32 protein-coding genes and 1 pseudogene are annotated in these 44,918 nt (G+C 69.3%); 20 read left to right on the forward strand and 13 right to left on the reverse strand.

Annotated features, from left to right (window positions below; translation table 11 throughout):
• Positions 1-308: 308 nt before the first annotated feature.
• The 4 genes from AB0H78_RS19965 to AB0H78_RS19980 all read left to right on the forward strand — a co-directional run bounded on the left by AB0H78_RS19965 (position 309) and on the right by AB0H78_RS19980 (position 3,892).
• Positions 309-1,037 carry a GNAT family N-acetyltransferase gene (locus AB0H78_RS19965; protein ID WP_363235798.1) on the forward strand — a complete coding sequence of 243 codons (729 nt, stop codon included), beginning with the start codon at positions 309-311 and terminating at the stop codon, positions 1,035-1,037.
• Positions 1,034-1,174 carry a putative leader peptide gene (locus AB0H78_RS19970; protein WP_363235799.1) on the forward strand — a complete coding sequence of 47 codons (141 nt, stop codon included), beginning with the start codon at positions 1,034-1,036 and terminating at the stop codon, positions 1,172-1,174. The genes AB0H78_RS19965 and AB0H78_RS19970 overlap by 4 nt, the downstream gene beginning before the upstream one ends.
• Positions 1,175-1,285: 111 nt before the next feature.
• Positions 1,286-2,494, forward strand: coding sequence for an LLM class flavin-dependent oxidoreductase (locus AB0H78_RS19975; RefSeq protein WP_363235800.1), 1,209 nt, complete (start codon positions 1,286-1,288; stop codon positions 2,492-2,494).
• A gap of 21 nt (positions 2,495-2,515) precedes the next feature.
• Positions 2,516-3,892, forward strand: a complete 1,377-nt coding sequence (locus AB0H78_RS19980; RefSeq protein WP_363235801.1) for an NtaA/DmoA family FMN-dependent monooxygenase — start codon at positions 2,516-2,518, stop codon at positions 3,890-3,892.
• A 472-nt stretch (positions 3,893-4,364) separates the two neighbouring features.
• On the opposite strand, the gene AB0H78_RS19985 is transcribed toward AB0H78_RS19980, so the two are convergent.
• Positions 4,365-4,706: an SDR family NAD(P)-dependent oxidoreductase gene (locus AB0H78_RS19985; protein WP_363235802.1), complete on the reverse strand. Its 342-nt coding sequence runs from the start codon at positions 4,704-4,706 to the stop codon at positions 4,365-4,367.
• Between the two features lie 169 nt (positions 4,707-4,875).
• On the opposite strand from AB0H78_RS19985, the gene AB0H78_RS19990 reads away from it, so the two are divergent.
• The 4 genes from AB0H78_RS19990 (at position 4,876) to AB0H78_RS20005 (ending at position 9,658) form a co-directional block, all read left to right on the forward strand.
• Positions 4,876-6,978: an AAA family ATPase gene (locus AB0H78_RS19990; protein ID WP_363235803.1), complete on the forward strand. Its 2,103-nt coding sequence runs from the start codon at positions 4,876-4,878 to the stop codon at positions 6,976-6,978.
• Positions 6,971-8,278, forward strand: coding sequence for a PE-PGRS family protein (locus tag AB0H78_RS19995; protein WP_363235804.1), 1,308 nt, complete (start codon positions 6,971-6,973; stop codon positions 8,276-8,278). The genes AB0H78_RS19990 and AB0H78_RS19995 overlap by 8 nt, the downstream gene beginning before the upstream one ends.
• Before the next feature lie 313 nt (positions 8,279-8,591).
• The gene (locus AB0H78_RS20000; RefSeq protein ID WP_363235805.1) at positions 8,592-8,963 is read left to right on the forward strand and encodes a hypothetical protein; all 372 of its coding nucleotides are present in this window, start codon (positions 8,592-8,594) and stop codon (positions 8,961-8,963) included.
• A gap of 191 nt (positions 8,964-9,154) precedes the next feature.
• Positions 9,155-9,658, forward strand: a complete 504-nt coding sequence (locus tag AB0H78_RS20005) for a hypothetical protein (protein WP_363235807.1) — start codon at positions 9,155-9,157, stop codon at positions 9,656-9,658.
• Positions 9,659-9,734: 76 nt separating this feature from the next.
• Here the strand turns inward: AB0H78_RS20005 and AB0H78_RS20010 are convergent.
• Positions 9,735-9,974 (reverse strand): annotated as a pseudogene (locus AB0H78_RS20010) (IS630 family transposase); the annotation flags it as partial.
• A gap of 371 nt (positions 9,975-10,345) precedes the next feature.
• Here AB0H78_RS20010 and AB0H78_RS20015 point away from each other — a divergent pair.
• Positions 10,346-11,296: an EVE domain-containing protein gene (locus tag AB0H78_RS20015; RefSeq protein WP_363235809.1), complete on the forward strand. Its 951-nt coding sequence runs from the start codon at positions 10,346-10,348 to the stop codon at positions 11,294-11,296.
• Between the two features lie 367 nt (positions 11,297-11,663).
• Here AB0H78_RS20015 and AB0H78_RS20020 read toward each other — a convergent pair whose 3' ends face one another.
• Positions 11,664-12,026 carry a hypothetical protein gene (locus tag AB0H78_RS20020; RefSeq protein ID WP_363235810.1) on the reverse strand — a complete coding sequence of 121 codons (363 nt, stop codon included), beginning with the start codon at positions 12,024-12,026 and terminating at the stop codon, positions 11,664-11,666.
• Positions 12,027-12,588: 562 nt separating this feature from the next.
• The gene (locus AB0H78_RS20025; RefSeq protein ID WP_363235811.1) at positions 12,589-13,398 is read right to left on the reverse strand and encodes a helix-turn-helix transcriptional regulator; all 810 of its coding nucleotides are present in this window, start codon (positions 13,396-13,398) and stop codon (positions 12,589-12,591) included.
• Between the two features lie 718 nt (positions 13,399-14,116).
• Between AB0H78_RS20025 and AB0H78_RS20030 the strand changes: the two genes are divergently transcribed.
• The 4 genes from AB0H78_RS20030 to AB0H78_RS20045 all read left to right on the forward strand — a co-directional run bounded on the left by AB0H78_RS20030 (position 14,117) and on the right by AB0H78_RS20045 (position 22,924).
• The gene (locus AB0H78_RS20030) at positions 14,117-18,253 is read left to right on the forward strand and encodes a carboxypeptidase regulatory-like domain-containing protein (protein WP_363235812.1); all 4,137 of its coding nucleotides are present in this window, start codon (positions 14,117-14,119) and stop codon (positions 18,251-18,253) included.
• A gap of 221 nt (positions 18,254-18,474) precedes the next feature.
• On the forward strand, positions 18,475-20,574 hold the full coding sequence (locus tag AB0H78_RS20035) for an NB-ARC domain-containing protein (RefSeq protein WP_363235813.1): 2,100 nt from the start codon (positions 18,475-18,477) through the stop codon (positions 20,572-20,574).
• Positions 20,575-20,896: 322 nt separating this feature from the next.
• On the forward strand, positions 20,897-22,105 hold the full coding sequence (locus tag AB0H78_RS20040; RefSeq protein ID WP_363235815.1) for a cytochrome P450: 1,209 nt from the start codon (positions 20,897-20,899) through the stop codon (positions 22,103-22,105).
• A gap of 48 nt (positions 22,106-22,153) precedes the next feature.
• A complete protein-coding gene (locus tag AB0H78_RS20045; RefSeq protein ID WP_363235816.1) occupies positions 22,154-22,924 on the forward strand; it encodes a crotonase/enoyl-CoA hydratase family protein in 771 nt (256 codons plus the stop codon).
• Positions 22,925-23,005: 81 nt separating this feature from the next.
• On the opposite strand, the gene AB0H78_RS20050 is transcribed toward AB0H78_RS20045, so the two are convergent.
• From AB0H78_RS20050 to AB0H78_RS20080, 7 genes are all read right to left on the reverse strand, one after another.
• A complete protein-coding gene (locus tag AB0H78_RS20050) occupies positions 23,006-23,830 on the reverse strand; it encodes a DUF1684 domain-containing protein (RefSeq protein ID WP_363235817.1) in 825 nt (274 codons plus the stop codon).
• Between the two features lie 53 nt (positions 23,831-23,883).
• On the reverse strand, positions 23,884-24,807 hold the full coding sequence (locus AB0H78_RS20055) for an LLM class F420-dependent oxidoreductase (RefSeq protein WP_363235818.1): 924 nt from the start codon (positions 24,805-24,807) through the stop codon (positions 23,884-23,886).
• Positions 24,808-25,062: 255 nt separating this feature from the next.
• Positions 25,063-25,911 (reverse strand): hypothetical protein, encoded by an 849-nt coding sequence (locus AB0H78_RS20060; protein WP_363235819.1) that lies wholly within the window; start codon positions 25,909-25,911, stop codon positions 25,063-25,065.
• A gap of 67 nt (positions 25,912-25,978) precedes the next feature.
• Positions 25,979-27,385 (reverse strand): FAD-binding oxidoreductase, encoded by a 1,407-nt coding sequence (locus AB0H78_RS20065; protein WP_363235820.1) that lies wholly within the window; start codon positions 27,383-27,385, stop codon positions 25,979-25,981.
• A 77-nt stretch (positions 27,386-27,462) separates the two neighbouring features.
• On the reverse strand, positions 27,463-30,729 hold the full coding sequence (locus tag AB0H78_RS20070) for a BTAD domain-containing putative transcriptional regulator (protein WP_363235821.1): 3,267 nt from the start codon (positions 30,727-30,729) through the stop codon (positions 27,463-27,465).
• 105 nt (positions 30,730-30,834) lie between these two features.
• The gene (locus AB0H78_RS20075; protein ID WP_363235822.1) at positions 30,835-32,352 is read right to left on the reverse strand and encodes a hypothetical protein; all 1,518 of its coding nucleotides are present in this window, start codon (positions 32,350-32,352) and stop codon (positions 30,835-30,837) included.
• A gap of 213 nt (positions 32,353-32,565) precedes the next feature.
• On the reverse strand, positions 32,566-32,763 hold the full coding sequence (locus tag AB0H78_RS20080; RefSeq protein ID WP_363235823.1) for a helix-turn-helix domain-containing protein: 198 nt from the start codon (positions 32,761-32,763) through the stop codon (positions 32,566-32,568).
• A gap of 325 nt (positions 32,764-33,088) precedes the next feature.
• Here AB0H78_RS20080 and AB0H78_RS20085 point away from each other — a divergent pair, with 325 nt between their 5' ends.
• Positions 33,089-36,391, forward strand: a complete 3,303-nt coding sequence (locus AB0H78_RS20085) for a S8 family serine peptidase (RefSeq protein WP_363235824.1) — start codon at positions 33,089-33,091, stop codon at positions 36,389-36,391.
• Positions 36,392-36,444: 53 nt separating this feature from the next.
• On the opposite strand, the gene AB0H78_RS20090 is transcribed toward AB0H78_RS20085, so the two are convergent.
• Together AB0H78_RS20090 and AB0H78_RS20095 are read right to left on the reverse strand one after the other, a co-directional pair.
• A complete protein-coding gene (locus AB0H78_RS20090; protein WP_363235825.1) occupies positions 36,445-37,884 on the reverse strand; it encodes a GDSL-type esterase/lipase family protein in 1,440 nt (479 codons plus the stop codon).
• Between the two features lie 113 nt (positions 37,885-37,997).
• Positions 37,998-39,152 carry a TetR family transcriptional regulator gene (locus AB0H78_RS20095; RefSeq protein WP_363235826.1) on the reverse strand — a complete coding sequence of 385 codons (1,155 nt, stop codon included), beginning with the start codon at positions 39,150-39,152 and terminating at the stop codon, positions 37,998-38,000.
• A gap of 207 nt (positions 39,153-39,359) precedes the next feature.
• Here AB0H78_RS20095 and AB0H78_RS20100 point away from each other — a divergent pair, with 207 nt between their 5' ends.
• The 6 genes from AB0H78_RS20100 to AB0H78_RS20125 all read left to right on the forward strand — a co-directional run bounded on the left by AB0H78_RS20100 (position 39,360) and on the right by AB0H78_RS20125 (position 44,719).
• Positions 39,360-40,547 carry a lipid-transfer protein gene (locus AB0H78_RS20100; RefSeq protein WP_363235827.1) on the forward strand — a complete coding sequence of 396 codons (1,188 nt, stop codon included), beginning with the start codon at positions 39,360-39,362 and terminating at the stop codon, positions 40,545-40,547.
• A 3-nt stretch (positions 40,548-40,550) separates the two neighbouring features.
• Positions 40,551-41,009 (forward strand): MaoC family dehydratase N-terminal domain-containing protein, encoded by a 459-nt coding sequence (locus tag AB0H78_RS20105; RefSeq protein ID WP_363235828.1) that lies wholly within the window; start codon positions 40,551-40,553, stop codon positions 41,007-41,009.
• On the forward strand, positions 41,006-41,401 hold the full coding sequence (locus AB0H78_RS20110) for a MaoC/PaaZ C-terminal domain-containing protein (RefSeq protein ID WP_363235829.1): 396 nt from the start codon (positions 41,006-41,008) through the stop codon (positions 41,399-41,401). Before AB0H78_RS20105 ends, AB0H78_RS20110 begins: the two co-directional genes overlap by 4 nt.
• 35 nt (positions 41,402-41,436) lie before the next feature.
• Positions 41,437-42,240, forward strand: a complete 804-nt coding sequence (locus tag AB0H78_RS20115; RefSeq protein WP_363235830.1) for an SDR family oxidoreductase — start codon at positions 41,437-41,439, stop codon at positions 42,238-42,240.
• Positions 42,241-42,289: 49 nt separating this feature from the next.
• A complete protein-coding gene (locus tag AB0H78_RS20120) occupies positions 42,290-43,447 on the forward strand; it encodes an acyl-CoA dehydrogenase family protein (RefSeq protein WP_363235831.1) in 1,158 nt (385 codons plus the stop codon).
• Between the two features lie 117 nt (positions 43,448-43,564).
• Positions 43,565-44,719, forward strand: a complete 1,155-nt coding sequence (locus AB0H78_RS20125; protein WP_363235832.1) for a CaiB/BaiF CoA-transferase family protein — start codon at positions 43,565-43,567, stop codon at positions 44,717-44,719.
• The last annotated feature ends 199 nt before the right edge of the window (positions 44,720-44,918 follow it).

Raw genomic sequence — 44,918 nt, forward strand, 5'->3', positions numbered from 1 at the left:
GGCAACCAGCCGTCGTGTGCGCCGCACGCCGCCGCGGTCCGGGGTGTCCGACTCCGCCGGAGCCCACCATGAGTGAACGCCCAGGCATCACCGTTGCCGTCCCCGAGACGCCGCCCCACCGACGAACCGTCAAAACCACTCGTGGCACTGCGTGTTCTGCCGCGTCGTCGGCCCGGACGCCGGATGGCCACCGCCGCAGCCGACTACTGGTTCCTGCGGCCGAGCATCCTCGGCGGACTGATCGTCACCCACCGTCGCCCCGCGCCGGGGTCCCCGCCCCGCGTCCCCAGCACTGGAGCCGTCACGCGATGTCCGTAGCCAGTCTCGAAACCACCGATTCCCACGTCCTCGACAACCCCGCGTGGGCCGCCCTCACCGGCCCGCACGCCCACTTCGCCCAACGCGTCGGCCGGGCCGCCCGCTATCCGCGGGACGTGGCTCCCTTCCATGCCGTCACCGATGAGGACGACCCGTGCGCCTGGGCCGACCTGGCCACGCTCGTCGGCCCCGGCGGCAGCGCCGCGGTGCGCGGCGTGAGCGAACCACCGAATGGATGGGAGCTCGTCCGGAGTGGCCAGGGCGTCCAACTCGTCGACACCGGGCTGCGGGCGGAGACTGATTCCGAGGCTGTACGGCTCGGCCCCGCCGACGTACCCGAGATCCTCGACCTGGTAGCCCGTACCCGACCGGGCCCCTACCTGCCGCGCACCGTCGAACTGGGCACCTACCTGGGCATCCGCCACCGCGGCCGGCTCATCGCGATGGCCGGTGAACGGCTGCACCCGCCCGGCTGGACCGAGATCAGCGCCGTGTGCACCGACCCGGACCACCGCGGCCGGGGCCTGGCCACGCGCCTGGTCCGCGCCGTCGCAGCCGGCATCAAGCAACGCGGCGAGCAACCCTTCCTGCATGCCGCCGCCACCAACACCGGCGCCATCCAGCTGTATGAGTCGCTCGGCTTCACCCTGCGCTGCCGTACGGTCTTCTCGCTCGTGCGGAACACCGGAGCCACTGCCGCTGTGGAAGAAACCGTATGAACACGCCGTTGTCCCTGTGGCCGGCGGCAGTTAGGACGGAGGTGCGTCACGTGACTCGTGTACTCCGTCCCGTACCCCTGCACTCCCGGCGCCACATCGACCTTCAGCGCGTGGCCGGCGCCCTCTGTTGCTCCTGACCTTCTCAGGTATTCGGCCGGCGGACTCCATCTCGCCGCCATCCAGATGCCGTTCGCCGCCATTCACGCGCGTCGGCGTTTTCGTACGGATCTCCAGGAAGGCATTCATCCGTGTCCCCTTCTTCGCTGCACCTCGCCGTCGCCCTCGACGGCACCGGCTGGCACCCCGCCTCCTGGCGCGAACAGGTCGCCCGCCCCCGGGACCTGTTCACCGCCGGTTACTGGGCCGACCAGGTCGCCGAGGCCGAGCGCGGCCTGCTCGACTTCGTCACCTTCGAGGACGGGCTCGGCCTGCAGTCCTCGCACTACGGCGAGCTGGACGGCCGCACCGACCAGGTGCGCGGCCGCCTCGACGCCGTCCTGATCGCGTCCCGGATCGCGCCCCTCACCCGGCACATCGGCCTGGTGCCGACGGTGATCGCCACCCACACGGAGCCCTTCCACATCTCCAAGGCGATCGCCACCCTCGACTACGTCAGCACCGGCCGCGCCGGCCTGCGCGTGCAGATCAGCGCCCGCCCGCACGAGTCCGACCACTTCGGCCGTCGCACCTTGCCGCCGCTGAGCCTGGAGGAGCTGCGGACCCCGTCCGGCCAGGAGCGGCTGACCGGCCTCTTCGACGAGGCCGCCGACTACGTCGAGGTCGTGCGTCGGCTCTGGGACAGCTGGGAGGACGACGCGGAGATCCGGTCCGTCGCCACCGGGCGTTTCGTGGACCGAGACAAGCTGCACCACATCGATTTCGAGGGCAAGTACTTCAGCGTCAAAGGCCCCTCCATCACCCCGCGCCCGCCCCAGGGGCAGCCGCTCGTCACCGCCCTCGCCCGCCAGACCGTTCCCTACCGGCTCGTGGCCCGCCAGGGCGACGTCGGCTACGTCACCCCGCAGGACGCCGAGGACGCCCGGGCGATCGTCGCCGAGATCCGCGCCGAACAAGAGGCGGCCGGCCGTGCCGGTCAACTCCTGCACGTCTTCGGTGACTTGGTGGTCTTCCTGGACGACGACCAGGCCGCCGCGGAGGACCGGCGCGCACGCCTCGACGCGCTCGCGGGGGAGCCGTACACCAGCGACGCCCGGATCTTCGCCGGTACGCCCACGCAACTGGCCGACGTGCTGCAGGAGTTGGGCGAGGCGGGGCTGAGCGGCTTCCGACTGCGGCCCGCCGTCGCCGGGCACGACCTGCCGGCCGTCTCCCGGGGCCTGGTTCCCGAACTCCAGCGCCGGGGCGCCTTCCGTACCGCCTACGAAGCCGACACCCTGCGCGGCCTGCTGGGCCTGAGCCGCCCCGCCAACCGCTACGCCGCAGCCACCACCGCCTGAGCCGGAAGGACCTACACCGACATGAGCAAGCCGCTGAAGCAGATCCATTTGGCTGCGCACTTCCCGGGCGTCAACAACACCACCGTGTGGAGCGATCCGGAGGCCGGCAGCCACATCGAGTTCAGCTCCTTCGTGCACTTCGCGCAGACCGCGGAACGCGCCAAGTTCGACTTCCTGTTCCTCGCCGAGGGACTCCGGCTGCGCGAACAGGGCGGCCAGATATACGACTTGGACGTCGTCGGTCGCCCGGACACCTTCACGATCCTCGCCGCGCTTGCCGCCGTCACCGACCGTCTGGGACTGACCGGCACCATCAACTCCACCTTCAACGAGCCCTACGAGGTGGCCCGCCAGTTCGCCGGCCTCGACCACCTCTCCGGCGGCCGCTCCGCCTGGAACGTCGTCACCTCCTGGGACGCCTTCACCGGCGAGAACTTCCGCCGTGGTGGCTTCCTGCCGCAGGACGAGCGCTACTCCCGCGCCAAGGAGTTCCTGGCCACCACGAACGAGCTCCTCGACTCCTGGCACGGCGACGAGATCGTGGCCGACCAGGCGACGGGTGCCTTCCTGAGCGACGCGAAGGCCGGATCCTTCGTGCACCAGGGGCAGCACTTCGACATCCACGGCCAGTTCAATGTGCCGCGCTCCCCGCAGGGCCGCCCGGTGATTTTCCAGGCCGGAGACTCCGACGAGGGCCGCGAGTTCGCCGCGTCGAGCGCCGACGCGATCTTCAGCCGGTATGCCACCCTGGAGCCGGGCCAGGCCTTCTACAAGGACGTCAAGCATCGCCTCGCCAAGTACGGCCGCAGGCCCGACGAGTTGCTCATCCTGCCCGCCGCGAGCTTCATCCTCGGCGACACGGACGCGCAGGCGCAGGAGCTGGCCAATGAGGTGCGCCGCCAGCAGGTCAGCGGCGCCACCGCCATCAAACACCTTGAGTTCGTCTGGAACCGCGACCTGTCCTCGTACGATCCGGAGGGCCCGCTGCCCGACGTCGACCCGGACGTCAGCGACCACCACATCGCCAAGGGACGCGCCCAGGTGCGCATGTACCGCGACCCGCTGGCCACCGCCCGCGAATGGCGGGAGTTGGCGGCCGCCAACAACTGGTCCATCCGCGACCTCGTCATCGAGACCGGCAACCGCCAGAACTTCATCGGCTCCCCGGCCACCGTCGCGAAGACCATCAACGACTTCGTGCAGGCCGACGCCAGCGACGGCTTCATCCTCGTCCCGCACATCACTCCCGGCGGCCTCGACGTCTTCGCCGACGAGGTTGTCCCACTGCTGCAGGAACAGGGCGTCTTCCGCACCGACTATGAGGGCCCGACCCTCCGCCACCACCTGGGCCTCGCCCACCCGGACGAGCCTCGGGGTGATCAGCGGGCGACGTCGTGAAATTCCTCGCCATCACACTCAGCGTGCACCGAGCTGCTGTCGAGCCGGATGGATCGGGGCCAGGTCGAGGATGCCGAGGGGGATGTCAGACACGGGCGGTCTCCTGATCGATCGGTGATGTCGGCAGCACGGGGCCCCAGGCGAACGGCGGACCCGGGATCTCTCGACACAGCACCGTGCCTCCCTCGGACTGGAACAGTCCGAGGGAGGCACGGTGGGTGATCCGGCAGTACGCGTGGGCACCGCAGTGATGACGTTCTTCAGGCCTGGGCGGAGCCGCGGCGCTCCTGCGGGAGCACCGGCAGAGTGGCCTTAAGTACGCCGTCGGCGCGGTCCTCGCAGCCCTGGCCCGCAGTGGGGCGGCGCCGGTGACAGCCATGACGTCGGATCCGAAGGACCTGACCCTGTTGTGCGGCCCGGGAGTCGAGATCGTCAGGATCTGACAAGCGTTTCTGCCCGGCAGCGATTTCCTCTACAGTCCGGCAACTCGATGCATGCCGCACAAAGGTGACGGATGGTCAGACCTTGTCGCCGGGCTCACCGCCGACGAGGGCGCCCGCATTCCGGTCCCGCTCGCGACCCCGGAACAGAGCGGCCTCACGGCTGTCAGGACGTGGGCTTGTTCGTCCGCCCCGCGCCGTTCGGCGGCCTCCAGCAACGCATCGCCCTTGGCGGCGTTGGTGCCGATCACCAAGACGTCATGACCGCGATCCAGGTAGGTGTCGGCGAGCGCGCGGCCGATGCCGTCGGTACCGCCGGTGACGACTGTGGTGGGCAGGGCTGCTCCCTCGGGGAGGTGACGAGCGGGAGACAAACCAGTTTTAGTACTCGGAACAGATGGTCAGCAACCCGCTCTCGCCCCGAGCGGGCGGTGGACGGCAGCCGGAGGTCATCAACAGCAGGCGGGCACTCCGCTTGCACTTGCCGACTCGGAGCGTCGGAGTCAGGTCCGCGCGCGTTGAGGATCCGGCATCATGCCCTGCATGACGGACGAGATGGACTTGCCGGGGGTCGCGGCCGCATACGACCGGAGTGGGCTGGCGGATGCCGCGACGGCTGCCGATGCCGAACGGAAGCAGGTGTTGGCGGGGTTCCCGCTGGAGGCGTGGCCGGCGATGTCGTTGTCGGACTTTGCGCTGGGGCAGGCAGGGCCGCCCGGTGGCGGACCGACGTACTGTCGGCTCCTGGAGTTCGGCACCTCGGCTCTCGGCAGCATCAGAGGCGGGAGTGCTGCGAAGCACATCATGTACCGCCACAACTCCGGCGAGTGGCGCCTGGCCGCTCCGCTGCGTGGCATGGAGCCACTGGAGGCGTGGGAGGCGCTGCGCGGACAGTTCGTGCGGGCTTTCGAGGCCGTGGCTGTCGCGGACTTCGGGGTCGTGGACGACCTGGAGGTGCTCAGGTTCGGACCGGCGCTGGTGACCAAGTCCCTCGCTACCTACTTCCCCGAGCACTTCCTGCCCGTCTACTCCGACATGCACCTGCGCCGGTTCGTCACGTTGCTGGGCGGCTCAGTGCAGAGCGACGCTCCGGCCTGGCGCACCAATCGCACGCTGCTCGAACTCATACGTTCTCGGGCCGAGTTCGAGGGGTGGAGCGGGCTTGAGGTCATGTATTTTCTGTACGAGCATTTCGATCCGCGTCCGCGGCAGCGCACCATCTGGAAGGTCGCTCCTGGGGAGCGGGCACGATTGTGGCCCGAGTGTCGTGACGCCGGGGTCATCCGTGTTGGGTGGGACGAGCTTGGCGATCTCGGCCAGTACCAGAGTGACACCGAGCTGAAGCAGGCACTGGATGCGCACTGGCCCCGCACCAGTGGCGGCAGCCTGACCCTCGCCCGACGGCTGCTGGCCTTCCGTGACCTCGAGGAAGGCGACCAGATCGTCGCGAACCGCGGCACGGACGAGATCCTGGCCAGCGGAACCGTCAGCGGGAGTTATTACTTCGAGGCGGACCACGCCGAATATCGGCACGTCGTCCCGGTGACCTGGGACGCAGCGCATGCCCGGATGCTCCCGAAGCCCCAGCACGGCTGGCGATCCACCTTCGCCAAGGTCGACCCGGTGCTCTTCGCCCGGATCACCGGCGGCCCCGACCAGGCGGCCCCCACAGTGACACAGCCGCATGCCCCTGCACCCGTCGAGCTGCCCGAGGACATCGCGAGCGTGCTGGGGGCACTCGAGCGCAAGGGACAGGTGATCCTGCACGGCCCGCCGGGCACAGGCAAGACCAGACTCGCACTCGGCGCCGCGCTTGCCCTCGCCGGCCGGGTCGACGCGCTCGACTCGCCACCGTCCGGACGGTCCCTGGCCCAGGCCGAAATGCTGAAGAACGGCCGCATCCAGATGGTGACGTTCCATCCCTCCTACGGGTACGAGGACTTCGTTGAGGGCTTCAAACCGGACCTGAGCGCCACGGGCCCCGGATTGACCCTGGCGCTTACCGACGGCGTGTTCCACGCCCTGTGCGCTCAGGCCTCCGCGCGCCCGGACGAGACGTTCCTTCTGATCATCGACGAGATCAACCGGGGTGATCTGCCGCGCGTCTTCGGTGAGTTGGTCACTCTGCTTGAGCTCGACAAGCGGGGTCTGCCCGTCGCGCTGTCCGTCAGCAGGCGTGCCTTCGCGGTGCCGCCGAACGTACGGATCATCGGGACCATGAACACGGCGGACCGCAGCATCAGCCACTTGGACGCTGCCGTGCGCCGCCGCTTCGCCTTTCTCCCGGTTGGCCCCGACCCGGACGCGGTGTCCGGCATGGTCGGCCCGTTGGACCTGTCCGAGTTCCTCGAGTCCCTCAACACCAGAATCGCCTGCCATCTCAACGCCGACCATCAGATCGGCCACGCCTATCTCCTCCGTGACGGCGAGCCAATCGCCTCGGTGGAAGATCTTGCCGCCGCGTTCCACCATGACTTGATCCCGCTTCTCGAGGACTATTGCCTCGGCCAGGCCGACCTGCTCCACCTGCTCCTCGGCGATCTCGTCGACGCCGGAACCGGACGCATCGCGCTGATGTCACCGCAGGACCTTGCCTCCGCACTGGCCGGCGAGTTCACCAGTGGTGCTCCGGGGCCTGATGCCTGATCGCCCCGAGATCCGCCTCGCGGAGTACGAAAGCGTCCTTCTGGAGTGCGGACAGCTGACCCGCCGGGACGTCGAGCGGCTGGAGGCCCTCCAGGCACGCAAGCGTCTGAGACTCGACCAGGTCGCGGCAGGTTGGCGCCTGATTGCCGACGCGACCGTCGGCATCCTGATACTCGACCGTGTCCGCCTGGTCATCGAGCCGAAGTTCGCCATTCCGGGTGAGCAACTCATGAACTGGCTCTCCTACGCACTCGACGTGCCAACACCCCTGGAGACCACGGCACGACGCTGGACCACTGGCCCCGACGGGTACGCCGACCTCGTAGCCGCAGCACTGCTGGAGCGGTGTGAGCAGTTGGTACGAGAAGGGCTGCGACGCGACTACGTACGACGTCAGCACCTGGACACCGTGCTGCGGGGGCGCCTCGACATCACAGCCCAGGTCTCCCGCCGCTATGGGCAACTCGACCACTTGCACACCCGCACCTTCGAGCGGGAGGTAGAGATCTGGGACAACCGCGTCTTGAGTACCGCCCTGGATACGGCCCGCAGCCTCGTGACGCACCCCGAACTGGCGCGCCGTCTGAAAGTCCTCTCGGAGGCATTTCCTCCGGCGCCGACCCGTGGCGCCGCACTGCACGCCTTGGACCGCATCCAGTACACACGCCTCAACTCCCGTTACCGCACTGCCCACACCTGGGCGCTCCTGCTCCTGCGTGGCGGCGGCGTCACGGACCTTCTCGCCGACCGTGGCAGCACCGCGGACGGTCTGCTGCTGGCCATGCCTGCACTCTGGGAGTCCGTTGTGCGACGCCTGGCCGTCGAGGCCTCCGCCCCGTTCGGAGGCCGCCCCATCACGGCCGGCAGCGCACCCGTCACCGTCCATGGCGACCTTGGCAACGCCTCCACATTCCGGCCGGACGTCCTCCTGGCTCTCCCCGGTCCGGCTCCTGGGGTGCGCACGCTGCTGCCGATGGACGCGAAGTACAAGCGCTACGACCGTCACGGCGTCAGCGCGGCCGATGTTCATCAACTCCTGACGTACTGCGCTGGATACGCCGCCCGTGGGGAACAACGCGCCGTGATCATCCACCCAGCTCCCGGCGAATACACCCAGAGAGTTCTCCGCGTCGACGGAGCCCAAGGCACACTCGGAACCCTTCACGTCCTGGGGGTCGACACCCGTGTATCGCCGCAGCATGGGGCGTTGTGGGCGCGTTCGGAAATGCACCGGTTGGGGATCGGTGAAATCCAGTCGCCACAGGCCTCGGACGATGCCCCGCCCGAGAATGTTGCCTGATAGTCCCGGATCTGCAGCCAGTTCGGATGGCGTCTGGACGGTTGAGGGCTGAATACAAGTCGGCGTGGGCGCTCGATGACCGCAGTGCGCGCTGCTCGAAGTGCTGGGGGTCAAGGAGGGTAATGAAGAGCTGGTCCCGGGTCGGGACGGAGGAGTGGGCAGCGGGGCCAGCGTCGGTCAGTGCAGGATCTCCTACTGATCGTTTCAGAATGCCGTCCTGCGGAGATGCTGGCGTCCCCATGGAACAATCTGTTCCGCCACGGGCTCTGGGGGATGACGTCATATGGAACGGGTTGGGGCTGCACGAGACCTCGTGCTTGGTTACGTCCACGCTCTGAACGCGATTGACGAGGCCATGAGGGCGTCGATCCCCTCGCTGGAAAGACTGGCAGATGTCCTCGGCCTGGCCCGTTCGTGTCAGATCAGCCGGAGTGATCACATTGTCGCCTACTCCTACACGGTTCATGGGGCCGGCTGCCGTTTCGTCAGTGACAACGGCACCGAGGTCGATGTGGACTTCGCAGCAGACGGGAGTGAAGTCTTCGACCTCTGGCGGCTGCGCTGGTATGGGCTGAGCCTGCCGGAGTCTGTTGACGTTACAGAGGAGGATCTGCGATGCGCAGTGAGGTCGCTGCAACCGCTTCTGACCCAGGTGCGGCCGGGGTGGTTCAGCGTAGCCGACTGATCGTTTCAGGATGAGGTTCGTAGGAGGCGGAGGCGTATGAGCCTGCAGGCCAGTTCGAGCAGGCCCTGGTCGAGGGTCGTGGGTTCGGTCGAGTCAAGCTGCTACTCAGGTTTCGACGTGGACGCACGCTCCGGCAGGCTAAGGGATCACTCTGGCAGGATGCCGTCATGGGGAACACACATGCTTGGCCCGTGTTGCGGACCACGGATCTGGCTGAGGCGTTGACGCTCGCGGAGAAGTTACTCTCGGTCGCTTTCTGGTATAGAGAAAACGCCTGCTATTTGGACGCCTGGGCGCGCAACGACGACGAGTTGCGCCGTCTGACGGGAGCCCATCCCGGAGCAGAGATCAGGTGGTCCGGCGGCAGGGATGGCAGCTTCCCCGCGAATGTCAGCCTAGGTGTGCAGGCCGTTGCACAGGCAGGTAGTGCCCTGAGGGCTTGGTCAGACATCACGAGAAGTTACGTCTTGTGGCACGACCTGAAGTGGCCGGCCGTCCCTGAGCTCGGGCTCGGACAGGAATACAAGTACGCCGAGCTGCAGGTCGCGTGTAACAGCCACGATATCCGCTGCGAAGAGTGGGCAGCCGAGCACACCGTCTTCATCCATGCACGACCCGGTCAAGACGAGCGGGCTGCCTGGCTGGCGGCGCAGGTCGGTACCAGAGTCGTGGGGCCGCCCGAGTTCGGCTGGTAGCTCGGGCAGTCTTGGATCAGGCGACGTTTGCCCGGTCGATGACGACGCGTAGGTGTGGGTCATCGGCGTGACGGTTTCACCAGATGATGTAGCGGCGGAACATGCTTCCCTGTTCCGTGTGGCCGACGAGGTCGGTGCCATCGAGGGCGAAGTAGCGCAAGGCGGTGAACTGGGCTTCGATCCGGTTGAGCCAGGAGCTGTTGGTCGGGGTGTAGGCGATCTCCACATTGTTATCCGCTGCCTATGCGCCGACCCGCTGGCAGCGCTTGGTCGTCAGGCGCGGCGAGTTGTTGCCGCAGCCGACCGCGATGCGCACGCCTGCGGGCCGAGGCCCAGCCGTACGCGCAGGGCTTGATCCACCACGCCAGCGCTGACGTGCGCCTCGAGGAGCAGAGACGTGGGCCGTCGGCATGGACTCGACCAACCGTACGGAAGCCGCCGTTCACGGGCTGACCGAACTCGCCGACCCCGAACAGCTCGCCGGGGTGGCCGGACACCTCCACGGCGACCCCTCGGCGGACCCCGATAGACCCCCAAAGGACAGCCTCATAAAGGCCAACGGTCCAGCCAGGCCCCGACGGTGGCGGCAACGAGCCCCTATGGACCAAACGACCGCGGGAGTGGGGGAGTTGGGCTTCGGTCACCTGCAATGTAGTCTCGTCTCCAATCGAGAGGCGAGGGGACGTCATGGTGGCGCGACTGGAAGCGACGTACGGGGACGATGGGGAACGGGAGCACGCCGTCGAGAATTCCGATGCGCTGGCCAGGGCCTTGGTGGCGGCGGTACGCGGCGAGAGAGGGGCTCAACCGTCAGCCGAGGCGAAATCCGTGGAACTGCTGCGGGACATCGCTCGTACCAGTCGGCTGATCCAGCACCTGGAGGAGTGGCGAGAGCTGGTAATCGTGCAGGCAGACGAGTTGGATGCCGATGCAAGCCGCGTCAACCTCGGAGTGGCAGCAGGCATGTCGCCGTCGAAGCTGTACAGGATTTTGGAGAAGCACGGCAGGCCCAAGAACCGTACGTCGCTGACTCGTTTGGAGATTGTGGAGAGCGCCATCACCGCCGAGCGCGGCGAGTGGGACCCGGCTCGCGTCATCGAGACCCTGGAGACCCACGGCTTTGTGACGGATGACAAGGGTGCGCGGTCGCTGCTGCGGGACCTGAACCGGGACAAGGCCCTGGAGCGGAAGCCTGGGGTTGGGGGCCGTGCGATTTACCGCGTCCCCGGGGCAAGCCGGTCGTGGCTGTACGTCCTGGATCCGAAGCTGGACACCGTGGAGGGCGGGCCGTCAACTTCTGCGCGGGTGTCGAAGCTGGCCGGCGAGGACACCGCGCCGGGGCACTGGTGGTTGGGCCGCAAGCTCAAGGAGATGCGCCCGGGCGACCGGTTGTGGATGTACTTCGCAGCACCGGAAAGGAAGATCGCTGCCATGGCTGAGGTGTCCTCGGAGCCGTACCCGGCGCCGGCTGGCTCGGGAAAGCCCTACCTGGTCAACGCGACACTGCATGCTAAGGCGACCGAGGCGCTGCGAAAGAATCCGGTGAGGTTGGAGGCGATGGCGAACCAGCATCCTCAGGGGTGCGTGCGCCTGGCCGACGCAGATCTGGCGCTGGTGCTGAAGCACGCAGGTCTGTAAGCGGGCTCCAGGCTTGATGTCTAACCTCGCTGCTGTTCGGGATCCTTGATCGTTTCGGTGCGTTTCGCGATCGTTTCGACGTCCTGGATGCGGGCCTTGTGCCTGTTGCGGCTGTCGGGCGAGCGTCCAGGGCCGGGCCTGCCCGTTTTCGGCACGGTGTGGAGCTGGCCGCCTTCTGACGGAGGTGCGAACCCTTCGTCAGACGCGGGCCGGGGACAGTTATCCGGTCTTAACGCGGCGTTCCCCGGCGACGGTGGGGTCTACGGCAGCCGACGAGCCAGGTCCCGGCGTCACCGACTGACCGTCATCAATCACCAGAACCCGCCGACCTGACGGTCGACGGGCCCTTCCACACACACTTGTCGGCTTACGCCGGCATGACCCGGTTCGCCTGGCGGCGCCCACCGAAGGCCGTCAGGCGGGACTTGGAGATGTTACGGATGCGCCGGGTCCGGCCTCCCTCGGCCAGTGTCGCCAGGGCGATCGCGGCCAAGGACGTCTCTGCGATGTGGAGCTGAAGCCAGTTGGAGGCCGCGAGCAGGGTCTCGGTGACCCATGGTTCGTCCAAGGTCACCGCCCGCAGCAGAGTCCACTCGCGCAGACGCCGGGTGGAGAAGTCGTCCACCGCAACCGGTCCGGACATCTCCCGGCACCAGGCGGGGTAGTCGGGTTCCGTGAGCAGTGCGGCGGCCCGTCGGTCGAGGTACTCGCACACGGCGGCTTTCGACATCTGCCTATCGGGGTCGGTGAGCACACGGGCGACGAGGTTGGCCGCATCGTCAACGGCTACCTCGTCAAACGCCCTACGGTAGTGGGCAAACCGGACGTGCTCATCCGGATCCCAGTCCGGATCGTCAGCTGACACCACGTCGCCCAAGATCACCATTCCCTTTCGGCTGTAGGTTCTGGAAGCCTGCCACAGCCGTAGCGGCTGCCCACCGCCGGACCAAGACAATCTCCGGCAAGAAAACTCCTGCCAGAGCCACCTCGACGCGTACGCCGGCATGCTCTTCGCTCCCCACTCTCTCCCCACACCCTTCAAGCTCCAACAAAGTGGAGGGCAGAGCACTCGTGGAGAAAATCGCAGAGCCTCATCATCCTGTCGAAGGCGTCTGCCGACCTCGGCTGAGGCTGGCGGGCAGTGGTCTGTCCTGGACGACGTTCTTCATGACAAGGGCCGATGTCAGTCGCTCAAACAGATCAGCCAGGTCATGGTGGGCGACACGGCCCTTGCCGCCGACCCGCAGACGGGCGTCAGGCAAGAGAAGGACGGGCCGACAACGACTTCCGGTTCAGACCCAGTTGTTGCGCATCGCGTACCAGCCGAGCTGGACCCGCGAGTCCACCGAAGCCAGGTCCATCAGGGCGCGCACCCGGCGTTGGATCGTGCGTGGCGACGTTCCGAGTTGGTTGGCCGTCGCCGCGTCGGTCAGTCCGGTCAGCATCAGCTGCAGGATTCGGCGGTCCGTGGGGCTGAGATCACCGTCCTCGCGCAGGTACGGGCGCGAACGGCGCCACACCGACTCGAAGAGTTCGGTGGCGAGCAGTACCAAGGGCGGCCGCAGTTCCATCGTGCGGCCCTGGCCCCCCTGGACCAGGGCCGTTTCGCCGTCCGCGACGACTAGCTTGATCAACGGCTGGTCGACGACGCGGACTTGATGGCCTTCGGTCATGCGCTCGTCGAGGTGGTGAATGGCCGCCGGTTCGCCGAGGAAGGCGCGGTCCACGACCACGCGGTAGGCGGCGTCCGGATTCGCGTCTTTGCGCTCCGTCTCGTCCGGAACGGGTGTGCTCTCCGGCTCCTGGGCTCGGTTCACCGTCGTGGGTACGGGGGTGACGGTGTTGGCCCCGGACTGGAAGACGAGCAGCGATGCACGTGCCCCGTATTCGATCTCATGGACCCGACGCGCCAGGGCACCTCGATCCTCCCAGAACCGAACCAACTGGTCGTCACCCTGTGTGCGGTCGGGCTGCCATGTGTCCAAAAGGCGCGTCAACGCATCGTCGGCCCGACGCAGATCCCCTTGCAGATCGGTGAAGTGGGCGCGCAAGAGGTCGGGTTCGGCGGTCTGCGGTGAGGGCTTTGCAAGGTTGGACGACATGGAGACAGTGTCGTCCAGGGCGCGGCCTCGGGTCAGTCCATCGTGACCTCGGCGCGGAACCTCGGCCCGTCCGCCCAGGCCCGGCTGGACGTCGCGGCCGCGTTGGTCGGCCCGTCGCTCCCGGCCCCCCTCGCTTCGCCGGGCCGGTTGTGGAGCTTCGGCTCCACCAGCGATGACGGGACGGGGACCGTGTTGCCGGATCGACTTCGTGCGGCTGGAGGCCGGCTGGGGCGCCGGTGCCGTGTGGCGGCTTGACGTCATGTCGCCATCTCGCCAGCGGCTACAGCCACCGGCCGATGATCGGACTCACATACTGCTGCTTGCGGTGATCTCACACTGAATCGCCTTGTCGCGAAGGAGAGTTCATGTTGAGGCAACACGGATTTCGTCGAAGCCCCGGTAGCCCCGGTGGTGACCGAACCGTCCATGTGCAGGTAGCTCCTGAGCGTGACGACCTCGCGCCGAGGCCGTCCCGACGCTGATGTGCGCGTCCGCCTGAGCGCGGTGGGGGCAGTGCAGATGGTGCACGCCCGCCCGGCCGCCGCGGCCCGTGTCCGCTTCCCATAGCTGTCCGGCTCCTGACGCCTGGACGCAAGCGCCGTTCCGCGCGTCGCTGCGATGTTCGCAGCGCCACCGAGACGGCACGAGCATCACTCCGCACCTCATGCCACGGAGGAAGATCTTGGCCCGTCCCATCGCCCGCCGACTGTACAGACGGGTGCGACTCGTCGCGCTCGGCGCAGCCGCCGCGATTGCCGTCGTCACCGTCCAACTGCCTGCCCAGGCAGCATCGTTGAGTGCCACCGCAGGCTCGGCCGGAAAGCCTGCCGCCGCAAAGCAGGCCCACCCCGCGCACCGCTCCTGCGCCAAGTCCGCCAACCCGGCCAAGGCCTCCTGCTCGGCCCTGGTGCGCGACGACATCGCGCAGACCAGGGCCCAGGTGGCGGCCGAGCCCGACGCCACGCCCTCGGGCCTGGGCCCGGCGGACCTGCAAGCGGCCTACGATCTGCCCTCGGCGTCCGCCGGAGGCGGTCAGACCGTTGCCATCGTCGACGCATACGACAACCCCAGCGCGGAAGCCGAACTCGCCACCTACCGAACCCAGTTCGGCCTGCCCGCGTGCACCACCGCCAACGGCTGCTTCAGTAAGATCGACCAACGCGGCGGCACGTCCTACCCTGCCGCGAACTCCGGATGGGCCGGCGAGATAGCCCTCGACCTCCAAATGGTCAGCGCCGTCTGCCCCAACTGCAAGATCCTGCTGGTCGAGGCCGACAGCGCCTCCATGGCCAACCTCGGCACCGCTGTGAACCAGGCGGTCGCGAAGGGCGCCAAGTTCGTCTCCAACAGCTACGGCGGCGCCGAGACCTCCAATGAGAGCTCCTACGACACCGCGTACTTCAACCACCCCGGCGTGGCGATCACCGCCAGTACCGGCGACGACGGCTATGGCGTCAGCTACCCGGCAGCCTCCCCCTACGTCACCGCGGTCGGAGGCACCTCGCTGACCAAGGACACCACCGCGACCCGCGGCTGGAGCGAGTCCGTGTGGGCCGGGGCGGGCAGCGGCTGCTCCGCGTACGAGACCAAGCCCACGGTGCAGAGCGACAGCGGCTGCCCCCGGCGCGCCGTCGCCGACGTCTCCGCGGTGGCCGACCCGAACACCGGCGTCGCCGTCTACAACGCCGGAGCCTGGCACGTCTACGGCGGCACCAGCGCGTCCGCTCCGATCATCGCCTCCGTGTACGCCCTTGCCGGCACCCCGGCGGCAGGCTCCTCGCCGATGTCCTTTCCCTACGCCCGCACAGGCGATCTCAACGACGTGACGACAGGCACGAACGGAAGTTGCGGCACCTACCTGTGCCAGGGCGCGACGGGCTACGACGGCCCGACCGGCCTCGGTACCCCCAAGGGCGTCGGCGCGTTCAACTCCGGTCCGTACGGCACCTTCAAGGGTTCCGTCACCGATGCCGCCACCGGTAAGCCGGTCGCCGGCGCGCGGGTCACCGCGGGTGACTCCTCGACGGTCACGGGCGCCGACGGCAGCTATGCGATGACCGCCACTCCCGACACCTACGACCTCACGGTCTCCAAGTTCGGTTACCGGAGCAGGACCCTCCCGGGCGTCGCACTCGCCGACGGCCAGACCCTCACCGAGGACGCCGCGCTCACCGCCAAGGCACACGCCAGGGTGACCGGCACCGTGAAGGACGACTCCGGCCACGGCTGGCCGCTGTACGCCACGGTCCAGGTCAAGGGCGAGCCGACCAGCGCCGTCCACACCGACCCGGCCACCGGCCGGTACACGATGGACATTCCGGCCGGCGACACCTACACCCTGCAGAGCACCCCGGTCTACCCGGGCTACACCCAGGACAGTGCGGACGTCACCGTCACCGACAGCGACGTGACGGCCGACTTCGGCGTCGGCGTCGACGCCGCGTCCTGCACGGCGCCCGGTTACGCCGCCCATATCGCGGGCACCACCCAGGACTTCACGTCCGCGACCATCACCAGTCCGCCGGCCGGCTGGTCCGTCACCGACGCGGCCGGCAACGGCCAGGTCTGGGCCTTCCGGGACGGTGCCGGTGCCATCAACGAAACCGGCGGCACCGCACGCTTCGCGCTGATCGACAGCAGCGTGTACGGCTCCGCCAAGCAGGACACCACGGTCGTCAGCTCCGCCTACGACCTGAGCGGCAAGACGCACCCGTACCTCTCCTACGCCACCGCCTACGCGTGGCGTACCGGCTCCAGTGCTGATGTCGACTACAGCCTGGACGGCGGTACCACCTGGACGAACGCCACCCACTGGGCCACCGCATCCCACCTCGGCCCGCGCACCGAGACGGTCGACCTCACCGCTGCCGCCGGCCGCAGCGACGTACGCCTGCGCTTCCACTACATCGGGAGCGGCTTCGCCTCCTGGCAGGTCGACAACGTCTTCGTGGGCGAGCGCACCTGCGCCCCGACGCCCGGCGGCCTGGTGCTCGGCCAGGTGACCGACAAGAACACCGGCAAGGGAGTCGCCGGCGCGAAGGTGACCTCCACCGACAAGCCCGCCGAGAGCGCGACCAGCGCCCCCACACCGGACGACGCCGCACTCGGCGACGGCTTCTACTGGTACTTCTCCACGCTCACCGGCACCCACCCCCTGTCGGTGGTCGCCAGTCACTACCTCTCCCCGGGTGCGAGCGCGAACATCGCCGCGGACGCAGCCACCACCGCCGACCTGGAACTGAAGGCGGGCCGGCTCACCGTCACACCCCCCACCGTCTCCGCGAACCTCAAGTGGCAGGGCAGCGCCTCCAAGACCGTCACCGTCACGAACACCGGGTCGGCCGACGCCTCCCTGCGGCTCGACGAGGACGACCGCGGATTCGGGCTGCAGGCCAAGGCGAAGGGCGCCGTCGCCCAGACCATCAAGGGCAGCTACTCACCCGGGTTCATCGATCCCGCGCACGACAGAGCCTCTGCCGCATCCGCGCCGGTCGTCCCGTCCGCAGCCCCCTGGACGTCCCTGGCCAACCTGCCGACCGCGGTGATGGACAACGCCGTCGCCACAGGCCCTGACGGAAGGGTCTACTCCGTGGGCGGGCTCGGCGCCACGTCGGTCCTGTCCAGCGTGAACGTCTACGACCCCCAGGCCACCACCTGGGCCGCCGCGGCCGACCCGAAGACCGCCCGTGAGGCGCCACAGGCAGCCTTCCTCGGCGGCAAGCTGTACGTCACCGGCGGCTGGGGCGCCGACGGATCCAACCTGACCAGCACACAGATCTACGACCCGACCAGCAACACCTGGACGTCCGGCGCGAGCATCCCCAAGGGATTCGCCGGCGCAGGTTCGGCGGTCGTGGCCGGCAAGTGGTACGTCGTCGGCGGCTGTGCCACCGCCTGCGGCTCGACGGCCGTACAGGTCTACGACCCGGCGAAGGACGCCTGGTCCAGCGCGGCCGCCTACCCCGAGGTGACCTCGTGGCTCGGGTGCGGTGCCATCGCCAAATCCCTCTACTGCGCGGGCGGTTCCAACGGCAGCAAAGCCTCCGCGCACGCCTACACCTACAACCCCTCCACCGACACCTGGACACCGATCGCCGATCTGCCGTTCGACCTGTGGGCGATGGGCGCGACAGGCGCCGGAGGCAAACTGCTGCTGTCCGGCGGCGTCACGGCCAACAGCACAGCTCTCACCAACAAGGGCATCGTCTACGACCCGATGAGCGGCGCGTGGAGCGCGCTGCCCAACTCCAACACCACCGTGTTCCGGGCGGGCAGCGCCTGCGGCTTCTACAAGGTCGGCGGATCGACCGGCGGCTTCAACCCCGTCAAGACAGCGGAACTACTGCCCGGGTACGGCGACTGCGCCTCCTCCGCGGACGTCGCCTGGCTGAACGAGGACCACAACGAGGCGACACTCGCACCGGGCGCGTCGCTGACAGTGACCTTGTCGATGGACGCCGACCTCCCGGAGATCAACCAACCGGGCACCTTCAGCGCCGAGTTGGCGGTCGCCAACGACACGCCGTACACGGTCCAGCCGATCGATGTGTCGATGTCGGTCACCCCGCCGTCCAGCTGGGGCAAGATCACCGGCATGGTGTCGGGAGCACCCTGCGCGGGATCCGCGACCGCACTCAAGGGGGCGACCGTGGCGCTGGCCGGCAAGCAGCAGAGCTACACGCTGAAGACGGACGCGAGCGGAAAGTACGCGCTGTGGCTGGACATCCACAACAACCCGCTGACAGAGATCGTGGCAAAGGACGGCTGGACGCCCCAGACGCTCACCGTCAAGATCGTCAAGGGGAGTACGGTCACCAAGGACTTCACCTTGAGCCCTGACTCCGCCTGCGGATAACGCACGACGAACGGCGGCGGGCCCGTCCCCGGGGAGATCCCGGGGACGGGCCCGTCCGCGTGCCACGCCCCGGCGTGACGCACTCATGCTCATGCCTCCGTCGCCGTGGTTCGACCCGGGTGAACCGGCTTCTTGCCCAACTCACTTAGCGGCCTTGTTCAAGGACCTCCTGAGCTGATAGCACTGACGGTCAGAGGTGGCTTCGGCGCGGGAGCGGGGAGATGGCAGGAGACGAGCGTCGTGAGGGGCGGGAGGGGGAGCCGTCGCGGGCGACCGGGCAACTGGTCGGACGCCAGGCGGAGATGGCGCAGGTCGAGCGTGCGCTCCGGTCAGGTCCGTTGGTGACCCTCGTGGGGGTCGGCGGTGTGGGTAAGACGCGAATTGCGCAGAGCGCCGTGGGACGACTGCGCCCGGAGTTCAGAGACGGGGCGTGGTGGGTTTCCCTGTCCGGTGTGCACGATGGCGAGACGCTGGCGCATGCTGTCGCCGAGGCGCTGCCGCTGGCGGACCGTACGACCGCGCCGGTGACCGATGTGCTGGCGCACTATCTGGCCGGGCGGAACCTTCTGCTGGTCCTTGACACCTGTGAGCACCTCACGCAGGAAATCCGGCCGTTGGTGGAGCGGTTGACCGAGGCCGCACCGGGGCTGCGCATCCTGGCCACCAGCCGGACGCCGCTGGGTACGTCGGTGGCGGAGGAGGTACTGACGGTCGAGCCGCTGTCGGTCCCCGAAGCCGGCCAGGGGGCGGAGGCCGACTCCATGGTGCTCCTGGCCGTACGGGCTTGCGACGCGGTGCCCGGATTTAAGGTCGACGAGACCAACCGGTCCGATCTCGAGCGTTTGTGCCGACGCCTTGAGGGCCTGCCGCTGGCGATAGTGCTGGCCGCGGCCCGGCTGCGGGAGTTCTCGCCTGCCGAGCTGTCCGACCGCCTTTCGGACCGGTTCGCGGTGCTCAGCGAGACCGATGCCTTCACCGAATCACCGGAACCGCTCCGGCACCATGCGCTACGCAGCACGATCGGCTGGAGCCACCAACTCTGCACTCCGGCCGAGCGGCTGCTGTGGGCGCGACTCTCGGTGTTCGTGGACAGCTTCGACGTGGAGGGCGCCGTCCAGGTCTGCGCCGACGAGCACTTGGAGGAGAAGGAGATTCCCCGGGTTCTTGCCGGGCTCGCGGAGAAGTCGATCGTCACCTGGGAGCCGACCACGTCCGGCGAGCGCTACCGCATGCTGGACACGATCCGCGAGTACGGCGAAGGCTGGCTGCGGAATCTGGGCGAGACGCGCATGTTCCGCTCCCGGCACCGCGCTTGGTACTTGCGCATGGCCCAGGAGGGCGACACTGCCTGGATGGGGCCCGACCAGTACATCTGGTGCGACCGGATGCACGCCGAGTTCGGCAACCTTCGCCTCGTCCTCGACTCCGATCTGACCTTCGAAGGCGACCTCAGCGGGTTCCGCATGGCGGGGGAGCTCTGGTACCTCTGGTACGCGTGCGGGTTTGCCCGGGAAGGGAAGCACTATCTCGACCGTGCCCTGGCCGCGTTCCCGGAACCCACCCTGCTGCGTCTGAGAGCGCTGTACGCCAAGGGGCTGGTCCTCACCGAGCTGGGCGATCTACCAGCCCTGGAACAGTGTTCCGCCGAGTGCACAGCCCTCGCGGCAGAGTTCGGTGAGGCCGAGGACAGCCTCGCGAAGATTCTGGCCGTGCTGGTGGCGGCACTGCGCGGCGAAGCGGCAGAGGTGGTGGCACTCACCGATGAGCTGCTGGTCCGGCACGGCAAGTCACCGGAGGCCATGCTCAGTGTGGCCGGTCTGGGCTCCCTCAACGTCGGCAGCCATGCGCGGATCGGCATGGGGCGGCCCGAGGAGGCCCTGATCGGTCTGGACGTACTGCGGACGACCTGTGACAGGACGGGCGAGAGCTGGATGTGTGCCTGGGGCGATTCCATCCGCGCCCAGGCCGAACTCGCTCTGGGCCGCTTCCGGGACGCCGAGCACTCCGCGCTGGTGGCACTCACTGTCAAGCACCGGATGTACGACAGCTTCGGCTCCGGCATGTGCCTGGAGACGCTCGCCCTGTGCGCCACGGCGGTAGGGGAGCCCGAGCGGGCCGCCCGACTGCTCGGGCTCGCACAACAGCTGTGGGACTCCCTCGGCCGTCCCCAGATCGGCATTCCCACCTGGGTCGCGGCCCACGAGGACTGCGTCAGCCGCACCCGAACGGCACTCGGCGATCTTGCGTACGACCGTGCTTTCCGCGCCGGTCACTCGACCAGCCTCGACGAGGGCATCGCCCAGGCTCTCGAGGTGCCGTAAAGACTGGGGTCAAGGGGGCGAGGGCTCGCACCCTGTCGTCCCGACCAGCGCTTTTCACGCAGGTCGCAGGCCGTCTCCACGAGACCGTGGCGACGGCCGTCCGCGTGTTCGGAGCCACTGTGTTGGCGCCGAGTTGTCGCACGGCAGAGTGCACGGAGTCGCCCTGCTCGCCGACCGGCACGTCGGCGCCACGCCTTGACGCCCACGAACGGGCTTCTTCGGCGTGCCCTTCCGGTTGTGCGGGGGTGGTGGTCCTCGTGTCCTGCGGCGTTGCTGTTCGTTGGTGCGGTGTCGTTGTCGGTTCTGCGCGCCTGGAGCTCTCGTGCCTGCCCCTACTTTTCCGTCTCCGCCGCGTGAACTGCTGGCTGCGCGGGTGCAGGACCCGTACCCGTACTTCGCGTGGCTGCGTCGCCATGCGCCCGCCCATGCGGACCGCAGGGCCGGCCGACCCACGGTGTGGCAGATCTCCCGCCACGACGACGTGCGCGCGTTGTTGACGGACGGTCGGCTGAGCAAGGATCCGGATCGGGTGCCCGGATATGTCCCGGGGCCGACAGGTCTGAACCGGCACATGGTGCACGCGGATCCTCCGGACCACACCCGCTTGCGGTCCCTGGTGAACGCAGCGTTCGTCCCACGACGGATCGCGCAGCTGGAACCCGTGGTCACCGAGACCGCGCACCAGCTCCTGGACCGCGTCGAGCAGTCCAGCCACGTCGATGTGATCGCCGACTTCGCAGCTCCGCTGACCTTCCGGATGATCTGCGCGATCCTCGGCGTCCCCCAGGAGCTGGACAATCCGGCCACCCGCGACACCCTCATGGCCACCATCGCCCCCGAGCCGGGCCTGGACCCCGCCCGGACAGAAGCCGACCTGCACACCCTGCTGGACACCCTGATCACCAGCAAGCGCACCACCGGCGAACACAGCGCGGTGGACCTGCTGGGCGCCCTGGTACGGGCCGGCGACGACAGCGGGGCGATGAGCGAGGAGGAACTTCGCTCCACCGCCTACCTGCTGCTCCTGGTGGGACACGACACCACCATGAACCTCATCGGCAACGGCACACTCGCCCTGCTCCGCAACCCCGCCCAAGCCGCTGTCCTGGCCGCCCCCTCCGCCGGCCCAGGCGTCGTCTCCACCGCGGTCGAGGAACTGCTGCGCTACGACTCCCCGGTGCGCGACGCCACCTTCCGCTGCGCCGCAGAACCGATCCAGCTGCACGGACAGCAGATCGACGAGGGGGACATCGTCAGTCTCCTGATCGGCTCGGCCAATCGGGACCAGGCCCGCTTCCCGGACCCTGACCGTCTCGACCTGGCCCGGACCCCCAACGACCACCTCGCCTTCGGATACGGCCCGCACTTCTGCATCGGCGCCGCCCTGGCCCGCCTCGAAGGCAGCGCCGCCCTGCCCCTGCTGCTCCAGCGCCTGGGCCCGGTGCAACTGGCCAAGCCCGCTGCCGAATTGCCCTGGCGCCCGACGCGGGTGATGCGCGGACTCGCTGCCCTGCCGGTCGTACGGACCTGACCGCCCCTCACCGTTCCCCGCACCACCCACGGACCCGGAGCCCACCAGATGGACAGCCAAGACCCCGTACTGGTCACCGAGCCGCGCCCCGGCGTCCTGCTCATCACCCTGCACCGACCCGCCGTTCGCAACGCCATCAACCGGCCCCTGGCCCAAGCCGTGGACGAAGCCCTGACGCGGCTCGACACCGACCCTTCCCTGACCGTGGGCATCATCACCGGCGCAGGCGGCCACTTCTGCTCCGGCATGGACCTGAAGGTCTTTCCCACCGAAGGCGTCCCGCTCGTCGCCGACCGCGGGCTCGCCGGCCTGACCCGCGCCCGCATCCGCAAGCCGCTGATCGCCGCCGTCGAGGGCGCGGCCGTCGCCGGCGGCTTCGAGCTCGCCCTGGCCTGCGACCTCATCACCGCCGCCGACAACGCCTTCTTCGCACTGCCCGAAGTCGCCCGCGCACTGGTCGCCGCCGAAGGCGGAGCCATTCGCCTGCCTGGGCGCGTCCCCTACCACGTGGCCATGGAGATGTTGCTGACCGCGGCGCCGCTGCCGGCCGCGGACGCCGCCCGTTACGGGTTGGTCAATGAGCTCACCAGCCCCGGCCAGGCCTTGTCCGCGGCCCTCGCCCTGGCCGAGCGCGTCCAAGCGCACTCCACGGACGCCGTCCACGTCACCAAGCGGATCGTCCAGGACACCCGAGGCCTGGACGACCACACCGCCTACACCGTCCAAGCCCCTCTCAGCGCACCTGTCTTCACCTCACCCGCTGCCACCGAGGGCTCCCGCGCGTTCACCGAGAAGCGCCCACCAGTCTGGCAAGGCTGAACAGATCCTGCTCCAACAGCGCCCACCCATGGCGCAATAGGACGCCTCGCCAGGGGAGTCCGGAGCGCGAGGGCGTACGGCTCAGGAGCCGCCGCGCTCCCGGGGGATCTTCTGGCCGGCCTCGATCGCCACCGGCAGCCGGTTCTCGGCCGGGGGCAGCGGGCAGGTGGCCAGGTCCGTATAGGCGCACGGCAGGTTCGCCGCGCGGTTGAAGTCCAGGACGACCGTGCCGTCGGCGGCGGGCGGCTCCAGGGTCAGGGCCCGGTTGGCCGCGTAGGTGGTGACCCCGGAGGTCGCGTCGGTGAACAGCACCATCAGCCGTCCCGCACCATGACCGGGGAACGCGGTCAGCGACAACTGCTGCCCGTCCAGCTCGAACTCGACCCTGCCCGGAGCGTCGTAGACATGCTCAAGTCCCTCGACCGCGGCGCCCACGGTGGTCGGCCGCGGTGTGTCGAAGGGGATGTAGCGGCCCGTCAACGACCAGCGCGGGTCGGGGGCGTAGGCGGGCGTTCCGGTGAAAGCCGTACGCAGCGGCGCGCCCGGGTGCCGAGGGCGCACGATGTCCTGGCCACCGCGCTTGGCGACCTCGACCACCGCGTCTCTCCAGCCGGCGTCCACGCCGCCGCGTTCGGGCAGTACACCGAAGCGGTGCTCGCCGCGCACCGGTGTTCCGTCGACGACCAGTTCCTCGCCGTCGTCGAGGTCCACGACGACGCCGTCCGGGCCGGTGCGCCACACACCGGGCGCGTCCGGGAATCGCTGGGGTCGGTCGTCGAGCCAGTGCAGGCCGGTGATCGCCAGGAACCCGTGCGGGGCGGCGAGCCGGGCCTCCTGGGCGCGGTACCACTCCTGCCAGGTCTCGGTGAAGGCGTGGAGGTCCGTCGTGGTGGCCTCGGTGGTCATGGGGAATCTCCTTCGTGTCGGGGTGCAGGGGCTTGTCGGGCCGACGGGGCCAGTCAGCGGGCCAGTTCGCCGAGGAGCTGCCAGGTGCGTCGGCGGTCGGCTTCTCCCGCGATCTCGGTGCTGGAGAACACGACCTCGGTGGCGCCGGCGTCGCGGTAACGGCGTACCTCGGCCTCGACCGTCTTCTCGTCGCCGATCACGGCCAGGTCGGCGGCCCGCCGACCGCCGGAGAGCTCGATGGCGCGGGCGTAGGACGGGATCTGTTCGTAGAACGCCAGGTTCTCGGTTGCCTTGGCCCGCACCACGTCCACGTTGTCCGTGACCACACCGGGTACCAGGGCCACAATCCTGGGCGCGGGGCGGCCGGCGTTCTCGGCCGCGGCAGTCAGGGCGGGCACGATGTGGTCCGCCAGGGCACGCGGTCCTGCGAGGTAGGGAAGGATTCCGTCGGCGAGTTCACCGCTGGCTCGCAGCGCCTGCGGCCCCATCGCGGCGACGAGCAGAGGGACGCCGTTTTCGGCGCCCGGTACCCGCGCAGGGAGCGGGGTGGTGGCCGTGAGCAGTTCGCCATGGAAGTCGGCCGTGCCGGACTCGGTCAACTGCCGCAGAGCCGTGAGGAATTCACGCAGCCGGGCGATAGGTCGTTCGAACGGGAGGCCGAAGCCCATCTCCGTCAGCAGTTTCGTGCCCAGAGCCAGACCGAGGTGATAGCGGCCATGGGTCGCGGCCTGGGCCGTCTGGGCCTGGCTGGAGACGAGCAGTGGGTGGCGGCCGAAGACGGGGATCGCGGAGGTGCCGACCTGAAGTCCGGGCACTTCGCGCCCGACGATCGCCGCGAGCTGGGGTGAGTCGGCGCCGAAGGTCTGCCCGAACCAGGCCGACGTAAGGCCGAACTCCGCTGCTTCCTTGGCCAGTTGGACAGTTGCGTCGACCTGGTTCGATGTGTCGGACGCGTTGAGTGTTACTCCAACAGTCATGTCAGTGAGAACGGGCGCCGGTCGGCCCCGCATTCCGGTCCTCCTGTGACAGCTTCTTGTCATTCATGTGTACGAGGGCGGGCTCGCTCGGGGGTTCAACACGCGCGGCGGCGCGGTTCCCGCTCCGCCGGAGGCCGCCGCGCGATGCCTGACGGCGCTTCGGCCCGCCGGACGGGCCGGCGGGCCGAAGGAATGATCAATGCGCGCACCGCTGATCCCATGGTTCCGGCATTCCGGGATCGTGGGCCGTTCCCGCTACAGGATGCACTGCACGGGGGAGACCAGTTTGTCGCCACTGGCGGCACTGTCGTAGGAGATGCCGTCGGTGTACCAGTGGTTGCCGCTCGCGGGGACGGAGAAGTCAATGGAACCGTTCCCCTCGTTGCCGTCCTGCTTGGAGAGGTACACGCCGCCGGACAGTGCGACGTATCCCGGATTGCACGGCCCGTAGACGTTCACCCTCGTATTGGGCGGAGCCGGGGTGCTGTTCTGGGAGACATAGGAACTCCGCAACGGCGCGCACTGGGTGGTGATGACGAGCGACTCCTTGGCCGCGGTCGTCGTGGCCGCGAAGGTCCAGCCGGTGCCGTCGGCGGAGACCGAGTTGGACACCATTTTGTACGTGTCCGTCGAGAGGCCGCCGTTGAACTTCCGCATGTAGCCGCCCCCGCCGAAGGCGCGCGTCCCGGCCGGGCAGTACACCACGCCCCGTCGGAATCCGGTCCCCTGCGGAAAGCCGACCACCCGGGTGACGACCTCGGTGATGGCGGCGAACGGTTCGCAGCCGACGGTGACGTTCAGGTAGCCCTGGACTCTGGCCGAGGCCGTGGCCCGGTCGAAGAAGTTGATGTCCGGGGCGATTCCGACGAGCTGTCCTCCGGGGGCGGACGCCCCGGAGGACACCACTCGGCTGCCACTGGGGCACTGCGCGGAGCCGAACACGGGGACGCTGCTCGAACCGCTCCAGAAGGACTGGGTCACGTACGTGATGGTCTGGGAGGCGGGCACATCGGCCGCCGCGGGCGCGGCGCCGTAGGTCAGCCCGGCACCGACGATCGCGGTTGCCAGGGCGGCTGCCGCGGAGGCGAAACGTAAAACTCGCACAGTGATTCCTTTCATCGTGGATGGTGCGTTTTCCGCGCTGTGATCCGGCGGCGGGCCGGCCTCCGGGTTACTCGGAGGGGACGATGTTCTGGTTCAGCCGGAACAGGTTGGCCGGGTCGTAGCGGTTCTTCAGCCCGACCAGCCGCCGGTAGGTGTCGGCCGGGTAGGAGGCCCGGACCAGGGACGGGTCGGAGTCGCCGGTGAAGTTCACGTAGGGGCTCACGTCCGGCCCGAGCGCGGCCGTCAACTGCCGTGCCCAGTCGACGACTTTGCCGAAACCGTCGGCGTCCCTGGTCCGGGCGATGACGTTGACGATGAACTCCTGGTCGCGGAGCGCGTACGCCGTCTGCGACGCGGGAACCCTGCCCACGGCGCCGCCGAGATGCTGCAGGTGGATCTCGGTCAGCGCGTTGGGCAGCGCGGTGGAGAAGTCCCGCAGGACGCGCAGGGCGTCGTCGTCGAGGGTGCGCAGGAACGCCGAGCGGAAGTAGTTGTGGATCCCCCGCGGGTAGAGCGCGTCGAGGGCCTGCTGCCACGCCGCGTACGGATGGGGCGCGAACACGTCGGCGATGACGGTGCCCAGCGAACGGAAGGGCGCGGTGGCCGCTTCGCCGGCATCGAGATCGCCGGACCAGCAGCCGCCTACACCGATGACGGGCGTGCCGTGCACCGCAGCGGGCAGGAAGGGCACCGCCGGGGCGGTGGTCAGATTGACCAGGGTGGTCAGTTCGTCCGGGGCTGCCGCGCACGCCGCCCGGTACCCGGCCAGCACCTGCTGGGCCTCTTCGGCCGGGTAGAAGACCAGGCCGGACAGGACCGTCGGGCCGGTCTCATGGAGCTCGTACTCGAAGGACGTCACCACTCCGAAGTTGCCGCCGCCGCCGCGCAGCCCCCAGAAGAGGTCCGCGTTCTCGTGCGCGCTCGCGTGCACGAACTGGCCGTCGGCGGTGACGACATCGGCTCCGAGGAGGTTGTCGCAGGCGAGTCCGTGCTTGCGCATGAGCCACCCGATGCCGCCGCCGGTGGTGAAACCGGCGATACCCGTCGACGACACCAGACCGCCGGTCACCGCGAGCCCGAACTGCTGGGTCTCCGCGTCCAGGTCCTTCCACGTACATCCGGCCTGCGCGGTCACGGTGCGGCTGCCGGGACGCACCTGGATCCCCGTCATCCGGGAGAGGTCCAGCAGGATGCCACCGTCGAGGGTGGGGAACCCGGGGATGGAATGGCCTCCTCCGCGTACCGCGAGCGGCTGCCCCTCGCTGCGCGCGAAGTCGACGGTACGGATCACATCCGCCACCCCCGCGCACCGGGCGATGACCGCAGGACGCCGGTCGTGCGCCCCGTTCCAGATGCTGCGGGCCTGGTCGTACTCCGCGTCGCCGGGCACGATCGCGCTACCCCGCAGACCTGCGGTGAACTCGGCAAGAGTGGCATCCCCGATGAGATTCGCCGCGGGCCGGGTCGTGGTCATGGTTCCTCCGATGGGACGGGACGTCGCGTGGAGCACCGACGCTAAGGAACCCGCCCCAACGGAAACTCAACGTGATCTCAACGCACCGCGGCCCGCCCCTCGCCACCCGCATCGCCACCCGCTTCACCGTCACGCAGCGCGGCGAGCCGCCGGCCGGCGATGACGCACCGCCGGGGGTCGAAAACGGCCGCCGCGGCGGCCGTCTCACGGGCGGCCCGTCGGTGGTCGTCCAGCTCGGTGGACAACTCGGCCATCACCAGCCTCAGCCATCCGGCGAATCGCGGCCACGGAGCGATCTTCTCCGCGGCCTGCCGGTACATCTCCCGCGCCGCCCGCCGTTCGCCGGACAGCAGCTCGATGGCCCCGAGGGTGGTCAGTGTCGCGCCGATCCCCACCACGTCACCGGCCGCCTCGAACCCGGACAGTGAGCGCCGCACGCTGTCCAGACCGTCCTCGGTGTCGCCCGCCATGGCGCGTGACAGGCCGAGGTTGATCTCGCTCAGCAGCTCCCCCCGGCGATCGCCGAGGGTGCTGCGGACCTCCCGCGCCAGCGACAGTGCCAGCCCGGCTTCCCGGTATTCACCCAGGTCGCGGTGGATGCAGCCGATGTGGTGCAGCACCTGTGCCCTGGCCAGGTCGTCACCCAGGGAGGCGAACTGGTCGGCGGCCTCGGCGACGAAGGAGATCGCCGACCGCCGGTTGCCGGTCAGCCGGTACGCGTATCCCAGGGCGGACAGAACGTACCCGGTTGCCTGCACGACACCGACCCGTCGGCCCAGCAGCATGGTCTCCTCGACGTAGGGAACCATGTGCCCGGCGACCCGGACGAGCTGCATGCAGGGCGTGATCACCGGCAGGAAGGGGGGCGTGCCGGCATCGGAGCGGGCCAGCTCGCTGAGGCAGGAGTCCAGGTGCCGGACTGCGGCGGGGCCGTCCTCACGAAACAGCGCGCAGTGGCCGAGCAGCCAGCTGCCGGCAGCGGCGTGTTCCGGTCGGCCCCGCGCGATGCCCTCGGACCGCACCGTGACGGCCATCTGTTCGGCCTCGTCCAGCCCGAAGGTGCTCCACACCAGCATGGCCTCCGCGATCCGGGCCGTCACCACCTCGTCGGGCCCACCGATCCGCAGGACGATCGCCGTCGCTTCCGCGCCCAGCGCCCGGTGCCGGTCGGCGCGGCCCTGGCGGCTGTCCAGCCCGGTCAGGCCGATCAGGGCGGCCGCGCGCGGCCGGGTCGCTTCCGGTGCCACGGCCAGCGCGCGCTCGAGCCATGACGCGCCCTCGACGGCATGGCCGCGCAGGAACCAGTACCGCCACAGATTGGCGCCCAGGCGCAGGGCCGTCCCGGGGTCGTGCTTGCAGGCCCAGCCCAGCGCCGCACGCAGATTGTCATGTTCGCCGTCCAGCGACTTCGGCTCCTCGATCACGACGCCGGTGCCCCGTTCGGGGTTGTGCGCGACGGCGAAAGCGAGGAAGTACGCACCGTGGGAGGCCGCCAACTGCTCTGCCTCACCGGCGAGTACGAGTTTCTCGTGGGCGAACTGGCGGACCGTCTCAAGGAGTCGGTAGCGGGTCGTGGCGGCTGTTCTCGCCGGTACCACCAATGACTGGTCCACCAGCCTGACCAGCAGCCCGAACACCTCCGCTCGCTCCAGCGGAGGATCACCGCAGACCGCTTCCGCCGCGTCGAGGGTGAAGCTGCCCGAGAACACCGAGAGCCTGCGCAGCAGAATCTGCTCGGGGCCGGCGAGCAGATTGTGGCTCCATTCCAGAGTGCCGCGCAGCGTCTGGTGGCGGGTGATGGGTACGGCTCCTCCGCCGAGCAGTGACAGTGCGTCACTCAACCGGTGGACGATCTCCGCCGGCTCCAGAGCGGCGGCCTTGGCCGCCGCCAACTCCAGGGCCAGCGGCATCCCGTCGAGCCGCCGGCACAGCTCGGCCACCCCCGGCGCGTTGTCCACGTCGAGCGCGAACCCGGGCCGCACCTGTGCCGCACGGTCGACGAAGAGCAGGACACTGGGGAGGCACGCGAGCCGGTCCAGGTCGGCCGTGCGGTCCCAGTCGGAGGACGGCAGGGTCAACGAGGGCACCCGCAGCGTGTATTCGCCGTGGGCATGGAGAGGCTCACGGCTGGTCGCCAGTACGTCGACGCCTGGACAACCCGCGAGCAGCGCACCGACGAGCCCGGCGCAGGCGGCGAGCAGGTGCTCGCAGTTGTCGAGCACGATCAGCAGCCGCCGATGGCGCAACTGGTCCACCAGTGCTTGTTCCCGGTCCGCCACATCCGATTCCAGCCCCAGCGTCCCCGCCACCGCGGCGGCCACGAGTACCGGCTCACCGACGGCCGTCAGGTCGACGAACCACGCCCCGTCGGGGTACCGCGAGCGCAAGCGCCGCGCGGCCTGCACGGCCAGTCGCGTCTTGCCGCTGCCGCCGGCTCCGGTGAGGGTGAGCAGCCGGGCCTGGCGGGTCAGCCGCTCCACGTCGGCGATCTCACGCTCACGTCCGACGAAGCTGGTCAGCGAGGCAGGCAGCCGGTCGGCGATCACGGTGGCGGCAGGGACGCCGGCTGCCGGTGGGCGCCGCGCCGGGGGCGCACCGGTCAGCAGGTCACGGAACAGCGCCACGGTCTGGGCGTCCGGGTCGGTCCCGAACGCGTCCAGAAGGTCCTCGGCCAGGCGCTCGTAGCGGGCCAGCGCCTCGGACCTGCGGCCCAGGCCCGCCAGTACCACCATCGCCGCGCGGACAGCGGCCTCCTGTACGGGATCGGCTTCGAGGACCCGGGTCAGGAGAAGCAGCGCTTCGTCCGGTGCCTCCCGCGCCAGCGCGGTCGCCAGCTTCACCGAGACTTCCTGCGACGCTTTCCGCAACCGCTCCCGCCGCGCCGTCAGCCAGTCCGCGTCCGAGATGGCGGGTATCAGATCCCCGGCATAGAGGCCCGCCGTGGCGCGTAACTGCGTCGCGTCGTCCCCGGCCAGGGCCTCCTGTGCGGATGACTCGAACCGCAGCACGTCGACCTCGACCGGTCCGGTGGCGTCCAGCACGACTTGCTCATCGCGGATCGACAGCCGTCCAGGTTGTGCGATGCCGCCGCCGGTGACGGCGCGCCGGGCCACGTACAGCGTCTGGTGCAGATTGCGGGCCGCCGCCGCCGGTTCCAGATCGGGCCACAGGCGGTCCATGACGTGCTCGCGATGACACCGCTGACCTGGTGCCAGCGCCAGCATCGCCACCAGCGACTTCGCCTTCCGCAACCGCCACGTCCCGGCCTCGACCGTGACCCCGTCCACCCTTACGGCGAACGATCCGAGCAACTGGATCCGCCAGCCCTGGACGTTGTCGGACACGACCACCACCTCCGGAGCACCTCCGCGACGGACCACCCCCACATCCTCCCGTCGGCGGGGGCTGATCACGCGGATTTGTTTCCGGGCGCCGACCGCTGCAACCGGTCAGCGCTGCGCCCGGCGGCTGCGGGCGGCGGCCAGTGCCAGCCCACCGCCGACTGTCAGCACCAGCACCGCGATGCCGGCGATCTGCGTGCCGTGCGACTCCCCGGTGTCCGCCAGCTGCCCGTCGCTCGGCTCCGGAAGTCCGGAGGGGACGGTGCCGTCGTCCGAGGTCGGGCCGCCGGCCGGTTCCTGAGTGACCTTGATATGCGTGGAGCAGCGCGGATCGCCTGACCCGGAAAGGCAGTTGGCGCCGTCGCCGTCGGACACAACCGCGTTGTCCAGGTTCATGTCTCCCTTGTCCGGGTCGTCGACCGTGGCGCTGTAGGTGAGGGTGACGGTCTTGCCGGCGGGTACGTCGCCGGCCCAGCCCAGGTTCGGCTTTCCGTAGGTCACCGATCCGGAGGTCGCCTTGGCGTCGCCGTTGTACACGGCGTCGTCGAGTACACCGCTCAGGGGGTCGGTGAAAGTGGCGTTTCGGTAGTCACCGGTTCCGGGGTTGGAGACAGTGATCTTGTAGTGGACAGTGTCGCCGGGGGATACGGAGCCGTCGGCGTCGGAGGTTTTGGTGATAACCAGCGACGGTTCGGTCACCGTCACATCGGCGGAGCAGCCGGTGCCCTCCGTATTGCCCTGGCAGTTCGACAGGTTGTCGAACCGCGGGTCTGCGACGGTGTTGTTCATGGTGCCGTCGCCGGTGGCCGGGTCCTTCACCGTCATCGAGTAGGTGAGGACTGTCGATTCCCCGGTCGTGATCTGGGCGATGAACAAGGTCAGAGTCGGCTTGCTGTAGACGACCCGGCCCGGGCCGCTGACCACTTTGGCGTCGTGGTTGTAGGTGGCGTCGTCCAGCGCGCCGGTCAGATCGTCGCGGAGAATCTGGTCGTAGTCGGTGGCGCCGCTGTATCCGTTGGAATCCACCCGCACCGTGTACGTGACCCTGTCGCCGGGCTCCGCCTCGGAGACGTCACTGGTCTTGGTGATGGCGAGTTCGCTCACCACTACGCGCCAGCGGCAGGAACCGGAGGTCGAACCCGCCGCGCAGTTCGAATCGTCTGGACCGACGACGGTGTTGGTCAGCTGGAAGTCGCCATGGCCCGGGTCGTCGACGGTGACGGAGTAGGTGAGGACAACGGTCCGGCCCGCCGGCACGTCACCGGACCAGGTCAGCGTCGGCTCGCTGAAGGCGAAGCTTCCGGAGCGGGCGGTGGCGTCGTGGTTGTAGGTGGCGTCGTCCAGCACGCCGGTCAGGTCGTCCTTGACGACGGCGCCGGTGTACTCCGTGCTGCCGTTGTTGGTGACGCGGACGATGTACGTCACCGTGCCGCCGGGCCTGACATTGAAGCCCGTTCCGTAAGGTGCCTCGACCTTGGCGTCCTTGACGATCGTCAGGGGCCCGGCCGCCCTGGGGGCGGCCTCGGACGGCAGAACGGCTCCGATGGCCCATACCGCAACGAGCGCCAGTACGCAGCCGAGCTTCCACAGCCGGGCTTTGTCGGGAAAACGTCCGCTGCAAGTCATTGCTGACCCTCCTTCAGATCTGGGTGCATCGGGTGAAATCCTCGCATCAGATCTGTCCATTTAATGATGTTTAGGAAGGTATGGGCGCGTTCGGTCGCGTGGGTCATCGAGAATCTGCCGGTGCGCAACCACCTCGCGAAGGGCGGGGCCAAGGGCGGTTCCGGAAACTGCAGGTGCCGCCGTTGACTGCAGGGGAGACGTGGACCGTTTCCCTCACGCCGGCCGGTCGGTGAGGGCGCAGGCGAGGTAGAGGTCGACGCGGTCGCGGGCTTGGGAGAGATCGCGGCCGGTGAGTTGCTCGATCCGGCCGATGCGGCAATGCACGGTGCTGACGTGGACGTGGAGATGAGCCGCGGTGGTGCGCCGCCTGTCCACCGACACGTACGACGCGGACGTCCTGCGCACCTGCACGCTCTACACCAGCACCGAGCCCTGCGCGAAGTGCTCCGGCGCCGCAGACCTGCCACGGCAATGCTCCGGCCTGAGGCGAGTGTCCATGGGGACGCCAAATCTCGATTTATGCGCCCCAATGGCCCCCAAAATTAGGGGCGTACAGCGCATCAGGGCCGGTACTGATTTTCTCAGTACCGGCCCTGACCGGGTGTTTGAGCTGGGACGGGTGAAGGTGGCGGGATTGCGACGTGGCGCCAAGTCGTCATCCTCCGCGGCCTGTTGGCGCTCCTTCCGCTGACAGCATCGGATGATTCCGTTCCGCTGTGACGTCGGGAGTTCCTCCGTGCCTCTGAGATCCATCGCGGCCACTGTCACCGCCGTGGCCGTCGCCGCGTTCATACCCGCCACCGCGGTACACGCCGCGGCCCCGCCCCCCTCACACGCCCGAGGCGCCGCGGCCACCGCGGCCACCGCGGTCAGCGTGCCGCTGCCCTCCGGTGACACGGTGACCGTCGAACGTTCCGGCGGCACAGTACGTTCGGCCACGGTCACCCCCGCACCCGGCCGCGAAGACATGTCCTTCACCACGAGCACACTCGGCTCAGGCCACGTCAGCGTCGTGCCTGCCGATGCCGAGCCGCTCCTCGCCGCGGGCCGGCTCGACCCCCGACTGTTCGACGTACAGGCGCTGCTCGACGCCGGTTACGGCACGAAGGGTGACATCGCCAAGGGCGCCCTCGGGATGATCGTCCAGCATGGGAAGGGCGCTGCTGCCGCGAACAAGGCGCGCAGCGCGGCAGGGAGTAGGGCGCACCCCGGGCACGCGCTGCCCCGGCTGGGTATGACGGCCATCGCCCCGCGCAGCCGTGCCGATGCCGCCACCACCTGGAAGCGTCTGACCTCGGGCACCGGCACGTCGCCGGCGGGCGGAGTCGGCAAGCTGTGGCTCGACGGCCGCATGCACATTGCGCTGGACAAGAGCGTCCCGCAGATCCATGCGCCTCAGGCGTGGGAGGACGGATACACCGGGAAGGGCGTCACGGTCGCCGTCCTCGATACCGGCTGGGACTCCGACCATCCGGATCTGGCCGGCCGCGTGAGCGCCTCGTCGAACTTCCTGGGAGGCGACAGCGCCGAGGACGACAACGGTCACGGCACCCATGTCGCGTCCACCATCGCGGGGATCGACAGCACCTATCGAGGCGTCGCCCCCGATGCCTCCCTGGCCGTGGGCAAGGTGTGCGACAGCACCGGCTCGTGTACCACCTCGGCCGTACTGGCCGGGATCGACTGGGCCGTCAACACGGTGCACGCCAAGGTCGTCAGCATGAGTCTGGGCGGCCCCGCGGACGAGACCGACCCCGCGATAGCGGTGATCAACAACCTGTCGGAGCAGACCGGCACACTGTTCGTGGTCGCGGCCGGGAACGACGGAGAGTCCGGTACGGCGACGGTCGGCGCCCCTGCCATCGCGAACTCCGCGCTCGCGGTCGGCGCGGTCGACGACAACGACCAGCTGGCCGCCTTCTCCAGCCGCGGCCCACGCCCGAGCGACAACGCGGTGAAGCCCGACATCACCGCGCCCGGCGTGAACATCGTCGCCGCGAAGATGGGCGGCGGCCACACTTCCAAGAGCGGTACGTCGATGGCGACACCGCATGTCGCCGGCTCCGCGGCGCTGGTCGCGCAGGCGCACCCCGCTTGGACCGGAGAGCAGATCAAGACCGCGCTGATGGAGAGTGCCGAGCCCACCGCCGGCCGTTCCGCCTATCAGCAGGGCACCGGCAGGGTGGATGTGGGGCGCGCCGTCGAGCAGACGGTCCTGGCCTCTCCCGCAAACCTGACCACGACGGCCGACTGGTCCGCCGGAGCGGGCAAGGACACCGAGCACACCGTCACCTTCACCAACACCGGCGACACCACCACGACGCTCGACCTGGCCATCGGGAAGCCCCTCTCGCCGACAGCCCAGCCGGGCAACACCGAGCAGTTCTCGGTCGACCGCGACAACATCACGGTCCCCGCGCACGGCACGGCGACCGCGACCGTCACCAGCCGCGCCTCCCTGCTGCCGCACGGCCCGTGGTCCGCGATCCTCACCGCCTCCCACGAGGGGAAGCCCGTCACGCGCACGATCCTCGGCATCAACAGCCCCCTCCCCACGCACCAGGTGACGATCAACGCCGTCCAGCGCGACGGCGCCCCCGCGACGGGCACCGCACTGATGGTCAACCGCTGGACGGGGGACCGCTATCCGGTCCGGCTCACCGCGGGCACCGGTACGGCCTCCGTGCCCGAAGCGCAGTACTGGATCGGCATGACGATCATCACCGGATCCGGCACGGACCGGACGAGCACGCTGGCCGCCACGTCCGTGACGCCCCTGGCGGACACCGCCGTCGGCCTCGACGCCCGCACCGCGGTTCCGGTGGGCGCCGACGTTCACGATGACAAGGCTCAGGCCACGGCGGTGCAGGCCGCGCTTGCGCTGCCCGCGGGTTCGGCCTCGTACACGATGAGCGTGGTGACCACAGGCACGAGCGCGGGCCGGTCGCTCTACGCGACTCCCCTCGCCGTCGACGGTGCGAAGTACCGGACGTTCGCCGTGTTCGCGGCCAAGGGCGCCTCGTCGCAGGCGCCGAGCCCGTTCTTCTACCACGTGACGCGTTCGTGGACCGGCGGCGTCCCGGCGCATCCGTCCTTCTCGGTCACGCGCCGCGACCTGACGGACGTACGCCTCGGCTTCCACGCCCAGGGTGCCCCGGCCGCCGGCACCACGTCGGCTGCCCCTGACGACGACACCCTGCTGCCTCTGAACATCGACCAGTCGGTCTCCATCCCCTCCACCGTCCACGACTACCGCACGAGAGGTGACTGGCTCGACCGCGCCTCGATCGCCGGCAGCCAGTCCATCGTGACCTCGGCGCAGGCCTTCGGCCCGAGGGCTCTCGACCGGCTGGACTTCGCAGCCGCGGTGGTCGGCCCCGGACTGCCTGCCGCGCCGCTGCGCCGGGTCGGCGACTCCATGCTCTGGGCCTCGACGCCGTGGTTCGTGGACGGCGACGGCACCCGCGGCGGCACCGACTGGGGGGCGTCCGGCACCGTCACCCTGGCCAAGGACGGTCGGACGGTGGGCTCGTGGAACGCCGTAGGTTCCGGTAAGACCGTCCCTGTTCCGGCGGGCAACGGGCACTACACACTCAGCGCGGATGTCAGCCGCGCCCGGTCGTATGCCGCCCTGTCCACCCGCGTGCAGTCGGTGTGGGGTTTCGACTCCACCACCGACGACGGTTCGGGTGCCGTACTGCCGCTCATGGCCGTCCGCCTCACCCCACGCGGCCTCGACCTCTCGGGCAGCGCCGCCCGCGGCGCGACGACCCGGGTGGACCTTGCGGTCCAGCGCGCGCCCGGCGCCGCAGCGGCCACGATCGACTCCACACACCTGGAGGTCAGTTGGGACGACGGTGCCACCTGGCATCCCGTCAAGATCCACCCGGCCCGGGGCGCGTCCCCTGAGCACGCCGACCTGACCGCTCCCGCGGGCGCGGCTTTCGCGACCCTGCGGGCGAGCGTTTTGGCGGACGACGGCAGCTCCCTGACGCAGACCGTCACCCGGGCCTTCGGGGTGACGCCGGACGAGCGGTAGGCAGTACGGCGCCGGGCATGCCCGGCGCCGTCGCCCGCTCCTGTATCCGTGCGTCAGTCGACGTTCGCCTTCGCCGTGGCGGCCACGGGCGGCACTTCGGGGTAGGGGCGCGGGTAGCCGGCGCCGATGCCGAACCGGTGGGCGAGGGTGTCGGCGAACGCCGCGGCGATCCGGATCTCGCCGTCGGGGTTGGGGTGGGTGCCGTCCCAGGTGTGCTCGGGAGCCACGAACTCCGCTGCGGTCTCCGCGACCACCACGGGTTCCGCAGGGGTGTCGAGGTCCGTGGCGACGGCCCGTAAACGGGCATTGGTCGCGTCGATCCGCAGGGCGAACTCCGGCTCGTCCACCGCCTTCTGGCACTGGAGGACGGTGCCCAGGGCGATGGCGACGCCGGGGCGGCCCCGGCGGGCATTGGCGATGAACTCGCGCAGGTTGGTCTCGAACTGCGGTGGTTCCACGCCGTACCAGAACAGGTCGTTGATGCCGAGCAGTACCAACAGGTACTCGGGGTCGTGCTCCCGGGCCTTCGCCTCGATCTCGTCCTTCTCGGTCACATACGGCCGACCCCACTGTGCGTCGTGGTCACGGTCGAACTCGGGGTCGGCGTACGTGTCGTCGTCGTCGCCCACCTCGGCCGTACGGATGTTGTCGAGCGTGTCCTTCGGGCCGACGAGGTCCAAGTCCACGGCGTGGTCGCGCAGATGGGTCCAGAGACGATAGCGCCAGGTCCAGTCTCCGCTGCTGCCGTGACTGATCGAATCGCCGACGATCATGATGGGGATGACATGGGAGCTGCTGGGCACGGCTTCCTCCTGGTGGGCCGGTGGGCTGTGCCACCCCGGTCCGGGTGCGTAGCGCCGCAGTACGCGGGCCGGTACGCCCCCGATCAGGCAGTGGTCGGGGAACGCGCCGCGGACGACGGCGCCCGCCGCGACGGCGACGTTCCTGCCGAGGCGGGCGCCCGGCAGGATCACGGCGCCGGTGCCGATCCAGCAACCGTCGCCGATGGAGACCGGGCGGTTGCTCGGCGGCTGGCTTCCGATGGGCAGCCGGGGATCGGTGTAGGTGTGGTTCTGGTCGGTGATGTAGACGTGCGGTGCGATGAAGACCTGGTCGCCGACGGTCACCGACTCGTGGGCCACGATGTGCGTGCCACGGCCGATGACGCAGCCCCGGCCGATGCGCAGGACCAGACCGGGGCCGAGGTCCATGCCGGGCAGCAGCCCGGCGGTCATCGTCACCTGGCTTCCGACGAGGGTGCCCGCGCCGACGGACATCCATGGTTCGCCGTAGAGGCAGCCCGGGGGGAACCCGATGCGCACACCGGCGCCGAGGTGGCCGAAGCGGCGCCCGGCGGGGGACGCGCTGGTGATGGCTCCGACGTCCTTGGCCCAGGCCCAGGCCCGGCGCACCACGACTCCGCCGACGGCGCGGGAGCGTCGGCGTGCACCTTGCGTGAGCAGGGAGATGCTTTCCGTGATCGGAGGCGCCACGTGATCAGCGTAGGTAGGCACGTTCGGATCCGCGCGGCGAGTGGTCACCGGCCCGCACACCTGGAAGTGCTGCGGCCGGTGGCGCCGGCTCCATCGTGTCCGGTACGGCGTGGTCAGCCGTTCAGCAGCAGCGCCATGCCGAGTTCGACGAGCCGCGTTTCGACGGCCGGTCTGTTGGTCAGGTCCGCCCAGCGGGCCACGTAACGGACCATGGCGTCCAGGGCGTAGATGACGATCTTCGTTTCCACCGGATCGCGTCCGGGCCGGGCGCGGTCGAGCACCTGCGCCCACATGTCCACGTAGTCGACGACGAAGCGGTTCTGCAGGGCGCGTTCCTTGTCCGGCAGCTGCTCGCTCTCGTTGGCGAGCACGCCGATCACATGGCGGTGCTCGATATTGACGGTGATGTGCGAGCGCAGGGCCATCTCCAGGACCACCAGAGGTTCCCCGGAGCGGGCGACCGCCGCCTCCAGTCCTGCCAGCATGCGATCGCCGCCACGGGTCGCGGCGGTGACCAGGATGTCGGTCTTGCTGGGGAAGTGCCGGTAGACCCCCGAGGGCACGATTCCGACGGCTTCTCCGATGTCGGCCATGCTGACGGACTGGAAGCCCCGCTCGTCGAACAGCCGGGTCGCTTCGGTGAGCACCTGCTGTCGTCGGGGCAGGCGTAGCCCGTCGACGGCCTCCGGTGCGGGAAGCGTGGACTCCGGCGGCTGCGGTGCGAGCTCGCAGTGGGCGACCACCTGGGCCAGGTGGTGCAGCAGTGCCTCGAACCTGCGGCGCGGCAGGGTGAGCCGGTGGTGGGCCCGGCTGGCCAGCACCGCGAGGACGGCGAGTGCGGTCAGGGTGCGGTCGGCCTCGGCCAGTTCCGGTCTGGCGGTGCGCAGCAGTGCGGCGAGGTGGTGCGTGGCCCCCCAGGCCTGCTCGCGGATGACGGCGCGCTGGTCCTCGGGCAGATGGCGCGCCTCGCGCTCCCACAGCGCGCCGATCGTACGGCGCGTGGCGCCGGCGGCCGCCAGCGTGTGCAGGAGTTCCTCCAGCCCCGAAGCCTCCCGGATCATGGAGTCGACGGTTTCCACGTCCGTCAGCACCACGTGGAGCAGCAGGTCCTGTTTGTTGCGGAAGTGCCGGTAGACCGCCGGGGCGGTGATGCCCACCGCGTCCGCGGTGTCCGCCATCGACACGTTGTGGAATCCGCGTGCGCGGAAGAGCTCGCCGGCGGCGGCGAGGATCTGGGCCTTCCGGTCCGGGGGTCTGCGCGACGCCATGCTCTGTGCTCTCCTCCGCCCGGTTCGAAAGTCGGCCTCAGTGAACCCCGAAGGAACGCCTGGAGGTCGGCCCAGACTAGCCGACGGCCGTCGGGTGCCTCTTCGATGCGAATGAACGGTGACAGGCTGACTGTCCATTGAACCCCTTGACAGATGACCTCTGGGACATAAAAGTGAAGCGGCATTCACATTCTATCTGGAGGATTCATGGGCCGCAGAGTCCACGTCGCGGGCGTCGGCATGATCCCGTTCGCCAAACCGAGCGCCGCCGCGACCTACGACGTCATGGGTGCCGGCGCGGTCCGCGCGGCCCTCGCCGACGCAGGCGTCGGCTACGGCAAGATCCAGCAGGTGTACGCCGGTTACGTCTACGGCGACTCCACCTGCGGGCAGCGCGTGGTCTACGGAATCGGCATGACCGGTGTGCCGGTGATCAACGTCAACAACAACTGCGCCTCGGGCTCCTCGGCGCTGTGGCTGGCGCGCCAGGCCGTGGAGAGCGGCGCCGTGGAGTGCGCGCTCGCGGTGGGCTTCGAGCAGATGCCGCCCGGTGCCCTGGGTGCCAAGTGGAGCGACCGGCCCAACCCGCTGTCCGACTTCGACGTCACCTTGCGGGAGGCGTTCCCCGTCGACGACCGACTCCCGCTCACTCCGCAGTACTTCGCCGCCGCAGGAGTGGAGTACATGGAGAAGTACGGCATGAAGGCGGAGACCTTCGCCAAGGTGTCGGTCAAGGCGCGCAGCCACGCCGCGAACAACCCCTACGCGGTCTTCCGGGACCCCATCACCGAGCAACAGGTGCTCGAATCCCCGCACATGTCCGGCCCGCTGACCCGGCTGCAGTGCTGCCCGCCCACCTGCGGCGCGGCCGCCGCCGTCGTGTGCAGCGAGGAGTTCGCCCGCGCCCACGGCCTGCGCACCGATGTGGCGATCAAGGCCCAGACGCTGCTGTCCGACACCGGCGGGCTCTTCGAGAAGACCAGCCCGATGTCCCTCGTCGGCTCCGACGTCACGCGTGCCGCCGCGCACGAGGTGTACGAGCAAGCCGGGGTCGACCCGCGCGACATCAAGGTCGTCGAACTGCACGACTGCTTCACCGTCAACGAGGTCCTCACCTATGAGGGGTTGGGCCTGTGCGACGAGGGCGGCGCCGAGGAGTTCATCCTCAGCGGCGACAACACCTACGGCGGGCGCGTCGTCACCAACCCCTCGGGCGGTCTGCTCTCCAAGGGCCACCCACTGGGTGCCACGGGACTCGCGCAGACGGCGGAGATCACCTGGCAACTGCGCGGCGAGGCCGGCCCCCGCCAGGTCGAGGGCGCGACCCTCGGCCTTCAGCACAACCTCGGCCTCGGCACCGCGGGCGTCGTCACGCTCTTCGAGAAGGTGGGCTGAGCCATGGCCGTCGACCCCGCGATCATCGGTACCACCGAGCCCGCGCACACGGTCGAGGTGGAGCGCGGCCGGCTGCGCGCCTTCGCCCACGCGACCGGTCAGAACGACCCCGTCTACAGCGACCTGGAGGCCGCCGGCGCCGCGGGCCACCACGACCTGCCGGTGCCTCCGACGTTTCTGTTCTGCCTGGAGATGGAGAACCCCGACCCGTTCGGTTTCCTCGGCCGGCTCGGCATCGATCCTCGGACGATCCTGCACGGCGGCCAGCGGTTCGAGTACCACGCCCAGGCCTTCGCCGGAGACGCCCTGACCTTCGCCACCGAGGTGACGGACGTCTACACGAAGAAGGGCGGCGCCCTGGAGTTCATCGAGCGCGCCACCCGCGTGACCCGTGCCGGCGAACAGATCGCCACGCTCACCAGCACCACCGTCGTACGCGACCCGAAGGCCGGCAGGAAATGACCTCACTGACACTCTCCGCCGGCGACACCCTGATCCTCGACGCCCCGAAGATCACGCGCACGACACTCGCCCTCTACGCGGGGGCCTCGGGCGACCACAACCCGGTGCACATCGACATCGACGCCTGCGAGGCCGTCGGCATCCCCGACGTCTTCGCCCACGGCATGCTCTCCATGGCCTACCTGGCACGGCTGCTGACCGACCGGGTGCCCCAGGAGCGGATCCGCTCCTACGAGGTGCGCTTCTCCGCGATCACCCCGGTCAACGCCACCCCCATCTGCACGGGCGCCGTCACCCGCGTCGAGGACGGCCTGGCCCACCTCGACCTGACCGTGGCCCTCCCCGACGGCACCGTGACCCTGCGGGGCACCGCCGTCGTCTCCGTCAACTGATCCGCTCCGCACCGACGTTAAGGACGTAACACATCATGGGAACCCTGGACGGCAAGGTCGCCATCGTCTCCGGCTCCGGCCGTGGCATCGGCCGCGAGGTCGCTCTCAAGCTCGCCTCGGAAGGCGCGAGCGTGGTGATCAACGATCTGGACAAGGGGCCCGCCGAGGAGACCGTCGCCGACATCGTCGCGTCCGGCGGCAAGGCCGTGGCCTGTGTCGGGTCGGTCACCGAGGACGAGTTCGCCGAGCGCTTCGTGAACACGGCGGTCGACTCCTTCGGCGGCCTGGACATCATCGTCAACAACGCCGGTTACACCTGGGACACGGTCATCCAGAAGATGACCGACGAGCAGTGGGACGCCATCCTCGACGTCCACCTCAAGGCCCCCTTCCGCATCCTGCGCGCCGCCCAGCCCTACATCAAGGCCAACCCGACCGACCACCACCGCAAGGTCGTCAACGTCTCCTCGGTCTCGGGTCAGTACGGCAACGCGGGCCAGGCCAACTACTCCTCCGCCAAGGCCGGTGTCATCGGCTTCACCAAGACCATGGCCAAGGAGTGGGGCCGCTACAAGGTCAACGTCAACGCCGTCGCCTACGGCTGGATCCTGACCCGGATGACCGAGGCCACCGCCGAGGACGACGCGACCCTGGACATCGGCGGGCGCACCATCAAGGTCGGCATCAATCCGCAGATCGCGGCCGCCGCCGCGGCCACCATCCCGCTGGGCCGACCGGGTACTCCCGAGGAGGCCGCCGGAGCGATCTACCTGCTGTGCACCCAGGAGTCGAACTACGTCAGCGGCCAGTGCCTGACCGTCGACGCCGGCCAGCGCTGACCCACCCCGCACCCCGATCGAGATCCATCCGTACAGCAGGGACTGCCGCATGAAGCGCACCATCTACAACGAGGACCACGAGGCCTTCCGGACGATGATCCGGGACTTCATCGCCAAGGAGGTGAGCCCGCACTTCGAGGAGTGGGCGGCACAGGGCCGCGCGCCCCGTGAACTCTTCCGCAAGTTGGGTGAGTTGGGGGTGATGGGATTCGGGATACCCGAGGAGTACGACGGCCCCGGCGAGACGAGCTACAAGTACCAGACCGTCATGTCGGAGGAGACCGCCCGCGCCGCCGTGTCGTTCGGGCACTACGACGTCACCACCGGCATCGTGCTGCCGTATCTCCTCAACCTCGCCAACGACGAGCAGAAGAAGCGCTGGCTGCCGGGTATCGCCTCGGGCGACATCTGTCTCTGCATCGCCATGACCGAACCGGGCACCGGCTCCGACCTGGCGGGCATACGTACCACCGCCAAACTCTCCAAGGACGGTACGCACTTCGTCCTCAACGGCTCGAAGACCTTCATCACCGGCGCGCTCAACTCCGAGCTGTGCGTGGTCGTCGCCCGCACCTCGCCCTCATCCGAGACGGACCGCCGCCACGGCCTCAGCCTGCTGGTCGTCCCGACCGACGCCGAGGGCTTCGCGTACGGCCGCAAGCTGGAGAAGATCGGCCTGCAGGCCTCCGACACCTCCGAGCTCTCCTTCACCGATGTCGTGGTCCCGGTGGAGAACGTCCTCGGCGAAGTCGGCGACGGCTTCTCCTACCTGGGCCGGAACCTGGCCCGCGAGCGCCTGTCCATCGGTGTGAGCGCCGCGGCCACCGCCACCGCCGCGATCGATTTCGCGAAGGCGTACGTCAAGGAGCGCCAGGTCTTCGGCAAGCCGGTGGCCGCCTTCCAGAACACCAAATTCGTCCTTGCCGAGTGCGCCGCCGAGGTCGAGGCGCTCCAGGCCATGGTCGACAAGGGCATCGAGCTGGACGACGCCCACGAGCTGACCCCGGCCGACGCCGCGAAGATCAAGCTCTTCGGCACCGAGGTGGCGGGCCGCGTCATCGACAAGTGCCTCCAGCTGCACGGCGGTTACGGCTACATGCTCGAATACCCCATCGCCCGGCTGTACGCCGACACCCGGGTCAGCCGCATCTACGGCGGCACCAGCGAGGTCATGAAGACCATCATCGCCAAGGACCTCGGTCTGTAGCGGACCGGTCCTCCGCAGTCACGCCGCCCTGGTGGCCGCCCCCTCCGGCGGCCCCGGGGCGGTGTGCTCTCTACCCATGCACCAAGTACCCCGCATCGACGAGGAAGTTGACGCACCATGAGCACCATCCCCGACGCACCCGCCTCAGCCGGCCCGCTCGCGGGCATCCGCATCATCGAACTGGGCGGCATCGGGCCCGGCCCGTTCTGTGGCATGATCCTTTCCGATCTCGGCGCCGAAGTGATCCGCATCGACCGGCCCGCCGAGCACGGCACGACGACGTGGCACCCCGTACTGCACCGCAACCGGCGCTCGGCCACCCTCGACCTCAAGACCCCCGAGCGGGTGGAGGCGGCCCTGCGCCTGATCGACAGCGCGGACGCGGTCATCGAGGGCTTCCGGCCCGGTGTGACCGAGCGACTGGGGCTCGGCCCCGAGGTCTGCCTGGAGCGCAACCCCAAGCTGGTGTACGGGCGGATGACCGGCTGGGGCCAGGACGGGCCGCTCGCCCAGGAGCCCGGCCACGACATCAACTACATCGCGATCGCCGGAGCCCTCGGCGCGATCGGCGGCGCCGACAGCGACCCGGTCGTCCCGCTGAACCTGGTCGGCGACATGGGCGGCGGCGGCATGCTGCTGGCCCTGGGCATCTGCGCCGCGCTGGTCAGCGCCAAGTCCACCGGACGCGGCCAGGTGGTCGACGCCGCCATGACCGACGGAACCGCCATCCAACTCGCCCTGATCCACGGCCTGCTGGTCGGCGGCCGGTGGGCCGACCGCCGAGCATCCAACCTCTTCGACGGCGCGGCTCCCTTCTACCGGACCTACCGCACCGCGGACGGCGGACACATGGCGGTCGGCTGTGTGGAGCCGGAGTTCTACGCCGCGATGCTCAGCGTGCTGGGCCTGACCGAAGACCCCTTGTTCGCTCGGCAGATGGACACCGGAGCCTGGCCGCGTATGGCGGAGCGGCTCGCGCAGGAATTCGCCGGCCGCCCGCGCGACGCATGGTCCACCGCCTTCGACGGCAAGGGCGCCTGCGTGACACCGGTGCTGAACTTCGCCGAGGCCGCCGCACACCCGCACAACGCCGAGCGCGGCACGTACGGCACCGCCGCCGGGTTCATCCAGCCCGCCCCGGCGCCCCGATTCCTCGGCACCCCGTCCGCCGTGCCGAGCCCGGCGCCGCTGACCGGCGCACACACGCGTGACGTCCTGGCCTCGGCCGGCTACGACGATGCGGAGATCGCCGCCTTGGCCCCGCACGCCTGACCGCGTAGCAAGAAGGCCCGTGTCCCACCGCCAGGGCGGATTCTAGGGATCGTCGCAACACGTGATCAATGGCGTGTCTGGCGAGCAGTGTAAGCAGTGGCTCGGCTGCCTTGGCGTACCGCAGGATCAGCGGAGCCTGACCTTCACCGTCTGGGTGGCGCCGCGCAGGCCGCTCAGATCGCCGAACGTGAGCGTGAGC

The organism is Streptomyces sp. NPDC050738 (assembly GCF_040654175.1).
Taxonomy (GTDB): domain Bacteria; phylum Actinomycetota; class Actinomycetes; order Streptomycetales; family Streptomycetaceae; genus Streptomyces.

What these genes read in the sequence shown, in the direction of transcription:
- AB0H78_RS19980 (WP_363235801.1), top strand. Translation starts at nt 2,516, where the DNA reads ATGAGCAAGCCGCTGAAGCAGATCCATTTGGCTGCGCACTTCCCGGGC.
- AB0H78_RS20015 (WP_363235809.1), top strand. Translation starts at nt 10,346, where the DNA reads ATGGTGGCGCGACTGGAAGCGACGTACGGGGACGATGGGGAACGGGAG.
- AB0H78_RS20035 (WP_363235813.1), top strand. Translation starts at nt 18,475, where the DNA reads ATGGCAGGAGACGAGCGTCGTGAGGGGCGGGAGGGGGAGCCGTCGCGG.
- AB0H78_RS20110 (WP_363235829.1), top strand. Translation starts at nt 41,006, where the DNA reads ATGACCTCACTGACACTCTCCGCCGGCGACACCCTGATCCTCGACGCC.
- AB0H78_RS19990 (WP_363235803.1), top strand. Translation starts at nt 4,876, where the DNA reads ATGACGGACGAGATGGACTTGCCGGGGGTCGCGGCCGCATACGACCGG.
- AB0H78_RS20120 (WP_363235831.1), top strand. Translation starts at nt 42,290, where the DNA reads ATGAAGCGCACCATCTACAACGAGGACCACGAGGCCTTCCGGACGATG.
- AB0H78_RS19995 (WP_363235804.1), top strand. Translation starts at nt 6,971, where the DNA reads ATGCCTGATCGCCCCGAGATCCGCCTCGCGGAGTACGAAAGCGTCCTT.
- AB0H78_RS20125 (WP_363235832.1), top strand. Translation starts at nt 43,565, where the DNA reads ATGAGCACCATCCCCGACGCACCCGCCTCAGCCGGCCCGCTCGCGGGC.
- AB0H78_RS20065 (WP_363235820.1), bottom strand. Translation starts at nt 27,385, where the DNA reads ATGACCACGACCCGGCCCGCGGCGAATCTCATCGGGGATGCCACTCTT.
- AB0H78_RS20105 (WP_363235828.1), top strand. Translation starts at nt 40,551, where the DNA reads ATGGCCGTCGACCCCGCGATCATCGGTACCACCGAGCCCGCGCACACG.
- AB0H78_RS20020 (WP_363235810.1), bottom strand. Translation starts at nt 12,026, where the DNA reads ATGTCGAAAGCCGCCGTGTGCGAGTACCTCGACCGACGGGCCGCCGCA.
- AB0H78_RS20115 (WP_363235830.1), top strand. Translation starts at nt 41,437, where the DNA reads ATGGGAACCCTGGACGGCAAGGTCGCCATCGTCTCCGGCTCCGGCCGT.
- AB0H78_RS20095 (WP_363235826.1), bottom strand. Translation starts at nt 39,152, where the DNA reads ATGGCGTCGCGCAGACCCCCGGACCGGAAGGCCCAGATCCTCGCCGCC.
- AB0H78_RS19970 (WP_363235799.1), top strand. Translation starts at nt 1,034, where the DNA reads ATGAACACGCCGTTGTCCCTGTGGCCGGCGGCAGTTAGGACGGAGGTG.
- AB0H78_RS20100 (WP_363235827.1), top strand. Translation starts at nt 39,360, where the DNA reads ATGGGCCGCAGAGTCCACGTCGCGGGCGTCGGCATGATCCCGTTCGCC.
- AB0H78_RS20045 (WP_363235816.1), top strand. Translation starts at nt 22,154, where the DNA reads ATGGACAGCCAAGACCCCGTACTGGTCACCGAGCCGCGCCCCGGCGTC.
- AB0H78_RS20050 (WP_363235817.1), bottom strand. Translation starts at nt 23,830, where the DNA reads ATGACCACCGAGGCCACCACGACGGACCTCCACGCCTTCACCGAGACC.
- AB0H78_RS20075 (WP_363235822.1), bottom strand. Translation starts at nt 32,352, where the DNA reads ATGACTTGCAGCGGACGTTTTCCCGACAAAGCCCGGCTGTGGAAGCTC.
- AB0H78_RS20055 (WP_363235818.1), bottom strand. Translation starts at nt 24,807, where the DNA reads ATGACTGTTGGAGTAACACTCAACGCGTCCGACACATCGAACCAGGTC.
- AB0H78_RS20025 (WP_363235811.1), bottom strand. Translation starts at nt 13,398, where the DNA reads ATGTCGTCCAACCTTGCAAAGCCCTCACCGCAGACCGCCGAACCCGAC.
- AB0H78_RS19965 (WP_363235798.1), top strand. Translation starts at nt 309, where the DNA reads ATGTCCGTAGCCAGTCTCGAAACCACCGATTCCCACGTCCTCGACAAC.